Raw genomic sequence first — 54,652 nt, forward strand, 5'->3', positions numbered from 1 at the left:
AGGACAGCAGCCCGGAGGAGAGGGCCTTCTTCAGTTCGTTCGGGGACATGGCGGGATCAGCTAAGAGGTAGGACATCGTACAACACGGAATCTGATGGGGCAATGCTTACCGGCCGAAGTCCTAGCGCATTTCGGCGAGCCGCCGCCGCCGCTCCCGGCTGTTCGCCAGGTGCGTGCGCATGGCCGCGCGGGCCGCTTCCGGCTCCTGGCGGCTGATCGCGTCGACGATGCTCTCGTGCTCGGCGTTCACCCGGCGCAGGTAGGCCTCGCGCTCGGGCGTGAGCGGGCCGGTCGGCTCCAGCCGGGCCCGCGGGATCATCATCCCGCCCAGCGTCGCCATCAGCTCGGAGAAGTGGTGGTTCTGCGTGGCCCGGGCGATCTCGAGGTGGAACTGGAAGTCGGGGCCGACCGCGTCACGGCCTTCCTCGACGGCGCTGTGGAAGGCCTGGAGCGCGTTGCGCAGGCTGGCCAGGTTCTCCGGCGTGCGGCGCATGGCGGCGAGGGCCGCGCTTTCCGTCTCCACGGCGATGCGCAGCTCCAGCACGGCGATCACGTCCTGCAGCGTCCCCAGCTGCTCGGGCGAGATCCGGAAGGTGGTGGCGTCGCCCAGGCCGACGGCGAAGGTGCCCACGCCGTGCCGTGTCTCCACCAGCCCGGCGGCCTGCAGGCGCGAGATCGCTTCGCGCACGACGGTGCGGCTGACGCCGAACTCTTCCATGATGGCCGCCTCGGTGGGCAGCTTCTCGCCCGGTCCCAGCGAACCGTCGCGGATGCGCCCCGCGAGCGCGTCGACCACGTCGTGCGCGAGGCTGCGGGGGCGGCGGCGGGCCACTTCGTTCATGGAGGAAATCTCGGAGCTTGCTTGTACGACGACCGATGAGGACGACGATCGTTCCCGCCAATGTAGCAGGCCCGGCGTCGAGGGCCGGGCCCGCGGCGCTCACGCCTGCCGCGTCAGCTCGGATTCCACCTCGGGCAGCATCCGCAGCCCCCAGTAGGACGCCCCACCGATTGCCACGCCGAAGAACCAGCCGTACAGGCCCCACCAGGAGGGCAGCAGCGTGGTGAACGTCGGCAGCAGCGTGGAGAACACGATGCCGATGCCGGCGGCGACCAGCGCCTTCACGTGCCAGCCGCCCAGGTAGCGGTAGCGGCCGTTCTCGCGATAGAGCTCGTCGACGTCGATGCGGCCGCGGGCGACCAGGTAGTAGTCGACCATGATGATCCCGAACAGCGGGCCCATGGTGGAGCCGATCGCGCCGACGAACACGGCGGCGCTGCCCTCCCAGGGCGCGAAGGGATAGAGCACCAGCGCGATCAGCGCCGCGATGTAGCCGCCGCGGTTGAAGCCGATCTTGCGCGGGAAGGTGTTGGAGATGTCGAAGGCCGCCGAGACGAAGTTCGCGACCACGTTGATGCCCAGCGTCGCGACGCAGAAGGTCAGGGCGGCGACGGCGGCGAGCACCCAGCTGTCGAACTTGGCCGAGACCTGGTCGGGGTGGATCAGCACCTCGCCGTACACCTGCCAGGCCGCGATGGTGGTGACGCCGGCCACCAGCGAGAACAGCATCAGGTTCACGGGCAGGCCCCACAGGTTGCCCTTCATCACGGCCTTCTCGTCCTTCGCGTAGCGCGTGAAGTCGCAGAAGTTGAGGTACAGCGCGGCGAAGTAGGTGATCCACACGGCGGCGACGGCCATCAGCGCGGTCGGCGAGCCGGGCGTGCCCGGCACGCCGGCGTCCTTGGTCTTTTCCAGCAGCACGTCGTGCGGGATGGTGCTCTCGAAGGAGAAGCCGCCGGCCTTCACCACCAGCCCGATGGCGAGCACCAGCATCGCGAGCCACACGCCGGGACCGGCCCAGTCCTGGAAGCGGCGCACCGTCTCCATGCCGTGCTGGATGATCAGCAGCTGCAGCGCCCAGACCACCACGTAGCAGATCACCTCCAGGCCCGAGTGGCCCAGGAACTGCACGTCCTTGTGGAAGGCCATGACCTCCGGCGAGCGCGTGAGCAGCGCGACGATCGCGCCGGACGCGGCGGCCGTCTGCGCGCCGTACCAGAAGCAGGCGACGACGGCGCGCACCAGCGCGGGGAAGTTGGCGCCCCAGACGCCGAAGGAGGCGCGCGCCAGCACCGGGTAGGGCACCCCGGTGCGCGCGCCGGCCAGGCCCACCAGGCTCATCAGCAGGTAGATCACCAGCGAGCCGATGCCGATGGCGAGCAGGAAGTTGACGAAGCTGCCGCACATCAGGAACAGGCTGGCGGCGAGGAAGTAGCCCCAGAGGCTGTGCACGTCCGAGGTCCAGACGTTGAAGATGCTGAAGGCGCCCCACGTCCGCTGCGCGGGCGTGGTCGGCGCCAGGTCCTGGTTGGTGAGTGCGGGGCTGTAGCCCCGGGCGGTCCATTCGGCAGGGTTCATGGCGCGGGCTCCTGAAAGGGGAGGGACGTGCCATTCCAGCACGGTCGCGGCCAAAAGAAAAGCGCCGCTGCGCGGCGCTTCCCTGGGTGCCCGCCTCCGCGGGCATGACGAAGCGTCTAGTGTGCTTCCGCCTGCTGCGCCGCCAGGATCACCGCGCCCTGGTCTTCCTTGGCGCCGTTGAAGAACAGGTTCAGCAGCACCGCGGCCACCGACGACAGCAGGATGCCCGACTCGATCAGCGGGTGGATCGCGTGCGGCATCCACTGCTTGAACTGCGGGGCGATCAGCGGGATCATGCCGATGCCGATGGAGATCGCGACGATCAGCGCGTTGTTGCGGTTGGTCTTGAAGTCCACGCCGGCCAGGATGCGGATGCCGGTGGCGGCCACCATGCCGAACATCACGATGCCGGCGCCGCCCAGCACCACGGTCGGCAGCGATTCCACCAGCGCGGCCATCTTGGGCAGCAGCCCCAGCACCAGCAGGATCACGCCGCCGGCGACGCACACGAAGCGGCTGCGCACGCCGGTCACGGCCACCAGGCCCACGTTCTGCGAGAAGCTGGTGTAGGGGAAGGTGTTGAAGATGCCGCCCAGCAGCGTGCCCAGGCCGTCGGTGCGCAGGCCGCGCGCCAGCGCCGGCTGGTCGACCTTGCGGCCCGTCATCTCGCCGAGCGCGAGGAACATGCCCGTGGACTCGATCATCACCACGATCATCACGATGGTCATGGTCAGGATCAGCATCGGGTCGAACTTCGGCATGCCGAACTGGAAGGGCAGCACGATGTCCACCCAGGCGGCCTTGCCGACCTTCTCGAAGGTCATCAGGCCCATGGCCGTCGCCACCACGCCGCCGATCACGATGCCCAGCAGCACCGAGATGTTGGCGATGAAGCCGCGCGCGAACTTCGCGATCAGCAGGATCGAGACGAGCACCAGCGCCGCGATGCCGACGCCGGTGAGGTCGGCGTACTTCGGGTTGGGGATCGTGGGCACGATCGCCAGTCCCTTGGGCACGGCCGGCAGCGCGGAGCCGGGGGCGCTGCCCGCGGCCGTGATCCTGGCGAGCCACTCCGCGTGCTCCGGGTTCACCACCGACGGCGCGGTCGGCCCGAAGGGGTTGCCGAAGATCCAGTTGATGCCGATGCGCATCAGGCTGATGCCGATCACCGCGATGATGGTGCCGGTGACCACCGGCGGGAAGAAGCGCAGCATCCGGCTGACCAGCGGCGCGATCAGCAGCGAGATCACGCCGGCCCCGATGATGGCCCCGAAGATCAGCTGCGCCCCCTCGACGCCGGAAGTGGCGTTGGCCATGGCCACCATGGGCGCGACGGCGGCGAAGGTCACGCCCATCATCACCGGCAGCTTGATGCCGAACCACTGCGTCGCGCCGAGCGACTGGATCAGGGTGACCAGGCCGCAGCAGAACAGGTCCGCCGAGATCAGCATGGCCACGTGCTCGGGCGAGAGCTTGAGCGCCCGGCCGACGATCAGGGGAACCGCCACGGCGCCGGCATACATCACCAGCACGTGTTGCAGTCCCAGTGCGGCGAGCTTGCCCGTGGGCAGGCGCTCGTCTACGGGATGGGTGTCCGTCATCGCTGTCTCTCCTTCGTGCGCGAGGCGGCGGCCTCGATCGTGCACCAAACTGTATACACGGGAGCGCACACGAGCAGCTGGTGAAAACCCCCGGACGGCCTTGCAGTGCGCTTGCGTCCGGGGCTTGACGGCGCGCGGCTTTTCAGGCGAGCAGGTCGCGCAGCGTGCGGGCCACGACCTTGGTGGCGCGCCGCAGGTCCTCGAGCTCCAGGCGTTCGTCGGCGCGCTTGGCGTGCGACTCCAGCACCGTGCGCGGCCCGGCGCCGTAGATCACGCCGGGGATGCCGGCCTCGCCGTACAGGCGCACGTCGGTGTAGAGGGGCGTGCCCATGGCCGGGATGGCCTGGCCGAACACGGCCTCGCCGTGGCGCTGCAGCGCCTCCACCAGCGGTTTGTTGCCGGGCAGGGGCTTGAGCGCGTTGGCGAGCAGCATGCGGCGGATCTCCACCTCGATGCCGGGGAAGCCGGCGGCCGCCTCGGCGATCACGCGGCGGATGGTCGCCTCCACTTCCTGCGGGTTCTCCTCTGGAATCATGCGGCGGTCCAGCTTCAAGACCACCTTGCCGGGAACGACGTTGGTGTTGGTGCCGCCCTGGATCAGGCCCACGTTGAGGTAGGGGTGCTTGATGCCGGCGACCTTGGACGTCACCTGCTTGTACAGGGTGTTCTGCGCGTACAGCGCGTTCAGGATCTTCACCGCGCCCTGCAGGGCGTCGACGCCGGTGTCGGGCACGGCGGCGTGCGCCATCTTGCCGTGCACCGTCACCTCCAGCTGCAGGCAACCGTTGTGGGCCGTCACCACCTCGTAGCTGAAGCCCGCGGCGATCAGCAGGTCGGGCTGGGTCAGCTTGTTCTTCAGCAGCCAGCCCGGGCCCAGTTCGCCGCCCCACTCCTCGTCGTAGGTGAAGTGCAGCTCGACGCCGCCCTTGAGCTGTGCCCCCAGCGATTCCAGCGCCCGCACGGCGAAGGTGAAGCTCGCGAAGTCGCTCTTGCTCACGGCGGCCGCGCGCCCGTAGATCCTGCCGTCGACGATCTCGCCGCCGTAGGGATCGTGGGTCCAGCCCTCGCCCGGCGGCACCACGTCGCCGTGGGCGTTCAGCGCGATGGTGCGGCCCTCGCCGTAGCGGCGGCGCACGATCAGGTTGGTGATGGACTGCAGGCCATAGGCCTTCACCTCGGCTTCCGGCACCGGATGCTTCTCGGCCTCGAAGCCGAAGGGCTTGAGCAGTTCGGCGGTGCGCTCGGCGTGCGGCGCGTTGTTGCCGGGCGGCGTGTCGGTGGGAACGCGCACCAGTTCCTGCAGGAAGCGCACTTCCTCGTCGAAGTGCGCGTCGATCCAGGCGTCCAGTCGGTCGTAGTCGCTCATTGCTCTTCTTTCGCGAGGGCCTCCAGCAGCTGCTGGAAGGCGAGGACGGCCAGCTGCATGTCGTCGCTGGTCGTGGATTCGAGGGGGTTGTGGCTGATGCCGGCGTTCTGGCCGCGCACGAACAGCATGGCCTGCGGCAGGATCTCGTGCAGCTTCATCGCGTCGTGGCCGGCGCCGCTGGGCATGCGGAAGAGCGGCAGGCCCAGCGCCTGCACGGCGGCCTCCCAGCGCTGCTGCCAGGCGGGCGCGCTCGGCGCGGCGGCGGCGCGCATCGTCTCCTCGACGCTGTGGTGCAGTCCGCGGCGCTCGCAGATTTCGCGCAGCTTCGCCAGCACGTCGGCGACGAGCGCATCGCGCTGCGGGTCGTTGGGCGCGCGCAGGTCCAGCGAGAACAGGCAGCGGCCCGGCACCACGTTGATGGAGCCGTTGGGGACCTGCAGCATGCCGATGGTGCCCACCGAATCGCCGTCGCGCGCGGCCCGCTGCTCCACGTAGAGCGCGAGCTCGGCGACGGCCACGGCGGCGTCGCGCCGGCGATCCATGGGCGTGGTGCCGGCGTGGCTGGCCATGCCGGTCACCTCGCACTGGTAGCGCACGCCGCCGTTGATGGAGGTGACGACCCCCAGGGGCAGGTCGAGCTCATTGAGCACCGGGCCCTGCTCGATGTGGACCTCGACGAAGCCGAGGTAGCGCTTCGGGTCGCGCTTCAACGCCGCGATCGCCTCCAGCGTCGCCGGCAGGCCGGCGCTGCGCATCGCGTCGCGCATCGTGATGCCGTCGGCGTCCTTCTGGTCCAGCCAGGCCGGATTGAAGTGGCCGGTGAGCGCGCCGGAGCCCAGGAACGTGGCCTTGTAGCGCTGGCCTTCCTCCTCGGCGAAGGCCACCACTTCGATGCCGAAGGGCAGGCGCCGCCCGGCGCGGGACAGTTCGCGCACGCAGGCGAGCGGCGTGAAGATGCCCAGGCGCCCGTCGTACTTGCCGCCGTTGCGGACGGTGTCGTAATGCGAGCCGGTGAGCAGGAACTTCGCGCCGGCGCTTGCGCCGCGGTACCGCCCCACCACGTTGCCGACCGCGTCGATCTCCACCTCGTCGAAGCCGCATTCGCGCATGTCGGCGACGATCTGCTGCGCCGCCGCGCGGTGGGCGTCGGTGAGGTAGGTGACGGTGAGCTGCCCCTTCTCGGCATAGCCCGGGTCGCTGTGGCGCGCCAGGCGCTCCTGCCAGTCCCACACGCGGTTGCCCAGTTCCGGCTCCACGCCGAACTTGTCGTTCAGGCGCAGCTCCACGATGCGGTGGATGTTGCGCAGCGCCTCGGCCCGCTCGAAGTCCGGATGGTTCTCCAGGCGGCGCGCGAAGGTCTCGATGATCTCCCGCCGGTGCAGGCCGGTGCCGCGCGGGCCCCGCACGGCCAGGATGAAGGGGAAGCCGAACTTCGCGTTGTAGTCGGCGTTGAGCTGCTGGATGCGCGCGAATTCCTCGGGCGTGCAGTCCGTCAGGCCCGCCTTGCCCTGCTCGTTCGTCGATTCGGCCGTGAGCGTCTTCGCCACCATCGCCTTGCCGGCGAGTTCCGGGTGGGCGCGGATGAGCGCCAGCTGGCGGTCCTCGCCAGCCTTGCGCACCACGTCCGCCATCGCCTGCTTCAGGTGGCCCAGCGAGCGGAAAGGCCGCTGCGCCAGCGCTTCCTGCGCGATCCAGGGCGAGTGTTCGTACAGGCCGTCCAGGAGGCGGGCCGCTTCGGCGGCGTCGGCCGCATTGAGTTGTTCGATCGTGAGTGCCATGTCAGGCCTCCTGCCAGGGGTGCACCTGCTGCCAGTGGCGCGCGATGTCGATGCGGCGGCAGACCCACACGCGGTCGTGCTTCGCGACGTGGTCCAGGAAACGCTGCAGCGCGGTGATGCGTCCCGGGCGTCCGAGCAGGCGGCAGTGCATGCCGATGCTCATCATCTTGGGCGCCTCCTCGCCCTCGGCGTAGAGCGCGTCGAAGCTGTCGCGCATGTACTGGAAGAAGGGGTCGGCGTGCGAATAGCCCTGGGGCAGCGCGAAGCGCATGTCGTTGCAGTCCAGCGTGTAGGGCACCACGAGGTGCGGCACCGTGCTGCCGTCGCTCTTGCGCACCTTCATCCACAGCGGCAGGTCGTCGCCGTAGTAGTCGCTGTCGTAGGCGAAGCCGCCGTAGTCCGCCACGAGGCGGCGGGTGTTGGGGCTGTCGCGGCCGGTGTACCAGCCCAGGGGCCGGTCACCGGTGAGCTTCTCGATGGCTTCCATGGCCAGGCGCATGTGCTCGCGCTCCACGGCCTCGGGCACGTCCTGGTAGTGGATCCACTTCCAGCCGTGGCAGGCGATCTCGTGCCCGAGCTCCACGAAGGCCCGCGCCACCTCGGGCGAACGCTGCAGCGCCATGCCGATCCCGAACACGGTGAGCGGCAGGCCGCGCTTCTCGAACTCGCGCAGGATGCGCCAGACGCCGGCCCGGGAGCCGTATTCGTAGATGCCCTCCATGGAGAGGTGCCGCCCGGGGTAGGCCGCCGGGTTGAACATCTCGGAGAGGAACTGCTCGGAGGCCGGGTCGCCGTGCAGCACGCAGTTCTCGCCGCCTTCCTCGAAGTTCAGCACGAACTGCACGGCGATGCGGGCCTTGCCGGGCCATTGCGCGTGCGGGGGGTTGCGGCCGTAGCCGGCGAGGTCGCGCGGGTACGCCGCGGTGCAGTCGTAGATGGTGTTCATGCCAGGGCCAGGGCGATGTCGTGGGAGGGAAGGGTGCGGTCGAAGGCGAGGCTTTCCTCGACGTGCAGCAGGTGCTCGTTCATCAGCTTCACGGCCCGCTTCTCGTCCTTCGCGGCCAGCGCCTTCACCAGCTCCACGTGCTCCTCCTGCGAGTGGGCCGTGAAGCTGTCGCGCTGGTACATGAGCGTGATCAGCGAGCTGCGCGAGACCAGGTCGCGCAGGATCTGCGCCAGCACGCCGTTGTCGGCGAGTTCGGCGATGCGCACGTGGAAGTCGCCCAGCAGCTGCTGGCGCTCGCGCGGGTCCGGCCCTTCCATCGCGGCCTTCTCCTGCGCCATGTGGTCGCGCAGCGCCTTGATCTTGGCGGGCGTGACCTTGCGGATGAATTCGCGCACGACCTCCGCCTCCAGCAGGCGCCGGACCTGGAACACCTGCCGCGCCTCGGCTACGCTGGGCACGGCGACGAAGGCGCCGCGCGCCGGCTCCATGCGCACCAGGTGCTTCTGCACCAGCTGGAACAGCGCCTGCCGCACGAGCGTGCGCGAGACGCCGAAGTGGTCGGCCAGCTTCTGCTCCGCCAGCTTGGTTCCGGGCTGCAGGCGGTGTTCGACGATCGCGCGGGTCAGCGCGTCGACGATCGTGCGGGTGGGGGAGGGCGCCATGCGGGCATGATAGCCGCGCGAACCGAAACTGTATACACTGCGGTGGACACTTCTCGGAGATCGCCATGGGCCTGAGCACCCACGTCCTCGACACCATGCACGGCACGCCGGCCGCCGGCATGGCCGTGGAGCTTCATGCCACCGGCCCGGGGGCGCCGGTGCTGGTCAAGCGCTTCGTGCTGAACGGGGACGGCCGCAACCCGGACGGGCCTCTGTTCGACAACGCGAGCCTGAAGCGGGGTACGTACCGGCTGGTGTTCGACGTCGCGGCGTACTTCCGCAGCCGCGGCGTCGAACTGCCCGACCCGCCGTTCCTGGACCGGGTCGCGCTGGACTTCGGCGTGGCCCGCACCGACCAGCACTACCACGTGCCGCTGCTGGTGAGCCCCTGGAGCTATTCGACGTACCGGGGCTCGTGACGGGCGCTCAGTCCTGTCCTTCGGTGAGCGTATCCAGCTGGAACTTGCCGCTCTTGTGCCACAGCCAGGTGTCCGTGTAGACCACCTTGCCCATGCGGGCCGGCACGGGGAAGGGCGCGGCGGCGCGGACGGTGCGCTCGATCTCGGCGATGACTTCCGGTGCGTGCTTCGGCGCGCGCATCCAGCTCAGGTGGCGCACGTTGCCGCGGCCGTCCACTTCCACCTGCAGCACGCCGATCGCGTAGAGCAGGGGCGGCATGCGGCCCTTCCAGATGCGGTCCTGGTTCAGTTCGTACAGGTGGTGCGCGGCGTCGGCGCGGTAGGCGCGCGGATTGGTCGCCTGGGAGCTCTTGATCGTCATCGCCGGCTGCGGCGCGGGCTGCGGCGCGACCCGGGGCGCCACCGCCACCTGGGGCGGCGGTGCGGCGGGCGCCTTGGGCGGCTCGGGCGGCGCGGAGGTGGAACAGGATGCGAGCAGGGCGGCGGTGCCCAGCAGCGCGGGATTCAGGGAACGCAAGGTCGGGTGATACTTCATGATCATGGCTCCTGGCCAAATGGCACGCAGGCAGCGTGCCCGCGCGAATCTACAACGGAAGGGCTGCTCGCCCCGCTGACCATGGTTACCAAAGGCTTCGCATCCTTGCGATCGGCCGCGGACTGAGGCATGCCGACCGCCAAGGAAGTCACGGACAGGCTGGCCGCCGAGGACGCGGTGTTGGTTCGCGTCCACGAAACGGCGGGCTCGGTGCCGCGCGAAGTGGGCGCCTGGATGGCGGTTTTCCGCGACACGGTGGCCGGCACCATCGGCGGCGGGCACCTGGAACTGCAGGCGATCGAGGAGGCGCGCCGGCGCCTCGCGGGCGGCGAAGGCGAGCCGGTGCTGCGCTATGCGCTCGGGCCTTCGCTCGGCCAGTGCTGCGGCGGCGTGGTGCGCCTGCGCTTCGAGCGGCTCACGGCGGCGGACGCGCCGGCGCTCGCGCAGCGCCTGCAGGCGGAGCTGGCGCCGCTGGCCCTCTTCGGCGGCGGCCACGTGGGCAAGGCGCTGGTGCGCGTGCTGTCCGCGCTGCCCTTCGCCGTCACCTGGATCGACAGCCGCGACGAGATCTTTCCCGAGGACGTGCCGGGCAACGTCCAGTGCGAGCACTCGGATCCGGTGCAGGCCGCCGTGGCGGACCTCGCGCCCGGCTCGCGCGTGCTGATCATGAGCTTCAGCCACGCGGAGGACCTGGACATCGTCGCCGCCTGCCTCAAGCGCCTGCGCGAACGCGGCGACCTGCCCTACGTCGGCCTGATCGGCAGCAAGACCAAGTGGGCGACCTTCCGCCACCGCCTGGAGGAGCGCGGCTTCCAGCACCAGGAGCTGGCGCAGGTCACCTGCCCGATCGGCGTGCCCGGCATCACCGGCAAGCAACCCGAAGTGATCGCCGTCGCGGTGGCCGCGCAACTCCTGCAAACCCCGCTTCCTTGAGCGACCGAAGGTGTATACACTCCGGTCCACAGTCGCAGCGGCGTTCATTGGATCCCCATTCCAATGAAGTGACGCGACCCGTCTCTGCTCAGAGCGCCCGCGGTGGTGAGCAGGTCCTCCGATGGACAGCCATGGAAAGCTATCTTCTCGACTGGGCCAACCTGCTGCTGCGCTGGCTGCACGTGATCACGGCGATCGCCTGGATCGGCTCCTCCTTCTACTTCGTCTTCCTCGACAGCAGCCTCACGCCCGCGGCCGACCCGAAGCTGCGCGCCGAGGGCGTGACCGGTGAACTGTGGGCCGTGCACGGCGGCGGCTTCTACCACCCGGTGAAGTACGCGGTGGCGCCGCCGCAGCTGCCGCCGCACCTGCACTGGTTCTACTGGGAGGCGTATTCGACGTGGATGTCGGGCTTCGCGCTCTTCACGGTCTCCTACCTCTGGAACGCCAGCACCTACCTGATCGACGCATCGCTGATGCACTGGACGCCGGGCGCCGCGATCGGCATCGCGCTGTCCTTCCTGGTCGTCTTCTGGATGCTGTACGACGCCATCTGCCAGTTCTTCGGCCACCGGAAGAACGGCGACGCGATCGTCGGCGCGCTGGTGCTCGTGCTGGTGTGCGTGGCCGCCTGGCTCGCCTGCCACTGGTTCGCGGGCCGCGCGGCCTTCCTGCTGGTCGGCGCGATGATCGCCACGGCCATGAGCGCCAACGTGTTCTTCTGGATCATCCCCGGCCAGAAGAAGGTGGTGCAGTCCATCGCGGCGGGCCAGCCCGTCGACCCGATCCACGGCCAGCGCGGCAAGCAGCGCAGCGTGCACAACACCTACTTCACGCTGCCGGTGCTGTTCGCGATGCTGTCCAACCACTACAGCTTCCTCTACACGCACAAGCTGAACTGGCTGGTGCTGATCCTGATGATGTTCGCCGGCGCGGCCATCCGGCAGTTCTTCGTGATGCGCCACGGCTGGAAGCTGGGACGCAACCGCCATCCCGCCGGCTACGCGCTCGTGGGCGTGGCCGTGATCGCGGCGACGCTGGTGTGGCTCGCGCCGCAGCAGGCGGCGGACGCCGGTGTCCAGGCCGCGGCCGCTCCCGCCGATTACGCGGCCGTGCGGCCGGTGCTCGAGCAGCGGTGCTACCAGTGCCACGGCGCCGAGGTGCAGATGAAGAACGTGCGCCTCGATTCGCCCCAGGGCCTGAAGCAGCACGCGCAGGCCGTGTACCAGCAGGCGGTGGTGGCCAAGACGATGCCGCTCAACAACGCCACGCACATCACCGACGGCGAACGCGCCCTGATCGGCCGCTGGTTCGAGGCCGGCGCCAGGGTGGACTGAGCGGGCGGCGATACTCGGGGCTTCCGTTTCCTCCTGCCCCACGATGTCCCGCTCCTCGCTCCTGACCGCCCTGGCCGCGGCCGCGCTGCTCGCCGGCTGCAACACCTACCCGATCGTGATCGGCCCCGTGGGGCTGGACAACAGCTCGCAGGCGGCGCCGCGCTGCGGCCCGCAGCAGTATCCCTTCCACGCGCTGGAAAACCAGCAGCGCGGCGACGTCTTCCTGCGCGTGGCCGTCGATCCCGCCGGCGCGGTCCGCACGGCGGCCGTGGCGACCTCCAGCGGCAGCCCCTTCCTCGATGCCGCCGCGCTCGACGGCGTGCGCTTCTGCCGCTTCCCGCCCGCGGCGGCCGAGCGGCAGGCGACCGTCGTGTTCGCCTACGAACTCGTGGGCGGCGACGAATACCTGCCGCGCGGCGTCGTGAACGTCGGCGTGCCGGGGAGCGCGCGATGAACCCACCCGATCCGCGGGCGCAGCCCCGCGCCTTCCTGGAACACCTGTACCGCGCTGCCGTGCACCGCGCGCTGCCGCTGCACAACACCGCCGCGTTCCTGCCGAAGCCGCCGCGCGGCCGCACGCTGGTGCTGGGCGCCGGCAAGGCGGGCGGTGCGATGGCGCAGGCCGTGGAGGCGCTGTGGCCTCAGGATGCGCCGCTCTCGGGCCTGGTCGTCACGCGCTACCACCACACGCCGCCGCGCCCGGCGGGCCTCCCCGAGCGCATCGAGGTGGTGGAAGCGGCGCACCCGGTGCCCGATGCCGCGGGGCTGCAGGCGGCCGAACGCATCCTCGCGCTCACCAAGGGGCTCACGGCCGACGACCTGGTGCTGTGCCTCATCTCCGGCGGCGGCTCCGCGCTGCTGACGCTGCCGGCCGAAGGCCTCACGCTGGCGGAGAAGCAGCGCATCAACCGCGACCTGCTGAACTCCGGCGCGAACATCACCGAGATGAACTGCGTGCGCAAGCACCTCTCGCGCATCAAGGGCGGCCGGCTCGCCGCCGCGTGCGCGCCCGCGCAGGTGGTGACGCTCACGATCAGCGACGTGCCGGGCGACGACCCCTCGGTGATCGCCAGCGGCCCAACGGTGCCCGACGCGACCAGCTGCGCCGACGCCGTCGCGATCCTGCAGCGCTACCGCATCGAGGTGCCCGGCGCCATCATGAGCCTGCTGGAGCAGGGCGCGCTGGAGACGCCGAAGCCCGGCGACGCCGTGTTCCGGGGCCACGCCGTGCACATGATCGCGACGCCGCAGCAGTCGCTGGAGGCGGCCGCGGCGGCGGCGCGCGCGATCGGGCTGGAGGCGCACATCCTCAGCGACGAGATGGAAGGCGAGTCGCGCGAGGTGGGCAAGGTGCACGCGGCGCTGGCGCGGGCGGTCGCGCTGCGCGGCCAGCCGTTCCGCCGGCCGTGCGTGATCCTGTCCGGCGGCGAGACGACCGTCACCGTGCGTCCGCAACCCGAAGGCACGCCGCGCGGGCGCGGCGGGCGGGCGGGGGAGTTCTGCCTGGGGCTGGCGCAGGCGCTGCAGGGGCAGGCGAACGTGTGGGCGCTGGCGGCGGACACCGACGGCATCGACGGCGTGGAGGACAACGCGGGCGCGTTCGTCGCGCCGGACACGCTGGCGCGGGCGGCGGCGCAGGGGATGAAGGTGGACGGGTATCTCGCCCGCAACGATGCGTACGGGTATTTCCAGGCGCTGGGCGACCTGGTGGTCACCGGGCCGACGCATACGAACGTGAACGACTTCCGGGCGATCCTGGTGCTTTAAAACAGAAAGCGGAATACCGGACGCAAAAGTCGCAAAGGTCGCGCAAAAGTCGCGAAAAAAACCTTGAAGGATTTTCTTCTTCAAAGGCTGTTCTTTTGCGATTTTTGCGCAACCTTTGCGACTTTTGCGTCCGGCTGTCCCTACAACACCTGCTTCGCGAAATGCGCGGCCAGATGGTCGACGAACGCCCGCACCCGCGCGGTCGCCTGGTGGCGCACCGGGTACACCGCGTGGATGTCCGCCGGCGGCGCCTGCCAGTTCTCCAGCACCTGCCGCAGGCGCCCGCTTCGCAAATAGCGCGCCACGTCCCATTCCGCCCGCAGCACGATGCCGTGGCCGGCGAGCGCCCAGTTGACGGCGATCTCGCCGTCGTTGGTGCTCAGGTTGCCGCGCACGCGCACGCTTTCCACCCGCTTGCCGGAGCGCAGGCGCAGCAGCCCGTAGGCCTCGTCGCCCTGGCGGATCGCGATCAGGTTGTGCGCCCCCAGTTCATGCGGCGTGCGCGGCGTGCCGTGGCGCTGCAGGTAGGCGGGCGCCGCGCACAGCAGGCGCCGGTTGGGCGCGAGCAGCCGCGCGACCACCCGCGCATCCGGCGGCTCGCCGAAGCGCACGCAGACGTCGAAGGCGTCGTCGGTCAGCGGCGGCGGGTTCACCGAGAGCTGCAGCTGCACTTCCACCTTGGGGTGCGTGCGGGCGAAGCTCGCGATCGCCGGCGCGACGTGCATGCGCCCGAAGCCGAGCGTGGCGTTCACCCGCAGCAGCCCGCTCGGCTCCGAGCGCGCGCCCTGCAGCTCGCGCTCCAGGGCCTCGATCTCGCCCAGGATGCGGCGGGCGTTGGCGAGGTAGGTCTCGCCCTCGTGCGTGAGCGCCAGCCGCCGCGTGGTGCGATGGAGCAGGGTAACGCCCAGGCGCTCCTCCAGCGCCGCCAGCCGCTTGCTCACGGCGGGCGGGCTGACCTGCAGTTCGCGCGCGGCCGCGGCCAGGCTGCCGCAGCGCATCAGCACGCTGAAGAACTGCATTTCCTGGGAAGCGGCGGCGTGGGCCATGGTGTGGCGCGGATGGGAATGGACGCATTCTGCCCGGCCGCGCCGGGCCGGCTCGCGGCGGGCCGCTGGTAAAGTCCCCGCTGCAGGAGGAGTGGCATGTCGAACGGAAAGCCGGCCCCGGGCGGGGCGCAGGACCGGGCCGAGATCGAGGCGGTGCAGGAGCGCATCGCCAGGCGCATCAAGGAACTGCGCGGCTTCGACGTGTCCGGCATCCAGGACCGCTGGGACGTCCGCCTCGAGAACGTGCAGAAGAACGTCAACAAGCTCGTGGGCGAGGCGTTCGGCACGGGCTCCGCCCTGTACAAGCAGCACGCGATCGGCCCGCTCGACGCGGCGCTGGACTCCACCTTCGGCGACCGCTACACGACGGAGGAGTTCCACACCGAGATCCGCAAGGCGATCGGCCAGGCGACGATGCGCCTGGGCGCGATCAGCACGATCCTCGGCGAACGGCTGGAGGCGCTCGCGAATCCGCCGGCGGCGACGCCCGCACCGACGCCAGCACCGACGCCAGCACCGACGCCTGCACCGACGCCCGCACCGACGCCTGCACCGACGCCGGCACCGACACCCGCACCAACGCCTGCACCGACACCTGCACCCACGCCTGCACCGAGTCCCGCGCCGACGCCGGCTCCGACGCCGAAGCCCACGCCGGCACCGACGCCGGCTCCGACGCCGGCGCCGACCCCGGCTCCGACGCCCAAGCCCACGCCGGCACCGACCCCGGCTCCGACGCCCAAGCCCACCCCGGCGCCCACACCGGCTCCGACGCCCAAGCCCACCCCGGCGCCGACGCCCGCGCCGGCCAAGCCGGCCCCTGCACCGGCCACGCCCGCGGCCTCCACGCCTGCAGCCGCCGGCGCCGCGCCGCGCATCGCCCTCCTGGCGCGCGACGACGCCTTCGGCCAGGCCGTCGCCGGCTTCGTGGCGCAGCTGGGCCTGCAAGCCATCGCGGCGAAAGCACCGCAAGCCGGCGCTTCCCCCTTCGACGCCCTGGAAGCCCTGCGCGGGGCGACCTACGCGCTCGTCCTGCAGCCCGAGCGCCAGCTCGAACTCGGTTTCCTGCTCGCCGTGCTCGGCCGCGAGCGCATCTGCGTGCTGCAGCAGGGCGCGGGCGCGAGCCCGCTGCCGGGGCTCGCCCATCACACGGTCGACGACGCCGGCGTCTGGCGCCTGGTGCTCGCCCGCGAGATGAAGAAGGCCGGCCTGGACATCGACCTCAACAAGGCGCTCTGAGCGCCCGCGGCATTCTTGCCGCGCGGGTTAACAATGGGATGAGATCCGGCGCGTTCGTTCCGGCGCGCAGCGCCTACAGTGCGCGCTGGAAAGGAATCCCATGAAGACGTACAAGGTCGCCTGCATTCCCGGCGACGGCATCGGCAAGGAAGTGATCCCCGCGGGACAGGAAGTGCTGCAGGCGCTGGCCGCCTCGGGCGCAGGCTTCGCTTTCGAATTCACCAGCTTCGGCTGGGGCGGCGACTGGTACCGCGCCCACGGCAAGATGATGCCGGACGACGGCCTCGACGCGCTGCGCGGCATGGACGCCATCCTCTTCGGCTCCGCCGGCGACCCGCACATCCCCGACCACGTCACGCTGTGGGGCCTGCGCCTGAAGATCTGCCAGGGCTTCGACCAGTACGCGAACGTGCGACCGACGCGCATCCTGCCCGGCATCGACGCGCCGCTGAAGCGCTGCACGCCGAAGGACCTCGACTGGGTGATCGTGCGCGAGAACTCGGAGGGCGAATACGCCGGCGTCGGCGGCCGCGCCCACCAGGGCCACCCGATCGAGGTGGCCACCGACATGAGCATTCTCACCCGCGCCGGCGTCGAGCGCATCATGCGCTTCGCGTTCCGCCTCGCGCAGTCGCGCCCGCGCAAGCTGCTCACCGTCGTCACCAAGTCGAACGCGCAGCGCCACGGCATGGTGATGTGGGACGAGGTCGCGCTCGCCGTGAGCAAGGAGTTCCCCGACGTCAGGTGGGACAAGGAACTGGTGGACGCGTGCACCGCGCGCATGGTCAACCGCCCCGCCTCCCTCGACACGCTGGTGGCCACCAACCTGCACGCCGACATCCTGAGCGACCTCGCGGCGGCGCTGGCCGGCAGCCTGGGGATCGCGCCCACCGGCAACATCGATCCCGAGCGCCGCTATCCCAGCATGTTCGAGCCGATCCACGGCTCCGCCTTCGACATCATGGGCAAGGGCCTGGCCAACCCGGTCGGCACCTTCTGGAGCTGCGTGATGCTGCTGGAGCACCTGGGCGAGCGCGAAGCCGCCGCGCGCCTGATGCAGGCGATCGAGGCGATCACGGCCGACCCGAAGCTGCACACGGGCGACCTCGGGGGCAGCGCGAAGACCGCCGAAGTGACGGCCGCCGTGATTGCCCGGTTGAAGAACCGCTGATTCCGTGCCACAAACGAAGACTTTGCAGTCCACAAAAGGAGACTTGATGAAACGCATTCTTTTTTCCGCACTGGCCCTCGCGCTGGCCGCGCCCGCCGCGCTCGCCCAATCGGTGAGCTGCCCCGAGAAGAACATCCAGTACTGGCAGGCCTTCCCGCCCGGCGGCGAGTCCGACCTGTCGGCGCGCCACCAGCAGGCGGTGCTGAAGAAGAAGTGCCCGGACATCGAGACCATCATCCAGTACAAGGCCGGTGCCGGCGGCGCGCTGATGTGGACGCAGATGAACCAGCTGCCGGCCGACGGCACCACCGTGGTGGGCATCAACCTGCCGCACATCGTGTTCCAGCCGATCGAAGGCCAGGTGCAGTACAAGACGCAGGACGTCACGCCGGTGTTCTGGTACCACTACACGCCCGACATCCTGGTGGTGAACGAGAAGAGCCCGATCAAGAACTTCGCCGACTTCATCAAGGCGGCCAAGGCCAAGCCCGGCACGCTCAGCCTGGGCGGCTCGGGTTCCAACTCCGCCAACCACGCCGCGCACGAGCGCATGAACAAGGCCTTCGGCGTGAAGACCATCTACGTGCCGTTCAAGGGCACCGGCGACATGTCGACCAACGTGCTGGGCGGCCAGGTCGACGGCGCCATGACCTACGCCTCGTTCGCCATCAACAACAAGGGCCGCATCCGCCCGCTGGCCGTGGCGATGGAGAAGCGCCATCCGCTGATGCCCGACGTCCCGACCTTCAAGGAACTCGGCGTCGACTGGGTCGACGGCGCCTACCGCGGCATCGGCGTGCCGAAGGGCACCCCGGCGGCCGAGAAGAAGCGCCTGTCCGACCTGTGGCGCGCCCTGAACAACGACCCCGAGATGAAGGCGCTGGCCTTCAAGAGCGGCTTCGAGCTGGTGAACGTCGGCGTCGAGGAGATGGATGCCTTCATGGCCGAAAAGGTGAAGCTCTATACCGAAGGCGCGAGCCTGCTGAACCTGGGCAAGAAGTAAAGCCCGCTTCCTACACGGCCTGGCCGGACGGCGCCCTACCATGGGCGCCGTTTTTCATTGGTGCGCCATGGTCCCCGCGAAGGTTCCGCGCAGTCCGCGCGTCCTCGTCCTCATCGACTACATCAACCCCCTGAACTTCCCGGGGGCGGAGAAGCTCGCGCAGCCCGCGCTGCAGGCGGCGCGCGCCGTGGTGCGCCTGCGCGAACGGCTCGATCGCGAGAAGGTGGCGGTGATCTACGCCAACGACAACTACGGCGTCTGGCAGTCGGACTTCCACAGCCTGGTGAACGAATGCGTCGCCCGCGACGACACCAGCGGCGAGATCGCGCGGCTGCTGTGCCCCCGCGCCACCGATCTCACGCTGCTGAAGCCGCGCCACTCGGCCTTCTACTGCTCGCCGCTGGAGCTGCTGCTGCACGAGATGGGCGCGAAGGAGCTGATCCTCGCGGGGCTCGCCACCGACATGTGCGTCCAGATGACGGCCGCCGACGCCTTCCTGCGCGGCTACGAGGGCGTGTGGGTGCCCTCGGACTGCACGGCGGCGGAAACGCCCAAGGCGAAGGCGGCGAGCCTGGAGTACATGCGCACGGTGCTGAAGTGCGACGTGCGGTCGTCGCGGGCGAAGGCGCGTCATCCCCGCGCAGGCCAGAAGCCAGTTCGTTGAAGCCCTCGACCTTGTCATCCCGGCGAAAGCCGGGATCCAGGTCTTCCAGCAGGCAGTGCCGCGCAGCGTCGCGCCAGGCGGCGGGCGGCGCGGGCCCGCTGGGGCGGCGTCCGGCGCAAGCGCCGGCAGACCTGGGAGGCTGGTCCCGGCGTCGCCCGCGCCATGACTCACTGCGAGTTTGGCCGCGCGCGGCCAAACTCTCCGTTCGAACAAATGGCGCGAGTCAGATCACGTACGCGCGGCTCGATACGCGCTGACGCGCTCTCGTAGCCGCGCTGCGACGCCGGGACCAGCCTCCCAGGCGCCACCCCTTCATGCGGGCCCGCACCGCCCGCCGCCTGGCGCGACGGACCGAGCCGATCGACCTGCAAGACAGAACATCCCGGGCTTGCCCCGGATCAAGACCGGGACGGGATCCATGCATGCGTGCGACCACTCCACCCTGGAGTGCGGGTCAAGCCCGCAATGACAACTGTTGGAGTCTTGCTCCCTCTCCCGCTCGCGGGAGAGGGTTGGGGTGAGGGTGGTGGTCGGCCGAGGCAGTTGGCCCTCACCCCGGCCCTCTCCCAGGGGGAGAGGGAGAAAACCCGATTCAGGAACAGAGCTTCCTGATCTCCTCCGGGATCGCCAACGCCCGGATCCCCGGCGTGTCCCCGTCCTTGCGCCCGGCGAAGATGCGGACCTCGTCGCATTCCATGATGACGTCTTCGCCGCGCAGCACGCGGTAGCGCTGCACGAAGCTCTTGCCGCGCCATTCGGCGATGCTGGTGTGGATGGCCAGCGTGTCGCCGTAGCTCGCGGTCTTGAGGAACTTCGCGTGCGTGTCCACCAGCGGCGTGCCGATCACGCCCAGCGTCCGCTCGGTCTCGTGCCAGGGCGGCACCCCGCACTCGATGAAGAAGTGGCGCGACGCCGCATCGATCCAGCGGAAGAAGTTGGGGAACCAGACGATGCGCGCCGGGTCGCAGTCGCCGAACTCGACGCGCACCGTGTAGACGATTTCCTTGCTCATGCGACTCACATTTTCCCCGGCAGCCACAGCGCCAGGATGGGGAAGCTCACCAGGATCGCGAGCCGCAGGACGTCGGTGGCGACGAAGGGCGACACCCCGCGGAAGATGGTGGAGAAGCTCGCTTCCGGCACCACGCTCTTGATCACGAACACGTTCATTCCCACGGGCGGGGTGATCAGGCCCAGTTCCACCGTCATCACGATGATGATGCCGAACCAGATCGGGTCGAAGCCCATGTGCGTCACCACCGGGAAGATGATGGGCACGGTCAGGATGATCATCGCCATGGCGTCCATCAGGCAGCCCAGCACCAGGTACATCAGCAGGATCAGCAGCAGCACGCCGTAGGGCCCCACGCCCAGGTGGGCGAGATAGTCGGTCAGCTTCTGCGGCACCTGCGTGATGGTGAGGAAGTAGCCGAACATCAGCGCGCCGATCAGCACCGTGAACACGGCCGCGGCGGTGCGCGTGGCGGCGAGCAGCGCCTCCTTGATCTTCGCGCGATCGAGCTTGCCCCGGACCAGCCCCAGCAGGAAGGCGCCGCTCGCGCCCACGCCGCCGGCCTCCGTCGGCGTGAAGAAGCCGCCGTACAGGCCGCCGATCACGAAGATGAACAGCACCAGGGCCGACCACACGTTCTTCAGCTCCGCCAGCCGCTCGCCCCAGGAGCGGGCCTCGCCGCGCGGCAGCCAGTCCGGCCGCACGCGCACGATGATCATCACCGTCGTCACGTACAGCAGCATCGCGATCGCGCCCGGGATGATGCCGGCCATGAACAGCTTGCCGATGTCCTGCTGCGTCAGGATCGCGTACACCGCCAGCACGGTAGAGGGCGGCAGCATCGCGCCCAGCGTGCCGCCCGCGGCGATCACGCCGGTGGAGAAGGACTGCGGATAGCCGAAGCGCCGCATCTCGGGATAGGCCACGCCGGAGAAGGTGGCGGCCGTGGCGACGGAGGAGCCGGAGATCGCGGCGAAGCCGCCGCAGGCGAGCACGGTGGCCACGCCCAGGCCGCCGCGCAGGTGGCCGATCATGGCGTTGGCCGCCTTGAACAGCTCGCGGCTCACGCCCGACACCGAGACGAAGGCGCCCATCAGCATGAACATGGGGATCACGCCGAAGGTGTAGTCGGTGACGGTGCGCATGGAGGTCTGGCCCACCAGCTTCAGCGCCGGGCCGGCGCCGGCGATCCAGCTGTAGCCGGTGATGCCCACCAGGCCCATGGCCATGCCCACGGGCACGCGCAGCAGCATCAGCGCGAACAGCGCCAGGAAGCCGAGGACGGCGATCAGGTCGGTATTCATTCTTGTTATTCGGTCTGGTGCAGGGGCGCGTCGAAGTGCTCGTCGTGCAGGGAGGCCGGGTTGAAGCAGAGCCGCCAGGTGCGCACCGCGATCAGCACCACGGCGCAGATGTCGCCGGCCCAGGCCACGGCGTAGAAGGGCCAGGTGGGCAGGTTCAGGTCGTAGGTGAGCACGTGGTCCACGTAGGTCAGGCGCACCTTGTCGAACAGCATGATCGTCTGCACGGTCACCACGAACAGCAGCACCAGCGTGGCGAAGACGTCGATCCAGCGCTTGGCGCGCGGCCCGACCGAGGACCACACGAGGTCGACCGTGATGTGGGCGCCGCGGTAGCTGGTGGCGGCGATGCCCCAGAAGATCAGGATGCCCAGCAGCATCCGGCCGAAGTCGAAGTAGTCGGGGATGGACGTGCTGAAGAACTTGCGCAGCAGCACGTTGACGAAGATGTTCAGGGCGACCAGCCCCACGAAGATCGCGGCCAGCCACTCGATGCCGTTGATGAAACGGTCGGCGAAGTTTCTTTTCATGGTGTCCCGCAAAGAAAGAGGGCCGGCCTGCCGGGAGGCAGGCGCGGCCCGCGTGCGGCGCCGGTTACAGGCCGGCCTTGTACTTCACGAGGTTCGCCTTCAGCGAATCCATCACCTTCTTCGGGTCCTGGCCGACCTTCTTCACGCTCTCGGCCCACTGCGCCTCGCCGGGGGCGGTGGCGTCGCGCCAGGCCTTCAGCTGCTCGGGGGTGAGCTTGTAGATCTCGTGGCCGGCCGCGGCCATCTTGGCGTGGCCGCCGTATTCGAAATCGGCCCAGGGGGTGGCGACCTTCTCGGCCCACTCGGTCGTGCAGTGGTCGTCGATGACCTTCTTCTGCGCCGTGGACATGCTGTCGTACTTGTCCTTGTTCATCACCCAGACGAAGGGCGTGACGTACAGCGGCACGTCCATGTGGTACTTGACCACCTTGTCGATGCCGAACAGCGGGATCGAGCCCCAGGGGAAGGTGATCGCGTCGGCCACGCCGCGCTCCAGCATCTCGCGCGATTCCGGCGCGGAGGCCTGCACGTTGGTGCCGCCCAGCGCGGTGACCATCTGGCCGATCGTGCTGGTGGCCGGGCGGATCTTCATGCCCTTGATGTCGCTGGGCAGCGTGATCTTCTTGCGGGCGTGGAAGGTGCCCGGGTCGTGCACGAAGGCGAAGCAGAACTTCACGTCCTTCATCTCCTGCGCCGCGTACTGGCGGTACCACGCGTCGATGGCGGCGGTGCCGCCCTTGGCGTTGGCGAACAGGAAGGGCAGCGAGGCGCCGGCCATGATGGGGAAGCGGCCCGGCTGGTAGCCCGGGTTCACGTAGGCGAAATCGGCGATGCCGTCGCGCGCCATGTCGTAGTGGTCGAAGGCCTTGCCCAGCTGCTGGCTGGGGAACAGCGTCGCCGTGATCGTCCCGCCCGAGGCCTTCTTGATGTCGTCGGCCCAGGCCTGCAGGCTGGGGTTGAGCGGGTGCTGCGCCGGAACCCAGCTCGAGAGCTTGAGCATCACCGGCTTGTCCTGCGCCTGCGCGGCGCCGGCGAGCAGCAGGGCGGCGGCCGCGGCCACCAGGGTGAATCGAATGCGCATGTCTACTCCTCGGGTCAGAACGTTACTTTGTATAACGAAGGGAAAACCGCGCCCATCGTGGTTTTCCCATGGGAACGCCGTCAGTGCGTCTTCAGCGAGGCCTCGTCGGCCGCGGCCAGGCCGCGCGGCTTGCGCACCCAGCGGATCGGCACCGCTTTCACCGGGCGCGGGGGCGCGCCGTGCTGCACCAGCGCGGCGTCGAGCGCCTTGCCGGCGTCGTCGGCCAGCGCCGCCTCGCGGGCGGCGCGGATCGCCTTGGCCGCATCGGCGGGCACGCCGCCCTGCGCCAGGTGCTCCAGCACGTGCAGCAGGTTGTCCTTGCCGCGCTCGTTGGTGGAGCCGTAGCCCTTGATCAGGCGGCCGCACAGCGCGATCTCGTGGCCCAGCGCCCAGTCGCGCCGGGTGCCGTCGACGACGCCCTGCAGCCACTGCGCGATCATCTTCTGCTCGATGGCGAAGCGGCTGCCCAGGGGGCGCAGCCGCTTCATGGCGGCGAGCGTGCGCAGCGCCAGCATGCCGAAGACGGTGTGCGTGCCGACCTTCAGCGGCAGCGCCCAGGGCTGCTTGCCGCGCGCGGCGCGCCGGCGGTCCCAGGCGACCAGGCGGTTGGCGAGGCCTTGCGGCAGCAGGGCGGCGAACTCGGGCACGCCGGGTTTGAAGTGGTCGTAGACCTTCAGCAGGTCCTCGTCGCCGACCTTCACTTCCCCCTGCACGCGGCTCCAGCGGGAGGCCCGGCTCTTGAGGTCGGCCACGCGCACGATGTCGTCGAAGGCCATCCAGAGGGCGAGCCAGCGGGCCATCTCGCGGGTGGTTTCGAAGGCGTGGGTGGACTGCGGGTCGGCTTCCTTTTCGGCGGCGAGGACGGACTGCAGTCGCTCGATGTAGAGGTCGGCGTAGGCCTGGCCCTGGTATTCGACCAGACGGGCGTAGCCGAGGGAGGCCATTTCCTGCACGGGCTCGGGAAGAGTGGTTGTCATTGCGGGCTTGACCCGCAATCCAGGACCGGGGCGCGCCACGGTGGATCCCGGGTCAAGCCCGGGATGACAAGGTTCATTGGAAAGCACCTGCGCCAGGTACTCCGCCTGCACCTTCCCCTGCGCCACGACCTCGTACGCCTTCGCGAACCCCCGCAGGCTCGCCTCCGCGCCCTTGCCGCCGGCCTTCACCACGGCCTCGTAGTCCTCGCGCCGGAACGGGAACAGGCCGCTGCCGGCGATCGCGCCCAGCATCACGGCGCTGACCACCGTGCCGGCTTCCTTCGCCAGCGCCGCCATGTCGAACACCTGGTGCGCGCGGCTGAACTGCCGCACCAGCTTCAGGAGTTCCGCCGGGTCGGCGCGGCCGTCGCCCAGCTGCATGCGTTCCTGGGTGGTGAGCGTGCGGGCCGAGGAGGTGATGACCAGCGTGCGGTCCGGCGAGCTCATGCCGCTGCCGACCTGGCGTGCCGTCTCCAGCAGCTCGGACGACACCATCGCGTCGAGCGCGCCCGGCACCGGGTTCAGGCTGAACACCGGGCGCTTGCCGCCCAGCTCGCGCAGCGGGACGGGGAAGACTTCCAGGTAGTAGGTGGTCGCGCCGGTGCGCTGGGCGACGCCGGGGATCGAGGTCGCCTGCGCCGGGTAGCCGGCGTGGCGCGCCGTCTCGACCAGCCATTCGGTCAGGACGCCGCCGCCTTCGCCGCCGAGGGCGCAGACCAGCAGGGTGATGGGACGTTGGTTCATGCGGGTTGGAGCGCGCGCACGACGGCGCTGCGGAAGGAGTGGAGGAGCCGTTCGTGCCACTTGGGGTTCTGCACGACTTCGGCGCGGTAGAAGCTGGGGCACAGCGTGGCCGCGTGCGCGTTGGCGCCGCACAGCCCGCAGCCGACGCAGCCGTCGATGACGGTGGCGACCGGGTCGACCTTCAGCGGGTCGGGGTTGTCCTTGAGCGTGAGCGTGGGGCAGCCGGAGAGGCGGATGCAGGCGTGGTCGCCGTTGCAGACGTCCTCGTCCACGCCGTACTTCACGCGCACGACGCGCTCGCCCTTCTTCAGCAGGCTGGCGATCCAGGGCTTGATGCGGCGCTGGCGCTCCAGCTGGCATTCGCCTTCCGCCACGATCACCTTCAGGCCGTCGAAGTCGCTGATGAAGGCGTCGGTGAGCGTCGCGCGCATCTTCTCCACCTCGTAGGTGTGCACGGTGCGCAGCCACTTCACGCCCAGGCCCTTCAGCGCCGACTCGATGGTCTGGTTGGTGTGCACCAGGCTGCGCGCCTTGTCGTTCGCCGCTTCCTTGGCCGCGTCCGCGGGCGTGGAGAGGATCTCCTGCGTCCCCGTCGCCGAGGTGTAGCCGTTCTTGAAGATCAGCAGCACGGCGTCGTCGCCGTTGAAGAGGGCGCTCTGCACGCCGGTGAGCAGGCCGTTGTGCCAGAAGCCGCCGTCGCCCATGATGGCCAGCGTGCGCTTCTGCATCATGGGCGAGACGCCGGCGCGCGAGGCGAGCGACATGCCGTAGCCCAGGATCGAGTGGCCCATGGAGAAGGGCTCGAAGGTGCCGAAGGCGTGGCAGCCGATGTCGGCGGCGATGTGCACGTTGCCGATCTGCTGCTGCGCGAGCTTCAGCGCCGAGAACACGGGCCGCTCGGGGCAACCGATGCAGAAGCTGGGCGGCCGCACGGGCAGGGGCTGCTCCAGCAGCGCCGCGGCCGCCTTGCGGCGCTCCGCGTTGCCGGCGAGCCATTGGCGGCCGGCCTCGCTCGCCACGCCGGGCAGGTACGCAGCGGCGAAGCTGCCCAGCCCGCAGGCCAGCACTTCCACGCTGTACTCGCCGCCCGAAGGCAGCAGGTCCTTGCCGTGCAGCTTCGTCTGGATGTCGCGGCGGCGCAGCAGCGTCGCGATCTCCTGCTCGATGTATTCCGGCTGGCCTTCCTCCACCACCAGCACGGCGCGCTTGCCGGCGCAGAAGCCGGCGACCTGCTCCGGCACCAGCGGGTAGGTGACGTTGAGGCACAGGATGGGGATCTCGCTCTCGCCGAAGGCGTCGGCCAGGCCGAGCTGCTGCAGGCTGCGGATGAGCGCGTTGTAGAGGCCGCCCTGGACGACGATGCCGAGGTCCTGGTGGCGGCCGTCGAACAGCTCGTTGAGCGCGTGTTCCAGCACGTACTTGCGCGCGGCGGGCAGGCGCTGCTCGCCCTTGAGCTTCTCGTGGCGGAAGGTCACCGGCGGGTGCGCGAGCCGCATGTAGTCGAAGCCCGCCGGGTCGGCCATCAGCGAACGGGTGGACACCGGCGGCGCCACGTTGTCCTTCGTCGCGAAGCTGCCGCGCACGTGGCAGGCGCGGATGCGCAGTTCCAGGATCGCCGGCATGTTGGACGCTTCCGAGATGCGGAAGCCTTCCTCCACCATGCGCGCCATCACGGCCAGGTCGGGCCGCGGATCGAGCAGGCACATGCTGGACTTCAGCGCGAAGGCGTGCGTGCGCTCCTGGATCACGGAGGCGCCCTCGCCGTAGTCCTCGCCGACCACGATCAGCGCGCCGCCGGTCACGCCGGGGGAGCAGAGGTTGGACAGCGCGTCGGCGGCCACGTTGGTGCCGACGATGGACTTCCAGGTGACGGCGCCGCGCAGCGGGTAGTGGATGGAGGCGCCGAGCATGGCGGCGGCGGAGGCCTCGTTGGAGCAGGCCTCCACGTGGACACCGAGCTCGTCCATGTAGCCCTTGGCCTGGACCATCACGTCGAGCAGGTGCGACACGGGCGCGCCCTGGTAGCCGCCGACGTAGGCGACGCCGGACTGCAGCAGCGCCTTGGTGATGGCGAGGATGCCCTCGCCGTGGAAGGTGTCGCCGGCGCCCAGGCGCAGCGACTCGATTTCCTTGCTGAATGAAACTTCCATGGGCCCTGACGGTGAGAGGCCCGCGGACAGGCGGGCCGACCGCGCAGTGTGGCGGCCGTCGGCTCATTCATCAATAAAATGAACCATCTAAGGCTCATGAACGGCATGCATGTTGGGAGGAACGCCCGCCGGATGCCGCCGCCCATAGGGAATTCACCAGCCCCGGCCGGATGGCTGGCTGATCTACTTCGTGGCGCGAGATCGTTCGCAAAGGAGAGGCTCATGAAACTGCACACCATGGCCCTGGTCCTGGCCTGCGCGTCGGCGCTGGCCATCCCCGCAGTCCACGCCCAGGCCCTCAAGAGTTACGACTCGACGAAGAAGGAGTTCTGGGAGAAACCTCCCGCGGACTGGTTCCTCGGCGACGAGACGGAGCAGCAGCGCGGCCTCGCGCCTCCCGCCGGCCCGGCCCTGCCCACCTCCATGGAGGACCTGCAGAAGAACCTGCAGGCGGTGAAGCTCCCGCGCGGCTTCAGGATCAGCGTCTACGCGCAGGGCGTGCCGAGCGCGCGTCAGATGGCCTGGGGCGACAAGGGCACGCTGTTCGTCGGCTCCTTCAGCGCCGGCAGCGTCTACGCGATCACCGACGACGGCAAGACGGTCAAGACCGTCCTCAAGGGCCTCAAGATGCCCACGGGCCTGGCCTTCCGCGACGGCGCGCTGTACGTCGTGGACATCGACAAGATCCTCAAGTACGAGAACGCCGAGGCGAGCCTCGACGCGATGCCCGAGCCCAAGGTGGTGTACGCCGACATGCCGCCCTACGTGGCGCACGGCTGGAAGTACCTCACCTTCGACAAGGACGGGTGGCTGTACGTGCCCTTCGGGCCGCCGTGCAACAACTGCCTGGCGCCGCCCACGCTGTCGCAGGTGCGGCGCGTGAACCCGAACACCGGCGAGGCGGAACTGGTGGCGATCGGCGTGCGCAACAGCGTCGGCGGCGACATCGACCCGCGCACCGGCCAGTACTGGTTCACCGAGAACGCGCGCGACTGGATCAGCGACGACATGCCCAGCGACAAGCTCAACCGCATCGGCCGCATGGGCGCGCACTACGGCTATCCGTACTGCCACCAGGGCGACATGCTCGACCCGAAGTACGGCGCCGGCCGCAAGTGCTCGGAGTTCGAGCCGCCCGTGCTGAAGCTCGGGGCGCACGTCGCGCCGCTGGGGATGAAGTTCTACACCGGCAACCAGTTCCCGCGCGAGTACAGGAACAACATCTTCATCGCCGAGCACGGTTCCTGGAACCGCCACAAGTACCAGGGCGCCCGCATCATGCGCGTGGTGACGGACCCGCAGGGCAAGCGCGCGAAGCAGCAGGTCTTCGCCAGCGGCTGGATCAACGGCGACCAGAGCTACACCGGCCGCCCGGCCGACATCCTCGTGGCGCCGGACGGCTCGCTGCTGGTGGCCGACGACTGGGCGGGGGCGATCTACAAGATCAGCTACGCCAAGTAGGCAGACGGCGGCCCGCAATAATGCGCGCATGAAGCTCGCCGCCTTCTGCGCCACCGCCTTGCTCGCCACTTCCGCCGCCGCCGCCGACCGCGCGGCCGGCGCGGCGCTGGCGCAGGCCTGCTTCGCCTGCCATGGGCCGCTGGGCGTGTCGCAGACGGCGCTGACGCCGTCGCTGGCGGGCCAGCCGGACGGCTTCCTGCAGTGGCAGCTGGTGTTCTTCCGCAACGGCACGCGCAAGAGCCCGGTGATGCAGCCGATCGCCGAGGCGCTGAAGGACAACGACATCCGCACCCTGGCCGCGTTCTTCGCGGCGCAGAAGCCGCCGCGCGCCGAGGCCGGCGCCGATGCCGCCCTGGTGGACGCGGGCCGGAAGCTGGCGCAAGCCAACCGCTGCGCCGCCTGCCACAAGGACGACTTCTCCGGCACCCAGGCCACGGCGCGCATCGCGGCGCAACGCGAGGACTACCTGCTGAAGGCCTTGCGCGACTTCAAGTCGGGCGCGCGCAGCGGCGGCGCCATGGCCGCGATGGCGGACGTGGTCTATCCCCTGAAGGACGAGGACCTCAAGGCGCTCGCGCACTTCCTCGCGCACCAGCCGGCGTGAAGCGCGCGGATGCAGCTCAAGGACCTCGACCTCAACCTCCTGCGCCTGTTCGACGCCGTCTACCGCCAGCGCAACGTCAGCCGGGCCGCCGACGCGCTGGACCTGACGCAGCCGGCGGCGAGCCACGGCCTCACGCGCCTGCGCCTGCTGCTGCACGACCCGCTGTTCGTGCGCGCGCCCGGCGGCGTGCAGCCCACGCCCAAGGCGGAGCGGCTGGCCGAGGCGGTGCGGCAGGCGCTCGCCACGCTGGAGCAGGCGCTCGGCGAAAGCGCGGGCTTCGACCCGGCGCAGTCCACGCGCACCTTCCACATCCACATGAGCGACATCGGCGAGGGCCGCTTCCTGCCCGAGCTGATGGTGGCGCTGCGCGAGCGCGCGCCCGGCGTGCGCGTGCAGACGCGCCCGGTGCCGCGCGAGCAGATCGGCGAGGCACTGGACGCCGGGCGCATCGACTTCGCCTTCGGCTTCCTGCCGATGGTGAAGGACACGCAGCGCGTGAAGCTGCTGGACGACCGCTACGTGGTGCTGCTGCGCCAGGGCCACCCCTTCACGCGCAAGCGCCGCTCCGGCAGCGCGCTGCTGCAGGCGCTGCGCGAGCTGGAGTTCGTGGGCGTGCGCTCGCACGCCGACACCCTGCGCATCATCCAGCAGGTGCGGCTGGAGGACAGGCTGCGGCTGGTCACCGAGCACTTCATGGTGCTGCCCTTCATCGTGCAGGCGACGGACCTCGCGGCGATCATGCCGCGCAACATCGCGCGCGGCTTCGAGGGCGGCTGCGCGATCGTGGAGCCGGCCTTCCCGCAGCGCGAGTTCACCGTGTCGCTGCACTTCAGCCGCCGCTTCGAGGCGGATCCGGGCAACCGCTGGCTGCGCGCGCTGATCGAGGAGTTGTTCAGGGAGTGAGGGTGGGCGCGGACTCCAGCCGCCTGCGCCGCTCGGAGCGCCACTGCTGGTAGGCGCACATGGCGTCGGGGCCCAGCTTCCGTTCGACGGCGGCGCCCAGCCCCAGCTGGATGTCCAGGTCCGGTGGCGGCAGGCCGTCCCAGCGCAGCAGCGCCAGCGCGAGCTCCAGCGCCGCGACCATCTCGGCGTCGCCCGGCCGGTCACCGAGGCGCGCCTGCGCATCCAGCAGCAGCCGGTGCAGGAAGTCGAGCTCGGTCCGGGCCAGGTCCATGCCGCGAGCATGGTGCAGCCCGGGCGGTCCGCCTGTCGGAAGGAAGCGCCGGGGCCCGTAGGCTGGCGGTGAGGCGAAGCCGAACCCCAGCAATGCGGCCTACGCCCGCAACTTCTCCAACCGCGCCGCCGCCTCCCGCTTCCCGATCCCCCGCAGCGCGGCAATCGCTTCGAGCTGCGAGGCCCGCGGCCGCGCGCCGCCGTGCTCCCACTTGTAGACCGACTGGCCCGAGACGCCCAGCAGCGTCGCGAAATCCGCGGCCGAGAGGCCCAGCTTGCGGCGCTGGGCCGCCAGCCGCGTGGCGCTGAAGCGGCGCGGCGTGCCGGATTCGCCCTCGTCCTGCGCGGCGGCGGCTGGCGCGCGGCCGGCGGCCTTGCCCACGCGCTTGAGCTGGCGCTCCAGTTCCTCGATGCGGCGGCGCAGCGCCGCGATGTGCGCGCGATGCTGTGCGGATGCCTTCTTCAGTTCGGCGGTCTGCGAGCGCACTTCCTTGCGTGCGAGGCGGGCGATCTCTTCCTTGAAGACGGAGGCGATGTTCGGCATGTGCAGCTGGTGAAGGCCGGCGTGCGGCGGGCGGCGAGGCCCGGCGGCCGGTCGGTGGCTCCCTGGGCCCCATCATAGTCGGGCCGCCGGACCTTGCCCGCGGCCCTGCGACACAATCCGGCGCATGCCAGAACCCAAGCTCGCCGTCATCGACGTGAAGCCCGGCGCCGCCATGGAAAGCCAGTCGGGCCTGCAACTGCTGCGTCCGCGCATCTACGGCGCGTGGATCGAGCCGGCCGGCGCGAAGCGCGCCGCCGCGATCGTGATGCATCCCACCAGCAACTTCATGGGGCACTACCTGATCGCGCCGCTGGCGGCCCGCGGCGTGGCCTGCATGGGCCTCAATTCGCGCTACGCGGGCAACGACACGCTGCTGCTGATGGAGCGCGTGATCCAGGACCTGGGCGCCGGCGTGCAGTACCTGCGGGCGCAGGGCTACGACAAGGTCGTGCTGGTCGGCAACTCCGGCGGCGCCGCGCTGGCGTCCTTCTACCAGGCGCAGGCGGAGGAGCTCACGATCGAGCGCATGGTCGACGGCGACCCGGCCGGCCTGTCGCCGCAGGACCTGCCGCCCGTGCAGGGCCTGGCGCTGTGCGCGGCGCACGAGGGCCGCTCCACGCTCATGCGCAACTGGATCGATCCTTCGCTGGTCGACGAGCACGACGGCCTGTCCTGCGACCCGGAGCTGGACATGTACGACGCGCGCCACGGGCCGCCCTACAGCCACGCCTTCCTGGAGCGCTTCCGGAACGCGCAGCAGCGCCGCTACGAGCGCGTGGACCAGTGGGTGGGCGAACGCCTGCAGCGCTTGCGCAGCAGCACGGAGCCGGGCAGCCCGCGCGACGAAGTCTTCGTCGTCTACCGCACCCACGCGGATCCGCGCTTCCTGGACCTCTCGCTCGACGCGAACGACCGCGCGGTGGGCAGCGTCTGGGGCGCGGGCGCAGCGGGCGCGCGCGGCGTCAACTACGCGGCGAGCCAGATGGGCCGCGTCACGTCGCTCACGGCGTGGCTGTCCCAGTGGTCGCCGCGCAGCCGCGCCGACGGCCCTTCGAACCTGGCGCGCACGTCGGTGCCGGCGCTGCTGTGCACGTACACGGGCGACCAGTCCACCTTCCCGAGCACGCGCGCGGCGTGGCTGGCGGCCGGCGGCGCGCGCATCCGCGATGTCGACATCCCTGGAGGCAACCATTACCTGGCCGGGCAGCCGGCCCTGGTCGAGCAGGTGGCCGACACCATGGCGGAGTGGATCCTGCGGCTGTGACATCCGGCACGCCGGCGGTGCGCCGAGCGGCGGTGTCCGACAAGGCTGTCAGGCATGTCCTACATCCCGGAGCGCGGCCGGCACCTAGCATTCACGCTCCCCTGGAGCCCGCCCATGGAAGCCAAAGCACCGAACAGCGTGCCCGACCGGCCGGGCAAGACCTCTTTCTGGACGACCTCGCGCGCCGCGGGCAAGTACGACCTGCAGGAATCCGTTCCGAGCAGCACCCAGCCGCCGACGCTGAGCGTCGGCACGCTGGACAACGTCCGCTCGGCGTTCTGGCAGGCCTACCGCCACCTGTTCCCTCCGCACGCGCTCGCCGCTCAGACGCCGCAGGGCAGCGTGGTGATCTCCTGGTCGATCATGGACGAACCGGGCGCCACGTATCCCTACGCGGCGCCGGTGCTCCTGCGCTTCGACGATGCGCTGGTGGACGCGATGTGGAAGGCCGACGCACGCCAGCGGCTGCGCATCGCCCGCAACCACGAGCCCACGCTGCGTGAAGGCCTGCGCGGCTACGACCCCTTCGCGCGCCTGCCGAGCGCGCGGGTGGTGAACCTGGGCTGAAGGCCGCTAGCGCAGCGCCTTCAGCACGTTCTCCGCCGTCGCCGGCGCATCCATCTTCACCTTGCCGTCGCCGCGCGCCGCCGCGGCCGCGTCGCGCAGCGCTTCCCACACGCTGATGGCCAGCATGAAGGGCGGCTCGCCGACGGCCTTGCTGCCGCCGACGTTGTCCTCGCGGTTGGCCTCCGGCCAGAACGCGATGCGGAAGTGCGCCGGCACGTCGCCCGTTGCCGGGATCTTGTACGTGCTGGGTGCGTGGGTGGCGAGATGGCCCTTGTCGTTCCACACCAGCTGCTCGGTCGTGAGCCAGCCCGCGCCCTGGATGAAGCCGCCTTCGATCTGGCCCAGGTCGATCGCCGGGTTGATGGAGCGGCCCACGTCGTGGAGGATGTCGACCTTCAGCACCCGGTTCTCGCCGGTGAGCGTGTCGATCGCCACTTCCGTGCAGGCCGCGCCGTAGGCGAAGTAGAAGAAGGGCCGGCCGGTCAGCGTGTGCTTGTCGTAGTGGATCCTGGGCGTCTTGTAGAAGCCGTCGCTCCACAGCTGCACGCGCGAGTGGTAGGCGTCGTCCACCAGCTGTTCCCAGGACATGGCGGCCTTGGGCCCGCTGACCTGCCCGTGGGCGAAGACGACCTGCTCGGGCCGGCAGTCCTGCTTGGCGGCGACGTACGCCGCCAGGCGCTCGCGGATCTGGCGCGCCGCGAACTGGGCCGCGCGGCCGTTCAGGTCGGTGCCGCTGGAAGCCGCCGTGGCGCTGGCGTTGGGCACCTTGCCCGTGTCGCTCGCCGTGATGCGCACGCGGTCGAAGGGCACGCCCAGTTCGTCGGCCACGATCTGCAGCACCTTGGTGTGCAGGCCCTGGCCCATCTCGGTGCCGCCGTGGTTCACCTGCACGCTGCCGTCGGTGTACACGTGCACCAGCGCGCCCGCCTGGTTGAAGAAGGTCGCGGTGAAGGAGATGCCGAACTTCACGGGCGTGAGCGCCAGCCCGCGCTTGATCACGGGACTCTTCGCGTTCCAGCGCGCGATCTCGGCGCGGCGCTCGCGGTAGCGCGCGTCCTCCTCCAGCTTCGCCACCAGCGGGTGCAGGATGTTGTCCTCCACCGGCATCTGGTAGTGGGTGACGTTGCGCTCCTCGATGCCGTAGAAGTTGGCCTTGCGCACGTCCAGCGGGTCCTTGCCGAGCGCGCGCGCGATGTCGCCGAGGATGGCCTCGGTGACGATCATCCCCTGCGGGCCGCCGAAGCCGCGGAAGGCGGTGTGGCTCTGCGTGTTGGTCTTGCAGCGGTACGAGACGATCTCCACGTCGCCCAGGAAGTAGGCGTTGTCCACGTGGAAGACGGCGCGGTCGGCGACCGGCCCGCTCAGGTCGGCGCTGAAGCCGCAGTTGGTGAACATCGCGAGCTTCATCCCCGCGATGCGGCCGTCGTCGTCGAAGCCGACCTCGTAGTCGTACGCGAAGGGATGGCGCTTGCCGGTGACCATGAAGTCGTCGTCGCGGTCCAGGCGCAGCTTGACGGGGCGCTTGAACTTGCGCGCCGCGAGCGCGGCCCACACGGCGATGTGCCCGGCCTGGGTCTCCTTGCCCCCGAAGCCGCCACCCATGCGCCGGCATTCCACGGTCACCGCGTTGCTGGCGAGGCCCAGCGCGTGGGCCACCCAGTGCTGCACCTCGCCCGGGTGCTGCGTGCTGGACCAGATCCACCAGTTGTCCTGCTCCAGCGGCAGCGCGTAGCCCACCTGGCCTTCCAGGTAGAAGTGCTCCTGGCCACCGACCTCCAGCGTGCCCTGCAGCCGGTGCGGCGCGCGGGCGATGCCCTGCTCGGGCTCGCCGCGGCGCACCGTCACGGGCGGCAGCACGAAGCTCTGCGCCTTCGCCGCTTCGCGCGGGTCCAGGATCGCGGGCAGCGGCTCGATCCGCAGCTTCACCTTGCGGGCGGCGCGGCGCGCGGCCATCACGGTGTCGGCGACGACCACGCCCACCACCTGGCCGAGGAATTCGACCGTGTCGCGCGCGAACACCGGCTCGTCGTGCGTGAAGGTGGCGATGACCGGGTCACCGGGGATGTCCTGCGCCAGGACGACGCCCTTCACGCCGGGCATCTGCAGCGCCTCGGCGGCGTCGACGCCCAGCAGCTTGCCGCGGGCGACGTTGGACAGGATGGGCGCGGCATGCAGGGTGCCGCGCACCTCGGGGATGTCGTCGATGTAGGTGGCGCTGCCGGCCACCTGGGCGCGGGCGCTTTCGTGGAACTGCGGGCTGCCGGTGGCCGGCTGCGCGGCCACGCCCGCCAGGAATTTCTCGGGGGCGTTCATGGGGTGGTGACTTCCTCCAGGCGGAAGTTTTCGAGGTTGATCTGCCGCGCGCCCTGGCTCTCCAGCCAGAAGCGCTGCACGAGGTTGCCGAGCACTTCGGAGCGGTAGGACGCCGAGGCGCGCATGTCGGTGATCGGCTGGAATTCGGCGCGGAGGGTGTCGGTTGCCTTGCGGGCCGCTTGCTCTGTCCACGGCTTCCCGCGCAGCGCGGCTTCGGTGCGCACGGCCCGCACGGGCGTGGCGGCCACGCCGCCGGCGCCGATGCCGACGTGTTCGACCACGCCGTCCCGCAGGCGCAGGGCGATCGCGAGGCAGACGGCGGAGATGTCGTCGTCGTAGCGCTTGGAGATCTTGTAGGCACGCAGGAACTCGCCCTCCACGGGCCGCGGCACCTTGATCCATCCGACCACTTCGTCCGGCGCCAGCACGTTCTTGCGGTAGCCGGTGTAGAAGTCCTCCAGCGGGATGTCGCGGTGCCCGCGCTGCGACAGCAGCACCACGTGCGCGCCCAGCGCGATCAGCAGCGGCATCGAGTCGCCGATGGGCGAGCCGTTGGCGACGTTGCCGCCCAGCGTGCCGGAGTTGCGCACCGGCAGGCCGGCGAAGCGGTTGGCGAAGGTCTTCAGCTGCGGCCGCTCGCGCACCAGCGCCGCATAGGCGTCGGTGAGCGTGACCGCCGCGCCGATCGCGATGTGCCGGTCGTAGGTCTCCACGCGGCGCAGTTCCTCCACGCGCGTGACGTCCAGCACCTGCGGGAACTGCATGTGCATCTTGGTCACCCACAGGCCCACGTCGGTGCAGCCGGCGACGACCTGCGCCTTCGGGTTCTGCGCCCGCAGCGCCAGCAGCTCGGGCAGCGCGAGCGGCGCGAGATACGGGCCGCTCGCCGGCACCTGCTCGCGCCGGGCGCGCAGTTCGGCCAGCTGCGCCAGGATCGCCGGCTCGTCCACCTCCACGCGCGGCAGCTCGCCCATCTGCCGGGCGGCGTCGAGGATGGGGCGGTAGCCGGTGCAGCGGCACAGGTTGCCGGACAGCTCCTCCTGCGCCAGCTCGCGCGAGATGGTCTCGCCGCGCACCACGTGGTTCTGGTACATGCCGAACAGGCTCATCACGAAGCCCGGCGTGCAGAAGCCGCATTGCGAGCCGTGGGCCTGCACCATCGCCTCCTGCGCCGGATGCAGGGCGCCGTCGGCCGAGAGGTCCTCGACCGTCCAGAGCGCCATGCCGTCCACGGAGTGCGCCAGGCGGATGCAGCTGTTGATGGCCTTGTACGCGAGCCTGCCGTCCTGCGGCTCGGCGAGCACCACGGTGCATGCGCCGCAGTCGCCTTCGCCGCAGCCCTCCTTGGTGCCGGTGCAGGCGAGGTCCTCCCGGAGCACTTCCAGCAGCGTCCGCTCGGGTGGTACATTGGTCAGGCTGACGAGTTCGCCACGCCGGACAAATCGGATCGTCTTCGATTCCATGCGGTTCAGTATGGGGTCCAATTCCTTGGGGATGCTGCGAGATTAGGGGGAACCCTCGTGCCCCGCATATCGGCGATCTTATGGGCGGGATGCAGGCAAAGGTATGAGAGACCAGGCGCTTTTCGACAAGATAGACCTCCACTTGATCAGGGTCTTGCATACCGTGTTGACCGAACGCAGCGTTTCGCGAGCCGCATTGAAGCTGGGCATGTACCAGCCGGCGGTGTCCGCGTCCCTCAAGCGCCTGCGTGAACTCGCCGGAGACCCGCTGCTGGTGCGCTCCGGCACCGGCATGGTCCCCACCGACGCCGGCCTGCGCATGATCGAGCCCAGCGCCAGCATCCTGCGCGCCGCGGAGATGCTGTTCTCCGACGCCCGCGGCTTCGACCCCCAGACCGGCGCCACCACCTTCCGCGTGGCCGCCGCCGACTACCTGGATCCGCAGTTCCTGCCCGCCCTGGTGGCGCAGGTGAAGGCGCAGGCGCCGCACAGCCAGATCGAGATCCTTCCGCTCACCGCCGCCTCCGACTACCACGCGCAGCTCGCGCAGGGCGAGGTCGACGTCGTGATCGGCAACTGGCTCAAGCCGCCGGAAGACCTGCACCTGGGCAAGCTGTTCGCCGACCAGATCGTCTGCCTCGTCTCGCGCGACCACCCGGCCGCCCGGCGCGGCTGGACGCAGGAAAGCTGGCTGGAGATGGAGCACATCGCCCCCACGCCCACGCACCCCGGCGCGCGCGGCGTGATCGACGAATTCCTGGAAAGCCAGGGCCTCGCGCGCAACATCACCGCGCGTTGCCCGCACTTCGGGCTGCTGCCGCGCATGGTGGCCTCCAGCCTGCTGGTGCTGACGACCGGCCGCCAGTTCTGCGAACGCTACGTGGACGAGCTGCCGGTGCAGGTGCTGGAATGCCCGGTGCCTTTTCCCGAGCTGGTGTACTACCAGCTCTGGCACGAGCGGACGCACCAGTCCGCCGCCGGCCGCTGGCTGCGCGAACGCGTGAAGAACGTCGCCGCCGCCCTGCGGTCCTGAAAAAACACCTGGAGACACCCCCGTGAGCATTCCGCGACTGCAGCTCGCGCACATCACGAAGCGTTACCCGTCGGTGGTGGCCAACAGCGACGTGTCGCTGCTGGTCCAGCCCGGGGAGACGCACGCGGTGCTGGGCGAAAACGGCGCCGGCAAGTCGACGCTGATGAAGATCATCTACGGCTCGGTCAAGCCCGACGAGGGCAGCGTCCTCTTCGACGGCCAGCCGGTCCACATCCGCAACCCGCAGGAGGCGCGGGCGCTGGGCATCAGCATGGTGTTCCAGCACTTCAGCCTGTTCGACACGCTGACGGTGGCGGAGAACGTCTGGCTGGGCCTGGACAAGAGCCTCACCCTGAACCAGGTCACGCACAGCATCAGCGCCAAGGCGCGCGAGTACGGGCTGGACGTCGACCCGACGCGCCCCGTGCACACGCTGTCGGTGGGCGAGATGCAGCGGGTGGAGATCATCCGCGCGCTGCTCACCAACCCCAAGCTGCTGATCCTGGACGAGCCCACCTCGGTGCTGACGCCGCAGGCGGTGGAGAAGCTGTTCGTGGTGCTCAAGCAGCTCGCCTCGGAGGGCTGCAGCATCCTCTACATCAGCCACAAGCTGCACGAGATCCGCGAGCTGTGCACGGCCTGCACGGTGCTGCGCGGCGGCAAGGTCACGGGCGAATGCGACCCGCGCCGGGAGAGCAACGCTTCGCTCTCGCGCATGATGATCGGCGCCGAGCCGCCGCAGCTGGAACACCACGAGCGGCAGCCCGGCGAGGTGGTGCTGCGCGTGCAGGGGCTCACGCTGCCGCGCGAGGACCAGTTCGGCCACGACCTCGACGACATCTCCTTCGAGGTGCGGGCCGGCGAGGTGGTGGGCATCGCCGGCGTCTCGGGCAACGGCCAGCGCGAGCTGCTGTACGCGCTCTCGGGCGAGGACACGCGGGCGGCGCCGGACATGATCCGCGTGGGCGACAAGCCGGTGGGCCGCTTCGGCCCGGCGCACCGCCGCCACCTGGGCCTGCACTTCGTGCCCGAGGAACGCCTGGGGCGCGGCGCCGTGCCCACGCTGGGGCTGGCGCAGAACCTGCTGCTCACGCGCACGGACGCCGTCAGCCGCAGCGGCTGGATCCGCACCGGCGCGCTGCGCGAGCAGGCGCAGCGGATCATCCAGCGCTTCAACGTCAAGGCGGGTGGCCCGGACGCGGCGGCGAAGTCGCTGTCGGGCGGCAACCTGCAGAAGTTCATCGTCGGCCGCGAGATCGACGCCAACCCGAAGCTGCTGATCGTCTCGCAGCCGACCTGGGGCGTGGACGTGGGCGCCTCGGCGCAGATCCGCTCGGAAATCCTGGCGCTGCGCGACGCCGGCTGCGCCGTGCTGGTGCTGTCCGAGGAACTGGAGGAACTGTTCGAGATCTGCGACCGGCTGCACGTGATCGCCAAGGGCAGGCTGTCGCCCAGCATCGAGCGGGCGCGGGCGACGGTGACGCTGATCGGCGAGTGGATGAGCGGGTTGTGGGTGGTGCATCCGTTGCGCGAGACAGCGGCGGGCGCCCCTCACCCCAGCCCTCTCCCCAGAGAGAGGGAGAAAGGCAATCATGATCAAGCTTGAAGCCCGACCCGAGGCCTCCAGGTTCTGGAGCATCGCCTCGCCCCTGCTGGCGCTCGTGATCACCGTGGTGATCGGCGCGCTCATGTTCGTCGCCCTGGGCAAGGACCCGGTACGCGGCCTGGAGGTGTTCTTCTGGGAGCCGGTCAGCTCCGCCTACCGCATCGGCGAGCTGACGGTGAAGGCGACGCCGCTGCTGATCATCGCGCTGGGCCTCGCCGTCTGCTTCCGCTCCAACGTGTGGAACATCGGCGCCGAAGGCCAGTACGTGATCGGCGCCGTGGTCGCCGGGGGCGTCGCGCTGCTGGCCGACAAGGACACGAGCCGCTGGATCGTGCTGGCGATCCTCATCGCCGGCGTGCTGGGCGGCATGGCCTGGGCCGGCATCACCGCGCTGCTGCGCGACAAGTTCAACGCCAACGAGATCCTGGTCAGCCTCATGCTCGTGTACGTGGCCGCGCTCACGCTCAACTACATGGTGTTCGGGCCCTGGAAGGACCCGCACGGCTACAACTTCCCGCAGACCAAGACCTTCGAGGCGGTGACGCAGATCCCGCGGCTGATGCAGGGATCGCGCGTGAGCATCGGCGTGCTGATCGCGCTCGCCGGCGTCGCCGCGCTGTCGATCTACCTGTTCCGCACCCGCGCCGGCTTCGCGCAGCAGGTGGGCGGCCTCGCGCCGGCGGCGGCGCGCTACGCCGGCTTCTCCTCGCGCAAGGCGCTGTGGGTCGCGCTGCTGGTCTCGGGCGGCGCCGCCGGCCTGGCCGGCGCGCTGGAGGTCGCCGGGCCGCTCGGGCAGCTCACGCCCTACGTGCCGGTGGGCTACGGCTTCGCGGCGATCATCGTCGCCTTCGTCGGCCGCCTGCACCCCGTCGGCATGGTGTTCTCGGCCATCCTCATGAGCATGTTCTACATCGGCGGCGAGCTCGCCCAGTCGCGCCTGGGCCTGCCCAAGTCGCTGACGGGCGTGTTCCAGGGCCTGCTGCTGTTCACGCTGCTCGCCTGCGACACGCTGATGGCGTACCGCATCCGCTTCCTGCCCAACCCGCACACCCGAACCGCCAGGACCTGAGATGGACAGCTCCCTCAGCTACGCACTCCTGTTCGCCTCCATGCTCAGCGCCGGCACGGTGCTGGCGATCGCGGCCCTGGGCCTGTTGATCAACGAGAAGGCGGGCATCGTCAACCTGGGCGCCGAAGGCATGATGCTGTGCGCCGCCATCGCCGGGTTCGCCGCCGTGGTGCACAGCGGCAACGACTGGGTCGGCTTTCTCGCCGGCATGGCCACGGGCGCGCTGCTGGCCGCCGCCTTCGGCGTGCTGGTGATCTGGATGAACACCAACCAGTACGCCACCGGCCTGGCGCTGGCGCTCTTCGGCGCCGGCTTCTCGGCCTTCGCCGGCATCAAGTACGTGCAGGAGAAGCTGCCGGAGCGGCCGCACTTCTCGCTGCCGCTGCTGGGCGACATCCCGGTGCTCGGGCCGGCGCTGTTCCGCCAGCATCCCATGGTCTACCTCGCCATCGGGCTGGTGATCTGGCTCGTGTGGTTCCTGTACCGCTCGCGCACCGGGCTGGTGCTGCGCTCGGTGGGCGAGTCGCCCGAATCGGCGCACGCCCTGGGCTACCCGGTGCGGCGCATCCGGCTGGCGGCGGTCGTGGCCGGCGGTGCGCTGTGCGGCCTGGCCGGTTCCTACCTGGCGATCATCTATACGCCCCTGTGGGTGGAAGGCATGGTGGCGGGCAAGGGCTGGATCGCGCTGGCGCTCACGACCTTCGCCACCTGGCGGCCGGCCCGCGTGCTGCTGGGCGCCTACCTGTTCGGCGGCGTGACCATGCTGCAGTTCTACCTGCAGGGACGCGGCGTGGAAGTGCCCAGCGAATTCCTGAACATGCTGCCCTACCTGGCGACCATCGTGGTGCTGGCGCTGATCTCGCGCAACCCGACGTGGATCCGCGTCAACATGCCGGCGTCGCTTGGAAAGCCCTTCTATCCCGGAACATAATCGCACTTTCGTTGCAACCCGCCCCACCAGCAAGAGGGAACTCAGATGATCGACACGAAGAAGCGCGGCCTGCTCCAGGTGGCCGCCCTGGCCGCCGCCGTCGCGGGCCTGTCCGCCTGCAGCAAGCAGGAAACCCCGGCCCCCGCGCCCGCCCCGGCGCCCACGGCCGCCGCTCCCGCCGCGCCCGCGCCGGCCCCGGCCGCCGAGAAGCTGAAGGTGGCGTTCGCCTACGTCGGCCCGGTGGGCGACGGCGGCTGGACCTTCGCGCACGACAACGCCCGCAAGGCGGTGCAGCAGGAGTTCGGCGACAAGATCGAGACCAGCTTCGTCGAGAACGTGCCCGAGGGCGCCGACGCCGAGCGCGTGATCCGCGACCTGGTGAGCCAGGGCAACAAGCTGGTCTTCGGCACCACCTTCGGCTACATGGAGCCGATGCTGAAGGTCGCCGCCGACCACCCGGACGTCAAGTTCGAGCACGCCACCGGCTACAAGACGGCGCCCAACCTGCGCACCTACGACAGCCGCACCTACGAGGGCGCGTACATGGCGGGCGTGATCGCCGGCGCCATGACCAAGAACAACACGCTGGGCGTGGTGGGCTCGGTGCCGATCCCCGAGGTGGTGCGCAACATCAACAGCTTCACGCTGGGCGCGCAGTCGGTGAACCCCAAGGTCAAGACCAAGGTGGTGTGGGTCGGCGAGTGGCACAACCCGGGCAAGGAAACCGAGGCCGCCACGGGCCTGATCAACGGCGGCGCCGACGTGCTGATGCAGAACACCGACTCGTCGGCCGTGCTGCAGACGGCCGAGAAGATGGGCAAGCGCGCCTTCGGCTGGGACAGCGACATGAGCGCCTACGGTCCCAAGGCGCACCTGGGCTCCGCCATCATCAACTGGACCCCTTACTACAAGAAGGCGGTCAGCGACGTCCTGAACAACACCTGGACGACCGGCCAGAGCTGGTGGGGCGTGAAGGAAGGCGCGATCGACTTCGTCTCGGTCGCCGCCGACGTTCCCGAGGAAGCCAAGAAGAAGCTGGAAGAGGTCAAGGCGGGCCTGAAGGACGGCACGCTGCAGATCTGGAAGGGCCCGATCCTGGACAACACGGGCAAGGTGGTCGTCGCCAAGGACGCCGTGGCGGACGACAAGTTCCTGACGGGCATCAACTTCTACGTCAAGGGCGTGGAAGGCAAGGTGCCGGGCAGCGACAAGAAGTAAGGCGCGAAGCGCGCAGCGAAGGGGCCGCTCGCGCGGCCCTTTTTTGTTTTGCTGGGGTTCGCTGCGCTCACCGCCAGCCTACGAAGCCCGCAGACAATCACACGGACCCCGTAGGCTGGCGGTGAGCGCAGCGAACCCCAGCGACAATCGAACCATGATCGAGCAGCAGCATTGGCACCCGGTCGCGTCGAGCGAATCGCTCGCCGCCTCGCCGGTCTCCGCCCGCCTCCTCGGCGAAGACCTCGTCCTCTGGCGCGACGCCTTCGGCGCCGTGCACGCCTGGCCCGACCGCTGCCCGCATCGCGGCGCGCGGCTCTCGCTGGGGCGGCTCGAGGACGGCAAGCTGGAGTGCCCCTACCACGGCTGGCGGTTCGCACCGACGGGCCAGTGCGTGCACGTCCCCGCGCTGCCCGCCTTCACCCCGCCGGCCACGCATCGCATCGCGACCCACGAGGCGCGCGAGGCGCACGGCCTGGTCTGGGTGCGGCTCGCCTCCGGCGAGATCGCCATGCCCGCCTTCGCGGCGGAGGACGACGCCCGCCTGCGCAAGCTCAACTGCGGTCCCTACACGGTGGAGGCGAGCGCGCCGCGCATCATCGAGAACTTCCTCGACATGGCGCACTTCGGCTTCGTGCACGAGGGCTGGCTGGGCGCGCGTGGCGCCACCGCCATCGAGGACTACCGCGTCGAGGAGACGCCCACCGGCCTGCGCGCCACGCAGTGCAAGGCCTGGCAGCCGCAGTCCAACCTGCATTCGACGGCCCCTGCCCAGGTGGAGTACAGCTACGAGGTCACCGGGCCGTACACGGCCGTGCTGACCAAGATCCCGGAAGCCGGCACCACGGCCGTGCAGGGCTGGCGCGAGGCGATCGCGCTGTTCGTCTGCCCTCAGGAGCCCGAGCGCAGCACCGTGTGGTTCCGCCTCGCCGTCGCCGACTTCGATTCGCCCGACGCGAAGCTGCGCGCCTTCCAGGACACGATCTTCCGCCAGGACCAGCCGGTGCTGGAGTCGCAGTCGCCCAAGCGCCTGCCGCTGGACCTGCGGGCCGAACTGCACACCAGCGCCGACCGCGGCTCCTCCGCCTACCGGCGCTATCTTTCCCGCCTGGGAATCACCTTCGGAACCTGCTGATGCACACCGTGCCCGCCATCCCCGCCGAGCGCCTGCCGGCGCTGCTCGCCGCCATGCCCAAGGCGGAGCTGCACATCCACATCGAAGGCTCGCTGGAGCCGGAGCTGATGTTCGCGCTGGCCCGCCGCAACGGCGTCGCGCTGCCGTACGCGAGCGTGGAGGACGTGCGCCGCGCCTACGCCTTCAGCAACCTGCAGAGCTTCCTCGACATCTACTACGCCGGCGCGAACGTGCTGCGCGAGGAGCAGGACTTTCACGACATGGCCTGGGCCTACCTGCAGCGGGCCGCCGCCGACCACGTCGTCCGCGCCGAGATCTTCTTCGACCCGCAGACGCACACGGCCCGCGGCGTGCCCATGCAGACCGTGATCGCGGGCCTGCACCGCGCCTGCCAGGACGCGAAGAAGATCGGCGTCGACGCCGAGCTGATCCTGTGCTTCCTGCGCCACCTGAGCGAGGAGGACGCCTTCGCCACGCTGGAGCAGGCGCTGCCCTGGCGCGACCGCTTCATCGGCGTCGGCCTCGATTCCAGCGAGGTCGGCCATCCGCCGGAGAAGTTCGCGCGCGTGTTCGCCCGCTGCGGCGAGCTGGGCCTGCACCGCGTGGCGCACGCCGGCGAGGAGGGCCCGCCCGCCTACGTGTGGTCCGCGCTGGACGTGCTGAAGGTCGAGCGCATCGACCACGGCGTGCAGTCGGCCAGGGACCCGGCGCTGATGCGGCGGCTGGCGCAGGAGCGCATCCCGCTCACCGTGTGCCCGCTGTCCAACCTCAAGCTGTGCGTTTTTCCCGCCCTGGAGCAGCACAACCTGCGCGAGCTGCTCGATGCCGGCCTGGCCGCGACCGTGAACTCGGACGACCCCGCCTACTTCGGCGGTTACATGAACGAGAACTTCCTGCGGACATTCGCGGCCACGGGCATGGGGGCGGAGCACGCCTACCGGCTCGCGCGCAACAGCTTCGAGGGCAGTTTCGCGCCGGAGGCAGGCAAAAAGCGCTACATCGAGGCGCTCGACGCCGCGTTCGAGCAGGCGGCGCGGGCTTGACGCCGGCCCGTCGCCGGGGAGATGGATTTGCCCAAATGTAAAGTTGTCGAGATTGCGTCGTCGGCCCGGGGAACTTCCGCGCGTAGGAAGTGACTGACGGGAGCATGACGCCAACGCTCACTCCTCCGGGCCGCGCCGGCCGGGCCGCCTGGCTCCTCACCCTGTTCGCGCTGTTCTGGACGCTCGTCGCGTCCGAACCGGCCCTGGCCGCCCGCTCCGACAGCGGCAAGTCGCGGACGACCCAGCAGCACACCACGAAGAAGAAAGTCTCCAAGAAGAAGACGGTGAAGAAGCGCGTCGTGAAGAAGCGCAGCACCAAGCGGCGCGTGGTGAAGAAGCGCACGGTCAAGCGCCACGTCGCCAAGAAGCGGACCACGAAGAAGCGCGTGGTGGCGCGCAAGCGCGCGTCGACGAAGCACGCCGTCGCGCGCGGCCCGCTGAAGCTCACCTCCAACGTGGCCTACGTCATCGACCAGAAGACCAACAAGGTCCTGGTGCGCAAGAACGCCGGCGCCGTGCTGCCGATTGCCTCGCTCACCAAGCTCATGACGGGCATGATCATCGACGAGGCGAAGCTGCCGATGGACGAGAAGATCACCATCACCAGCGCCGACGTCGACCGCCTGAAGGGCAGCAGCTCGCGCCTGCGGGTCGGCACGCGCCTCACGCGCCGCCAGGCGCTGCGCCTGGCCCTGATGTCCAGCGAGAACCGCGCGGCCCACGCCTTGGCGCGCACCTATCCCGGCGGCGAGAAGGCCTTCGTGAGCGCGATGAACGTGAAGGCGGCGCAGCTGGGGATGGACGACACGCATTACGTGGAGCCCACCGGCCTGTCGCCGCACAACCGCTCCACCGCCCGTGACCTGGCGATCCTCGCCGACGCGGCCTACGAGCGGCCGACGCTGCGCAAGTACACCACCTCGCCGGGCTACCGGCTGGGCACGCGGCGCGGCACCCTGCAGTACGTCAACAGCAACCGCCTGGTGCGCAGCGGCCACTGGGACATCGGCCTGCAGAAGACGGGCTACATCTCGGAGGCGGGCCAGTGCCTGCTGATGCAGGCGGAGCTGGCCGGCCGCAAGGTGATCATGGTGTTCCTCGACGCGGCCAGCAAGGTCGCGCGGATGCGGGATGCGGAGCGGGTGAAGCAGTGGATCCGGGCGCATCCGGACTTCGCGGGCACGGCGCCGGTGCCGGCGACCTGACCCTCACCCCAACCCTCTCCCGCAAGCGGGAGAGGGATCCCGTATTCCTCCCTCTCCCGCTTGCGGGAGAGGGCCGGGGTGAGGGCAAGCGCGTCACCGCCCTTGACGCGGCAGCACCGCCTCCAACTGCGTATCCCACCGCCACGCCGCCGTCTCCGGGTTCGGCACGCACACGTAGATTTCCTCCGCCGGCCGCGCCGTGACGCGCAGGCCGCTGGAGCGCAGCATCGCCTCGATGCCCGCGTGGTTGGGCACCCACCAGTTGGTCGGGTCGCCCGAGAAGCGGTGCTCGATGAAGGCCATCTTGGGCCAGCCCGGATCCATCAGCGGTTCGCGCTCGGTGATCGGGTGGTCGGACGTGTCGGGATAGACCTCCTCGCCCCCCATGGACAGGGTCTGGAACACCATCATCCGTCGCGTGCGCTGCGCCAGCAGGTCCAGCGCCAGCAGCGGATAGCGCAGGTGGTAGAAGACGCCCATGAACCACACCAGGTCGAAGCTCTCGTCCATGCGGGCGATGTCGTAGACCTGCAGCTGCCGGAACTCCACCCGGTCCTGCAGGCCGTACTGCCGCGCGGCCCAGCGGGCCTGCTCCAGGTACAGCGGCTCCATGTCGATCGCCAGCACCGAGGCGCCTCGGCGCGCGAGCTCGAAGCTGTAGAAGCCGGCGTTGCAGCCCACGTCGAGCACGCGCCAGCCCTGCAGGTCCTGCGGGATGGTGTCGCGGATCTGCTGCCATTTGAAGGAGGGAAAGTCGCCGCCCAGGAAATGGTCGGGGACCGTCTGCAGCCCGCCGGGCAGGTGCAGGTTGTGGAACCACGGGCCCAGCGCATCGATCTCGCGCTGCAGTTCGGCTGCCTGGTCTGCCATGCTCTCTCCCGTCCTCAGGCGGCCACGCCGCTCAGGAGCGGGGCCGCGTAGCCTTCCAGTTCGGCCGCGCGGTGCGCCGCCGTGTGTTCCGCCAGGATGCGCCGGCGCGCGCGCTCGGCGATGCGCAGGCGTTCGTCCTCGCCGCAGCGGCGCAGGATCTCCACCACGTCCGCCGTGCGGTCCACCAGCAGGATCTCCTGGTGCGGAACCAGCAGCGATTCGATGCCGGGCCAGCGGTCGCTGACGATGGGCGTGCCGCAGGCGGCCGCCTCGAACAGGCGCACGCTGGGCGACCAGCCGGCCGCGATCATGTCGCGGCGCGTGACGTTCAGCGTGAAGCGCTGCGCGTTGTAGAAGCCGCGGTGCTCCGCCGGCGGCAGGTGCGGCAGGTAGCTCACGTTGCCCGGCCAGCCGTCGGTGGCGGGGTACTGCGGCCCCGCGACGACGAAGCGCGCGCGCGGCAGCTGCCGCGCCGCGTCGAGCAGGAAGGCCTTGACGCTGGGCTGGCGATCGTCGCTGTAGGTGCCCATGTAGCCCAGGTCCCAGCGCGGCTCCTGCGGCTCGGGGAAGTACAGCTCCGGGTCGAAGGAGCAGTACAGCGCGCGGGCCCGCGGCGCGCCGAACTCGCGCTCCAGGCGCTTGAGCGTGGGGCCGCCGGTGAAGGACAGGTACAGGTCGTAGCCGGGCACCTGCCGCGGATGCAGGTACTCGTAGTCGCCGCGGCCCATCTTGGCCAGCGTCACGGGCGTGTCGATGTCGTAGAAGGCCTTGAGGCCGCCGGCTTCCCGCTGCACCCAGTCGCCCACGCGCACGCCCTCGGGGACGTAGGAGCCGACGATCACCAGGTCGGCGTCGCGCACGCTGTCGGCGTGCGTGTCTCGCAGTTCGTCGAGGCTGCCGTACAGCACGGTGCGGCCCCAGGGCGGCCGCGGCAGGTCCCGGTGCTGCGCATACCAGGGCTGGTCGCGTTCCAGGAAGGTGACGTCGTGGCCGCGCTTCACCAGCTCGCGCACGAGGCCGCGGAAGGTGGTCGCGTGGCCGTTGCCCCACGACGAGGTGATGGACAGGCCCAGGATGGTGATCTTCATGCCGCCTCCGCCACCCGCGCGCGCGGCGTGCAGCCGGCCAGCACCGCATCGAGCTGCGCTGCGCGATGCGCATACGTGTGCTCCGACAGGACGCGGCGGTACGCGGCCTGCCCGATCTCGCGCGCCCGCGCCGCCGCCAGCGTGCGCACGTGTTCGGCGACCTCGTCGCCGCTGCGCGCCACCAGCACTTCGCGGCCGGGTTCGAAGAAGGTCTCCAGTCCTTCCCAGGCATCGGTGACCAGGCAGGCGGCGGCGCCCGCCGCCTCGAACACGCGCGTGGCCGGCGAGAAGCCGTAGCGCGCCATGCTCTCGCGGCTGACGTTCAGCACCGCGCGCGGCGTGCAGTTGAAGGCGTTGTGGTCGGCGGTGTAGACGTGGCCCAGGTACTGCACGTTGGGCGGCAAGGGCTTGTCGCCCCAGCCGCTGCCGCCCAGCAGCATGCGGCGTTCCGGCAACTGCGCGGCGGCGCGCAGGAAGAACTCCTCCACGCGCGCTTCGCGGTCGGGCAGGCGGTTGCCGAGGAAGGCCAGGTCGCATTCGAAGCGCGCCTGCGGCGCGACCGGATGGTGCGTGCCCGGGTCCAGCGCGTTGTAGATCGGGACGCACTCGCGCGCGCCCAGGCCCAGGTAGGCCTGGCGCACCGGCTCGCCGCCGCCGTAGGTCAGCACGATGTCGTAGCGGGGGATGAGCGCGCGGAAGGGATCGTCGGCGTTGCCGTGCACGCGGTCCAGCGTGGCAGGGGCGTCGACGTCCCAGAAGGCGACCAGCGTCGCCGGCCCCTGCAGGTCCAGCACGGCGCGTTCCAGCAGTTCGTCGTGCACGCCGACGCCGCTCGCCTTGACGACCAGGTCGGCGCCGCGGGCCTGCGCCACCGTGCGCAGCACCTCGTCTTCCGACCGGGCGGAATAGACGACCACGGTCGCCCAGGGCGGATCGTCCATGTCGCGGTGCTGCTGCCGCTCGAAGGCATCGGGCTCGTAGAAGGTGACCTCGTGCCCGCGCTCGTGCAGCGCCCGCACGATGCCGCGGTAGTAGGTGGCGGCGCCGTTCCAGTACGCCGAGACCAGGCTGGATGCGAAGAATGCGATTTTCATGGGGTTCGATTCAAGACGCCTCTGCGGTGAAGGCTGTTCCCTGCAGCTCTGCATACACCGCCAGCAGTTCGTCCACGCGGTGGGCGCAGGTGTGGCGGGCGAGGATGGTGCGCAGGCCGTGGTCGGCGAGCGACTGCGCGAGTTCCGGCTCGTTCAGGATGGTGCGCAGGTGCGCGCGCATCTCGGCACCGTCGCGCGCGACCAGGAAGTCGGCGCCGGGCTCGAACAGGCCTTCGCAGTCGTCCCAGGGCGCCGAGACCAGCGGGATGCCGCAGGCCAGCGCCTCGAAGACGCGGATGGTCGGGATGCCCGGCAGCGCCTGCACGTAGGGCCGGCGCGGCACGTGCACCGTGACGCGATGCCGCGCGAACACCTGCGGCGCCTCGTAATTGGGCAGCCAGCCGCCGTAGGCGATGCCCGCGTCGGCCAGCGCCCGCAGGCCGTGTTGCGGATAGCGCACGCCGTGGATGCGCGCCTTCAGGCCGAGGTCCTTGACCGGTTCGAGCAGGAACTCGTGCAGTTCGGCCGTGCGTTCCTCGTCGCCCCAGTTGCCGACCCAGACCAGGTCGCCTTCCTTCGTCGTGCCGGGCAGCGGATGGAACACGCGCGGATCCGCCGCCTCGTGCCAGGTCCAGGCGCGCTCGCACCAGCCATTGCGCCGGTACAGGTCGCGGATCGCGCTGCCGAAGGCCAGCACGCCGTCGTAGTGGCGCAGGTCGTAGGCGGCCATGCTGCCGGGGTCGGTGACGGCGCGGTGGTGCGTGTCGTGGAACAGCAGGCGGTAGCCCGGATTCGCGCTGCGGTGCAGGCCGATGCGCCGCACCAGCGCGTGGTCGTTCCATTCGTGCACCAGCACCAGGTCGGCCGCCAGGGCCGCGTCCAGGTCCAGCGTGGCGGGATCGAAGGGCGTGCTCTGCAGCTGTGGATAGGCACGCGCGAAACCCTTCAGCGGGGCGGTGCCATGCTCCTCCACGAGGTTGCGCACGCTCCAGGCGTCGGCCGGCTCGTAGACCCGCAGTTCGTGGCCGCGCGCCACCAGCTCGCTGCACACGCCGCGCAGGAAATGCGCGTTGCCGTGGTTCCAGTCGGACACCAGGGAATGGCAGAAGACGATCACGCGCATGCGGCTTCCTCCCTGCTGCGCGAGGCGAGGGCGGGCGCGATGGCGCCGTAGGTGGCGAGGTAGCCGTCGGCCATCGCCGCGGCGGTGTAGCGCTGCGCCCGGGCCCGTGCCGCTTCGGCGAGGCGCCCGCGCTGCGCGGCGTCGTCCATCAGTTCCTGCAGCGTCCGGCGCAGCGCCTGGCTGTCGTCCGGCGGCACGTAGCGCGCGGCCGCGCCCCACACCTCGCGCAGGCTGGGGATGTCGCCCAGCACCAGGGCGCAGCCGCTCAGCGCCGCTTCCAGCACGGAGAGGCCGAAGGGTTCGTAGCGCGCCGGCAGCGCGTAGAGCGCGGCCTGCGCCAGCTCGCGCGCGAGCGCCTCGCGCGGCAACTCGCCCAGCCACTGCACGCCGCGGGGCTGCACGACGCCGCCGTCGGGGTGCACCGCCGAGCCCGCGACGCGCACCGGCCAGGGCAGGCCCACCGCGGCCTCCTCGAGCGCGGGCAAATTCTTCGCCGCGTCCCAGAAGCGGCCGGCCGCCAGCACCCGCGGCTGCTTGGCCTCGACGGCGAACTGCGCCGGCGAGCAGCCGTTGGGCAGCACGCGCCCGCGGCCGTTCCAGCCGTATTCGGTGGCGAGCGACGAGAGCATCGCCTGCGTCGGCGCCGCCACGCACGCGGCGCCGTCCAGGCCGGCGCGCACGCGTTCGCGGTAGACGTCCCAGGACGCCGGCGCGGCCTCGCCGTGCACGGCGCGCCACCACGAGGCGACGCAGGAATGCGCGACGACCAGCCTGGGTGCGCGGAAGGGCAGGGCGCCGAAGGCGAACTGGTTCAGGTGCACGAGGTCCGGCTGCAGTTCGCGTTCCAGCCCCAGCAGCCAGGCGCCGGCCGCGGCTACGTCGGGCCACGGGTCCTGCATCCACTCGAGGCGGAAGGTGCTCTCGTGCAGCGTCACGGCGGCGCAGCCCGCCAGCGCCGCACGCTGCTGCGGCGACACCGGTGCGCCCATGGTGGCGAGGGCCACGCGCAGGCCGCGCGCGTCGAGTTCTCGCGCCAGTTCGACCGCATAGGTCCAGACGCCGCCGACGGTGTCGGCCGTCATCAGCACGGAAGGACGCTCAGCGGCCATAGATGCGGTCCAGCACGGAAGCCACGGGCAGCAGGGTTTCGATCGCGCTGCTGTAGCGCGCGCCGGCGCCCAGCCGCCGCGCCCAGTCCACCAGCGCCCGGCCGCCCCAGGCATCGGGCGGGTCGGCCAGCGGGATGCGCTGGTTGCCCTGGAAGCGCGCGGCCGCGAAGTCGTAGAAGGAGCCGTTCACGTTCTGCATCGCGGCGCCGCCGCGCGCGCCGTGGAAGTGCGCCTCGATCACCGCGTCGCGCCCCGTGGAGCTGTTCCACGAGCAGGCGATGCGCACCACGGTGCCGCCGGCGAGGTCCAGCTGCGCGACCGCATGGTCCTCCACCTCGCCGCTGTTCGGAGCCAGCAGGCGGCCCTGCGCGTAGAGACGGCTGCGCACGTCCCGGACCTCCGGGAAGCCGAGCGTCCAGAGCGCCAGGTCCACGAGGTGGATGCCCAGGTCGATGGCGCAGCCGCCGCCCGAGAGCCCCGCGTCGCGGGCCCAGGACTTGTCGGGCCCCCAGGTGTTGTGGAACACCAGGTCCACCGCATGCACGGGCCCCAGCTCGCCTTCGACCACGCAGTTGCGGATCCGGCGCATGGCCTCCGTGTAGCGGTACGAGAGGTCGCAGCCCAGCAGCCGGTCGGCCTGGCGCGCCGCTTCCACGACGGCGGTGTTCTCCGCGAGCGTGCGCGCCAGCGGCTTCTGGCAGAACACGGCGAGGCCGCGCTCCAGGGCCGCGAGCGCCTGGCCCGCGTGCAGCGCGCTGGGCGTGGCGATCACCACGCCGTCCAGGTCCTGCTGCAGCAGTTCTTCCAGCGTGGCGAAGGCGGCGGCCTGCGGCACCAGCGGCTGCACCCGCTCGCGCACTTCGGCCGAAGGATCGGCGATGGCGACCACCTGGCCCGCCCGTTCGGCCAGCAGCGCCTGCATGCGGTTCTGCCCGATCCAGCCCAGGCCCAGGAAACCGAGGCGGGGGCGTTCGTTGTTCTTCTGTCCGGAGCTCATGTCGTGACGAGTGCTTTCATGAAGCCGTCGGGGCGCGTGCGCGTGAGTTCCAGCGCTTCGCCCAGGCGGTCGAGCGGCAGCTTGTGCGTGTACAGCGGCGTGGGGTCCATGACGCCCTCCGTCATCCACTGCACCGCGCGCTTCATGCCGTCCACGTAGGCCTGCGGGTCGCGCTCGTGCGCGTTGATGACGTCGATGCCCCGCCAGTTCCACAGCTGCAGGTTGACCTGGCGCAGGCCGTCCTGGTGGTAGCCGGCGATCACCAGGCGGCCGCGCTCGGCGGTCATCTCGCCGGCGAGGTCCAGCGGCCACTGCAGGCCGGTGCACTCGATGACGCGCTCGCACCATTTGCCGTCGGTGAGCGCCTTCACCTTCTCGAGGATCTTCCAGTGGTCGTCCAGCACGAGCGTGTGCCCGGCGCCGGCCGCGCGCGCGAACTCCAGCGAGAAGGGCCGCCGCGACAGCGCGATCACCCGCGCGCCGGCATGCGTCGCCAGCTGCGTGAGCAGCGCGCCCAGGAATCCGATGCCGACGATGGCCACCGTCTGCCCGGCGCGGATCTCGCTGCGCTGGAAGATGTTGGTGGCGCAGCCCAGCGGCTCGCCCAGCACGGCCTTGTCGGCCAGCGACTCGGGCAGGCGCACCACCGCGTCGGCGGCGGCCAGGTCGTACTCGGCGTGCGCACGGTAGGTGAGCGCCGCGACGCGGTCGCCTTCCTGCAGTCCGATCACGCCTTCGCCGAGCGCGGCGATCCGGCCCCAGCCCTCGTGGCCCGGCGCGCCGGGCGGCTGCGGGTAGCTGAACCACTCGCGGCCTTCCCACAGCGGGAGGCTGGAGGCGCAGACGCCCGAGCCTTCCAGGCGCACGAGCACCTGCCCCGGCCCGGGGGCGGGCGGCTCGACTTGCTGGAGGGCTGCCTGCCCCGGGGCCGCGATCACACCTGCTTGCATGTGACCGGCCGGCATCAGTGCGCTCCTGCGGCCACGCGCGGGCTGCGCGCCGCGGGTGCGCTGCGTTTGCCGTGGCGTTCCGCCAGCCAGGCGTACAGCCGCGCGATGCCTTCGTCCGCGGGCACGCGCGCCTGCCATCCGGTCTCGCGCTGGAAGGCCTGGGTGTCGGACACGTAGTAGCGCTGGTCGCCGGTGCGCCAGGCGTCCAGGGCCACCGGCGGCCGCTGGCCGTGCAGCTGCGCGATGCGGTCCAGCAGGTCCTGCAGGCTGATCGCGTTGCGGGGCCCGCCGCCCATGTTGAAGGCGCGGCCCTTCAGGCGCGGGGCATGCTGTTCGGCGAGCAGGAAGGCGTCCACGAGGTCGTCGACGAACAGCACGTCGCGCACCTGCATGCCGTCGCCGTACAGCGTGATGCGCTCGCCGCGCAGCGCCCGCAGGATGAAGTGCGCGACCCAGCCCTGGTCCTCGGTGCCGAACTGGCGCGGGCCGTAGATGCAGCTCATGCGGAACACGAGCGTGGTCATGCCGAAGCTGCGCGCGTAGTCGACGACGTACTGGTCGGCCGTGCCCTTGGAGCAGCCGTAGGGGCTGTGGAAGTCCAGCGGGCGGTCTTCGCCGATGCCGCGGGCCGTGACCTCCGGGTCGACCGGCAGGTAGCGCTGGCCCTGCACGGAGAGCTGCAGGTCCTCGAGGCCGCCGTAGACCTTGTTGGTGGACGTGAGGATCACGCCCGGCGGCACCGGCCGCGCGCGCGCCGCCTCCAGCACGTTCAGCGTGCCTTGCGCGTTGATCGCGAAGTCTTCCTGCGGGTTCTCCAGGCTGGTGGTCACCGCCACCTGGGCGGCGAAGTGGAAGACCTGCTGCACGCCCGCGACGGCCTCCGACACGGCCGCGGCGTCGCGCACGTCGGCCCGCACGAACTCGAGCAGGTCGCCGTGCTGCTGGCGCAGCCACTGCAGGTTCTGCTCGACGCCGGGGCGCGAGAGGTTGTCCAGCACGCGCACCCGGCGGCCCTGCGTGAGCAGCCGGTTGGCGAGATTGGACCCGATGAAGCCGGCCCCGCCGGTGATGAGCGTCGTGGACTGGCTCATACCGTCAGCCCGCGTGCGCTCAGTTCCGCACTGGCCTGCGCCACGCGGTCCACGGCCGCCTGGCTGGCGAGCCACGCGGACAGTTCCACCAGCCCGTCCTCCAGCCGCACCTGCGGCGTGAAGCCGAGGATGCGGCTGGCCTTGGCGATGTCCGCATAGCAGTGGCGGATGTCGCCGACGCGGTACTTGCCGAGGATGTCGGGCGCGATGTTCTCCTTGCCCACCACCTTGGCCAGCTTGGCCGCGATGTCGCGCACGGTGTGCGGCTGGCCGCTGCCGATGTTGAAGGTCTCGCCGGCCGCGCCGGGCGTTTCCAGCGCGAGCCTGCAGGCGCGCGCGATGTCGTACACGCTCACGAAGTCGCGCTGCTGCAGCCCGTCCTCGAAGATCGCGGGCGGGTTGTTGTTCAGCAGGCGCGAGGCGAAGATCGCCAGCACGCCCGTGTACGGGTTCGACAATGCCTGCCGCGGACCGTAGGCGTTGAAGAAGCGCAGCGCCACGGTGGGGATGTTGTAGGCGCGGCCGATCATCAGGCAGAGGCGCTCCTGGTCGTACTTGGACAGCGCGTACACCGAGGCCAGCGCCGGCTGCTTGGTCTCGGGCGTGGGCATGGGCTGCAGCGCGCTGCCGTCCTCGCCCAGGAATTCCCACTGGCCGGCCTTCAGCTGCTCCAGCGTGCGCTCGCCGACCAGGCGCGGACCGCCGGAGGCGCCGCGGTAGAGACCTTCGCCGTACAGGCTCATGCTGGAAGCGACGAGCAGGCGCTGCACCGGGTTCTTCGCGATCGCCTCCAGCAGCACCGCCGTGCCGAGGTTGTTGGTGCGCGTGTAGTGCGCGACCTCGTACATGCTCTGCCCCACGCCCACCGCGGCCGCGAAGTGGAACACCGCATCCATGCCCTGCAGCGCCTGGTCGACCTTCGCGCGATCGTTCACGTCGCCGACGACGAGCTCCACTTCCTTCGCGAGGTATTCGGGCCGGCGGCGGCCTTCGCCGTGCACCTGCGGCTCGAGCGAATCCAGC

51 protein-coding genes (2 of these 51 only partly in view) are annotated in these 54,652 nt (G+C 70.3%); 22 read left to right on the forward strand and 29 right to left on the reverse strand.

The genetic code is table 11. The features are described 5' to 3' along the window. The 8 genes from kdgD to ACY0MJ_RS13550 form a co-directional block, all read right to left on the reverse strand. On the reverse strand, positions 1–49 hold the start of the coding sequence (kdgD, locus tag ACY0MJ_RS13515) for a 5-dehydro-4-deoxyglucarate dehydratase (RefSeq protein WP_462638990.1). The gene continues 863 nt to the left of window position 1, outside the view; 49 of the gene's 912 nt are visible here — the first part of the coding sequence; it begins with the start codon at positions 47–49; the stop codon falls past the left edge of the window. Positions 50–121: 72 nt separating this feature from the next. Continuing rightward, entirely contained in the window at positions 122–841 is a 720-nt protein-coding gene (locus ACY0MJ_RS13520; protein WP_462638991.1) for a FadR/GntR family transcriptional regulator, read from the reverse strand. Between the two features lie 99 nt (positions 842–940). After that, on the reverse strand, positions 941–2,419 hold the full coding sequence (locus ACY0MJ_RS13525) for an NCS1 family nucleobase:cation symporter-1 (RefSeq protein ID WP_462638992.1): 1,479 nt from the start codon (positions 2,417–2,419) through the stop codon (positions 941–943). Positions 2,420–2,535: 116 nt separating this feature from the next. After that, entirely contained in the window at positions 2,536–4,020 is a 1,485-nt protein-coding gene (locus ACY0MJ_RS13530; RefSeq protein WP_462638993.1) for a nucleobase:cation symporter-2 family protein, read from the reverse strand. A gap of 142 nt (positions 4,021–4,162) precedes the next feature. Beyond that, complete coding sequence (locus ACY0MJ_RS13535) at positions 4,163–5,386, reverse strand: M20 family metallopeptidase (protein ID WP_462638994.1); 1,224 nt, start codon at positions 5,384–5,386, stop codon at positions 4,163–4,165. Beyond that, positions 5,383–7,164 (reverse strand): 2-oxo-4-hydroxy-4-carboxy-5-ureidoimidazoline decarboxylase, encoded by a 1,782-nt coding sequence (gene uraD / locus ACY0MJ_RS13540; protein ID WP_462638995.1) that lies wholly within the window; start codon positions 7,162–7,164, stop codon positions 5,383–5,385. Before uraD ends, ACY0MJ_RS13535 begins: the two co-directional genes overlap by 4 nt. Before the next feature lies 1 nt (position 7,165). Continuing rightward, on the reverse strand, positions 7,166–8,110 hold the full coding sequence (gene puuE, locus ACY0MJ_RS13545) for an allantoinase PuuE (RefSeq protein WP_462638996.1): 945 nt from the start codon (positions 8,108–8,110) through the stop codon (positions 7,166–7,168). Further along, positions 8,107–8,772, reverse strand: coding sequence for a GntR family transcriptional regulator (locus ACY0MJ_RS13550; RefSeq protein WP_462638997.1), 666 nt, complete (start codon positions 8,770–8,772; stop codon positions 8,107–8,109). Before ACY0MJ_RS13550 ends, puuE begins: the two co-directional genes overlap by 4 nt. Positions 8,773–8,837: 65 nt before the next feature. Here ACY0MJ_RS13550 and uraH point away from each other — a divergent pair, with 65 nt between their 5' ends. Beyond that, positions 8,838–9,191, forward strand: coding sequence for a hydroxyisourate hydrolase (gene uraH / locus ACY0MJ_RS13555; protein ID WP_462638998.1), 354 nt, complete (start codon positions 8,838–8,840; stop codon positions 9,189–9,191). Between the two features lie 7 nt (positions 9,192–9,198). Here uraH and ACY0MJ_RS13560 read toward each other — a convergent pair whose 3' ends face one another. Continuing rightward, positions 9,199–9,726 (reverse strand): hypothetical protein, encoded by a 528-nt coding sequence (locus ACY0MJ_RS13560; protein ID WP_462638999.1) that lies wholly within the window; start codon positions 9,724–9,726, stop codon positions 9,199–9,201. A 129-nt stretch (positions 9,727–9,855) separates the two neighbouring features. Here ACY0MJ_RS13560 and xdhC point away from each other — a divergent pair, with 129 nt between their 5' ends. The 4 genes from xdhC (at position 9,856) to ACY0MJ_RS13580 (ending at position 13,763) form a co-directional block, all read left to right on the forward strand. Continuing rightward, a complete protein-coding gene (gene xdhC / locus ACY0MJ_RS13565; protein WP_462639000.1) occupies positions 9,856–10,659 on the forward strand; it encodes a xanthine dehydrogenase accessory protein XdhC in 804 nt (267 codons plus the stop codon). A gap of 131 nt (positions 10,660–10,790) precedes the next feature. Next, the gene (locus tag ACY0MJ_RS13570) at positions 10,791–11,996 is read left to right on the forward strand and encodes a urate hydroxylase PuuD (protein ID WP_462639001.1); all 1,206 of its coding nucleotides are present in this window, start codon (positions 10,791–10,793) and stop codon (positions 11,994–11,996) included. 43 nt (positions 11,997–12,039) lie between these two features. Further along, entirely contained in the window at positions 12,040–12,450 is a 411-nt protein-coding gene (locus ACY0MJ_RS13575; protein WP_462639002.1) for a TonB family protein, read from the forward strand. Beyond that, a complete protein-coding gene (locus tag ACY0MJ_RS13580) occupies positions 12,447–13,763 on the forward strand; it encodes a glycerate kinase type-2 family protein (protein WP_462639003.1) in 1,317 nt (438 codons plus the stop codon). The genes ACY0MJ_RS13575 and ACY0MJ_RS13580 overlap by 4 nt, the downstream gene beginning before the upstream one ends. Before the next feature lie 140 nt (positions 13,764–13,903). Here the strand turns inward: ACY0MJ_RS13580 and ACY0MJ_RS13585 are convergent, their stop codons facing one another. Then, on the reverse strand, positions 13,904–14,809 hold the full coding sequence (locus tag ACY0MJ_RS13585) for a LysR family transcriptional regulator (protein WP_462639004.1): 906 nt from the start codon (positions 14,807–14,809) through the stop codon (positions 13,904–13,906). A 96-nt stretch (positions 14,810–14,905) separates the two neighbouring features. On the opposite strand from ACY0MJ_RS13585, the gene ACY0MJ_RS13590 reads away from it, so the two are divergent. From ACY0MJ_RS13590 to ACY0MJ_RS13605, 4 genes are all read left to right on the forward strand, one after another. Next, complete coding sequence (locus tag ACY0MJ_RS13590) at positions 14,906–16,048, forward strand: hypothetical protein (protein WP_462639005.1); 1,143 nt, start codon at positions 14,906–14,908, stop codon at positions 16,046–16,048. 100 nt (positions 16,049–16,148) lie between these two features. Continuing rightward, entirely contained in the window at positions 16,149–17,219 is a 1,071-nt protein-coding gene (locus tag ACY0MJ_RS13595; protein WP_462639006.1) for a tartrate dehydrogenase, read from the forward strand. Between the two features lie 46 nt (positions 17,220–17,265). Beyond that, positions 17,266–18,222, forward strand: a complete 957-nt coding sequence (locus ACY0MJ_RS13600; RefSeq protein ID WP_462639007.1) for a tripartite tricarboxylate transporter substrate binding protein — start codon at positions 17,266–17,268, stop codon at positions 18,220–18,222. 67 nt (positions 18,223–18,289) lie between these two features. Continuing rightward, complete coding sequence (locus ACY0MJ_RS13605) at positions 18,290–18,886, forward strand: cysteine hydrolase family protein (RefSeq protein ID WP_462639008.1); 597 nt, start codon at positions 18,290–18,292, stop codon at positions 18,884–18,886. A 592-nt stretch (positions 18,887–19,478) separates the two neighbouring features. Here the strand turns inward: ACY0MJ_RS13605 and ACY0MJ_RS13610 are convergent. The 6 genes from ACY0MJ_RS13610 to ACY0MJ_RS13635 all read right to left on the reverse strand — a co-directional run bounded on the left by ACY0MJ_RS13610 (position 19,479) and on the right by ACY0MJ_RS13635 (position 26,681). Continuing rightward, positions 19,479–19,898: an acyl-CoA thioesterase gene (locus tag ACY0MJ_RS13610; protein WP_462639009.1), complete on the reverse strand. Its 420-nt coding sequence runs from the start codon at positions 19,896–19,898 to the stop codon at positions 19,479–19,481. A gap of 5 nt (positions 19,899–19,903) precedes the next feature. Further along, positions 19,904–21,202, reverse strand: coding sequence for a TRAP transporter large permease (locus ACY0MJ_RS13615; protein WP_462639010.1), 1,299 nt, complete (start codon positions 21,200–21,202; stop codon positions 19,904–19,906). Positions 21,203–21,207: 5 nt separating this feature from the next. Further along, a complete protein-coding gene (locus tag ACY0MJ_RS13620; RefSeq protein WP_462639011.1) occupies positions 21,208–21,729 on the reverse strand; it encodes a TRAP transporter small permease in 522 nt (173 codons plus the stop codon). 64 nt (positions 21,730–21,793) lie between these two features. Beyond that, positions 21,794–22,810 carry a TRAP transporter substrate-binding protein gene (locus ACY0MJ_RS13625; protein WP_462639012.1) on the reverse strand — a complete coding sequence of 339 codons (1,017 nt, stop codon included), beginning with the start codon at positions 22,808–22,810 and terminating at the stop codon, positions 21,794–21,796. An 80-nt stretch (positions 22,811–22,890) separates the two neighbouring features. Continuing rightward, positions 22,891–24,531, reverse strand: coding sequence for an indolepyruvate oxidoreductase subunit beta family protein (locus tag ACY0MJ_RS13630; protein ID WP_462639013.1), 1,641 nt, complete (start codon positions 24,529–24,531; stop codon positions 22,891–22,893). Beyond that, entirely contained in the window at positions 24,528–26,681 is a 2,154-nt protein-coding gene (locus tag ACY0MJ_RS13635; RefSeq protein WP_462639014.1) for a thiamine pyrophosphate-dependent enzyme, read from the reverse strand. Before ACY0MJ_RS13635 ends, ACY0MJ_RS13630 begins: the two co-directional genes overlap by 4 nt. 222 nt (positions 26,682–26,903) lie before the next feature. Between ACY0MJ_RS13635 and ACY0MJ_RS13640 the strand changes: the two genes are divergently transcribed. From ACY0MJ_RS13640 to ACY0MJ_RS13650, 3 genes are read left to right on the forward strand one after another with little or no spacing between them, the layout of a single operon-like run. Further along, a complete protein-coding gene (locus tag ACY0MJ_RS13640; RefSeq protein ID WP_462639015.1) occupies positions 26,904–28,142 on the forward strand; it encodes a PQQ-dependent sugar dehydrogenase in 1,239 nt (412 codons plus the stop codon). A gap of 28 nt (positions 28,143–28,170) precedes the next feature. Continuing rightward, a complete protein-coding gene (locus ACY0MJ_RS13645) occupies positions 28,171–28,746 on the forward strand; it encodes a c-type cytochrome (RefSeq protein WP_462639016.1) in 576 nt (191 codons plus the stop codon). Between the two features lie 9 nt (positions 28,747–28,755). Next, on the forward strand, positions 28,756–29,649 hold the full coding sequence (locus ACY0MJ_RS13650) for a LysR family transcriptional regulator (protein ID WP_462639017.1): 894 nt from the start codon (positions 28,756–28,758) through the stop codon (positions 29,647–29,649). On the opposite strand, the gene ACY0MJ_RS13655 is transcribed toward ACY0MJ_RS13650, so the two are convergent. Further along, the gene (locus ACY0MJ_RS13655) at positions 29,639–29,920 is read right to left on the reverse strand and encodes a hypothetical protein (RefSeq protein WP_462639018.1); all 282 of its coding nucleotides are present in this window, start codon (positions 29,918–29,920) and stop codon (positions 29,639–29,641) included. The two genes, ACY0MJ_RS13650 and ACY0MJ_RS13655, sit on opposite strands and share 11 nt — an antisense overlap. A gap of 99 nt (positions 29,921–30,019) precedes the next feature. Next, positions 30,020–30,463: a helix-turn-helix domain-containing protein gene (locus ACY0MJ_RS13660; RefSeq protein WP_462639019.1), complete on the reverse strand. Its 444-nt coding sequence runs from the start codon at positions 30,461–30,463 to the stop codon at positions 30,020–30,022. 124 nt (positions 30,464–30,587) lie between these two features. On the opposite strand from ACY0MJ_RS13660, the gene ACY0MJ_RS13665 reads away from it, so the two are divergent. Next, positions 30,588–31,727 (forward strand): alpha/beta hydrolase family protein, encoded by a 1,140-nt coding sequence (locus ACY0MJ_RS13665; protein ID WP_462639020.1) that lies wholly within the window; start codon positions 30,588–30,590, stop codon positions 31,725–31,727. Between the two features lie 114 nt (positions 31,728–31,841). After that, entirely contained in the window at positions 31,842–32,294 is a 453-nt protein-coding gene (locus tag ACY0MJ_RS13670) for a hypothetical protein (RefSeq protein WP_462639021.1), read from the forward strand. A 6-nt stretch (positions 32,295–32,300) separates the two neighbouring features. Here the strand turns inward: ACY0MJ_RS13670 and xdhB are convergent, their stop codons facing one another. Continuing rightward, positions 32,301–34,607 carry a xanthine dehydrogenase molybdopterin binding subunit gene (gene xdhB, locus ACY0MJ_RS13675; protein WP_462639022.1) on the reverse strand — a complete coding sequence of 769 codons (2,307 nt, stop codon included), beginning with the start codon at positions 34,605–34,607 and terminating at the stop codon, positions 32,301–32,303. Then, the gene (gene xdhA / locus ACY0MJ_RS13680; protein WP_462639023.1) at positions 34,604–36,070 is read right to left on the reverse strand and encodes a xanthine dehydrogenase small subunit; all 1,467 of its coding nucleotides are present in this window, start codon (positions 36,068–36,070) and stop codon (positions 34,604–34,606) included. The genes xdhB and xdhA overlap by 4 nt, the downstream gene beginning before the upstream one ends. Positions 36,071–36,173: 103 nt before the next feature. Here xdhA and ACY0MJ_RS13685 point away from each other — a divergent pair, with 103 nt between their 5' ends. From ACY0MJ_RS13685 to ACY0MJ_RS13720, 8 genes are all read left to right on the forward strand, one after another. Continuing rightward, positions 36,174–37,103 (forward strand): LysR family transcriptional regulator, encoded by a 930-nt coding sequence (locus ACY0MJ_RS13685; protein ID WP_462639024.1) that lies wholly within the window; start codon positions 36,174–36,176, stop codon positions 37,101–37,103. Between the two features lie 22 nt (positions 37,104–37,125). Then, positions 37,126–38,709 carry an ABC transporter ATP-binding protein gene (locus tag ACY0MJ_RS13690; RefSeq protein ID WP_462639025.1) on the forward strand — a complete coding sequence of 528 codons (1,584 nt, stop codon included), beginning with the start codon at positions 37,126–37,128 and terminating at the stop codon, positions 38,707–38,709. Further along, entirely contained in the window at positions 38,696–39,778 is a 1,083-nt protein-coding gene (locus ACY0MJ_RS13695) for an ABC transporter permease (RefSeq protein WP_462639026.1), read from the forward strand. The genes ACY0MJ_RS13690 and ACY0MJ_RS13695 overlap by 14 nt, the downstream gene beginning before the upstream one ends. Position 39,779: 1 nt before the next feature. Next, positions 39,780–40,709: an ABC transporter permease gene (locus ACY0MJ_RS13700; RefSeq protein WP_462639027.1), complete on the forward strand. Its 930-nt coding sequence runs from the start codon at positions 39,780–39,782 to the stop codon at positions 40,707–40,709. A 45-nt stretch (positions 40,710–40,754) separates the two neighbouring features. Then, positions 40,755–41,927: a BMP family ABC transporter substrate-binding protein gene (locus tag ACY0MJ_RS13705; RefSeq protein WP_462639028.1), complete on the forward strand. Its 1,173-nt coding sequence runs from the start codon at positions 40,755–40,757 to the stop codon at positions 41,925–41,927. 154 nt (positions 41,928–42,081) lie between these two features. Then, positions 42,082–43,059: an aromatic ring-hydroxylating dioxygenase subunit alpha gene (locus ACY0MJ_RS13710; protein WP_462639029.1), complete on the forward strand. Its 978-nt coding sequence runs from the start codon at positions 42,082–42,084 to the stop codon at positions 43,057–43,059. Further along, positions 43,059–44,102, forward strand: coding sequence for an adenosine deaminase (locus tag ACY0MJ_RS13715; protein ID WP_462639030.1), 1,044 nt, complete (start codon positions 43,059–43,061; stop codon positions 44,100–44,102). Before ACY0MJ_RS13710 ends, ACY0MJ_RS13715 begins: the two co-directional genes overlap by 1 nt. Before the next feature lie 104 nt (positions 44,103–44,206). After that, positions 44,207–45,307, forward strand: coding sequence for a serine hydrolase (locus tag ACY0MJ_RS13720; protein ID WP_462639031.1), 1,101 nt, complete (start codon positions 44,207–44,209; stop codon positions 45,305–45,307). A 93-nt stretch (positions 45,308–45,400) separates the two neighbouring features. On the opposite strand, the gene ACY0MJ_RS13725 is transcribed toward ACY0MJ_RS13720, so the two are convergent. The 9 genes in view from ACY0MJ_RS13725 to ACY0MJ_RS13765 are tightly spaced (at most 14 nt apart) and all read right to left on the reverse strand, a layout consistent with a single transcriptional unit that may run on beyond the window. After that, the gene (locus ACY0MJ_RS13725) at positions 45,401–46,177 is read right to left on the reverse strand and encodes a TIGR04290 family methyltransferase (protein WP_462639032.1); all 777 of its coding nucleotides are present in this window, start codon (positions 46,175–46,177) and stop codon (positions 45,401–45,403) included. Positions 46,178–46,191: 14 nt separating this feature from the next. Beyond that, positions 46,192–47,265: a CgeB family protein gene (locus ACY0MJ_RS13730; protein ID WP_462639033.1), complete on the reverse strand. Its 1,074-nt coding sequence runs from the start codon at positions 47,263–47,265 to the stop codon at positions 46,192–46,194. Continuing rightward, a complete protein-coding gene (locus tag ACY0MJ_RS13735; protein ID WP_462639034.1) occupies positions 47,262–48,359 on the reverse strand; it encodes a CgeB family protein in 1,098 nt (365 codons plus the stop codon). The genes ACY0MJ_RS13730 and ACY0MJ_RS13735 overlap by 4 nt, the downstream gene beginning before the upstream one ends. Positions 48,360–48,369: 10 nt before the next feature. Next, positions 48,370–49,482, reverse strand: a complete 1,113-nt coding sequence (locus ACY0MJ_RS13740) for a CgeB family protein (protein WP_462639035.1) — start codon at positions 49,480–49,482, stop codon at positions 48,370–48,372. Further along, entirely contained in the window at positions 49,473–50,591 is a 1,119-nt protein-coding gene (locus tag ACY0MJ_RS13745; RefSeq protein WP_462639036.1) for a glycosyltransferase, read from the reverse strand. Before ACY0MJ_RS13745 ends, ACY0MJ_RS13740 begins: the two co-directional genes overlap by 10 nt. Continuing rightward, positions 50,581–51,588 (reverse strand): Gfo/Idh/MocA family protein, encoded by a 1,008-nt coding sequence (locus ACY0MJ_RS13750; protein ID WP_462639037.1) that lies wholly within the window; start codon positions 51,586–51,588, stop codon positions 50,581–50,583. Before ACY0MJ_RS13750 ends, ACY0MJ_RS13745 begins: the two co-directional genes overlap by 11 nt. Beyond that, the gene (locus ACY0MJ_RS13755; RefSeq protein WP_462639038.1) at positions 51,585–52,553 is read right to left on the reverse strand and encodes an MDR/zinc-dependent alcohol dehydrogenase-like family protein; all 969 of its coding nucleotides are present in this window, start codon (positions 52,551–52,553) and stop codon (positions 51,585–51,587) included. The genes ACY0MJ_RS13750 and ACY0MJ_RS13755 overlap by 4 nt, the downstream gene beginning before the upstream one ends. Next, the gene (locus ACY0MJ_RS13760) at positions 52,553–53,629 is read right to left on the reverse strand and encodes an SDR family NAD(P)-dependent oxidoreductase (protein WP_462639039.1); all 1,077 of its coding nucleotides are present in this window, start codon (positions 53,627–53,629) and stop codon (positions 52,553–52,555) included. The genes ACY0MJ_RS13755 and ACY0MJ_RS13760 overlap by 1 nt, the downstream gene beginning before the upstream one ends. Next, positions 53,626–54,652, reverse strand: partial view of an NAD-dependent epimerase/dehydratase family protein gene (locus tag ACY0MJ_RS13765; protein WP_462639040.1) — the 3' portion only. The gene runs 89 nt beyond the window's last position; only the last 1,027 of its 1,116 coding nucleotides appear in the window; the start codon falls outside the window, past its right edge — the gene reads right to left on this strand; its stop codon occupies positions 53,626–53,628. Before ACY0MJ_RS13765 ends, ACY0MJ_RS13760 begins: the two co-directional genes overlap by 4 nt.

The sequence above is a fragment of the Ramlibacter sp. bp-362 genome, assembly GCF_054956735.1.

Excerpts from the sequence above, each read along its gene's own strand:
- ACY0MJ_RS13520 (WP_462638991.1), bottom strand. The coding sequence starts at position 841 with ATGAACGAAGTGGCCCGCCGCCGCCCCCGCAGCCTCGCGCACGACGTG.
- ACY0MJ_RS13525 (WP_462638992.1), bottom strand. The coding sequence starts at position 2,419 with ATGAACCCTGCCGAATGGACCGCCCGGGGCTACAGCCCCGCACTCACC.
- ACY0MJ_RS13530 (WP_462638993.1), bottom strand. The coding sequence starts at position 4,020 with ATGACGGACACCCATCCCGTAGACGAGCGCCTGCCCACGGGCAAGCTC.
- ACY0MJ_RS13535 (WP_462638994.1), bottom strand. The coding sequence starts at position 5,386 with ATGAGCGACTACGACCGACTGGACGCCTGGATCGACGCGCACTTCGAC.
- uraD (WP_462638995.1), bottom strand. The coding sequence starts at position 7,164 with ATGGCACTCACGATCGAACAACTCAATGCGGCCGACGCCGCCGAAGCG.
- puuE (WP_462638996.1), bottom strand. The coding sequence starts at position 8,110 with ATGAACACCATCTACGACTGCACCGCGGCGTACCCGCGCGACCTCGCC.
- ACY0MJ_RS13550 (WP_462638997.1), bottom strand. The coding sequence starts at position 8,772 with ATGGCGCCCTCCCCCACCCGCACGATCGTCGACGCGCTGACCCGCGCG.
- uraH (WP_462638998.1), top strand. The coding sequence starts at position 8,838 with ATGGGCCTGAGCACCCACGTCCTCGACACCATGCACGGCACGCCGGCC.
- ACY0MJ_RS13560 (WP_462638999.1), bottom strand. The coding sequence starts at position 9,726 with ATGAAGTATCACCCGACCTTGCGTTCCCTGAATCCCGCGCTGCTGGGC.
- xdhC (WP_462639000.1), top strand. The coding sequence starts at position 9,856 with ATGCCGACCGCCAAGGAAGTCACGGACAGGCTGGCCGCCGAGGACGCG.
- ACY0MJ_RS13570 (WP_462639001.1), top strand. The coding sequence starts at position 10,791 with ATGGAAAGCTATCTTCTCGACTGGGCCAACCTGCTGCTGCGCTGGCTG.
- ACY0MJ_RS13575 (WP_462639002.1), top strand. The coding sequence starts at position 12,040 with ATGTCCCGCTCCTCGCTCCTGACCGCCCTGGCCGCGGCCGCGCTGCTC.
- ACY0MJ_RS13580 (WP_462639003.1), top strand. The coding sequence starts at position 12,447 with ATGAACCCACCCGATCCGCGGGCGCAGCCCCGCGCCTTCCTGGAACAC.
- ACY0MJ_RS13585 (WP_462639004.1), bottom strand. The coding sequence starts at position 14,809 with ATGGCCCACGCCGCCGCTTCCCAGGAAATGCAGTTCTTCAGCGTGCTG.
- ACY0MJ_RS13590 (WP_462639005.1), top strand. The coding sequence starts at position 14,906 with ATGTCGAACGGAAAGCCGGCCCCGGGCGGGGCGCAGGACCGGGCCGAG.
- ACY0MJ_RS13595 (WP_462639006.1), top strand. The coding sequence starts at position 16,149 with ATGAAGACGTACAAGGTCGCCTGCATTCCCGGCGACGGCATCGGCAAG.
- ACY0MJ_RS13600 (WP_462639007.1), top strand. The coding sequence starts at position 17,266 with ATGAAACGCATTCTTTTTTCCGCACTGGCCCTCGCGCTGGCCGCGCCC.
- ACY0MJ_RS13605 (WP_462639008.1), top strand. The coding sequence starts at position 18,290 with ATGGTCCCCGCGAAGGTTCCGCGCAGTCCGCGCGTCCTCGTCCTCATC.
- ACY0MJ_RS13610 (WP_462639009.1), bottom strand. The coding sequence starts at position 19,898 with ATGAGCAAGGAAATCGTCTACACGGTGCGCGTCGAGTTCGGCGACTGC.
- ACY0MJ_RS13615 (WP_462639010.1), bottom strand. The coding sequence starts at position 21,202 with ATGAATACCGACCTGATCGCCGTCCTCGGCTTCCTGGCGCTGTTCGCG.
- ACY0MJ_RS13620 (WP_462639011.1), bottom strand. The coding sequence starts at position 21,729 with ATGAAAAGAAACTTCGCCGACCGTTTCATCAACGGCATCGAGTGGCTG.
- ACY0MJ_RS13625 (WP_462639012.1), bottom strand. The coding sequence starts at position 22,810 with ATGCGCATTCGATTCACCCTGGTGGCCGCGGCCGCCGCCCTGCTGCTC.
- ACY0MJ_RS13630 (WP_462639013.1), bottom strand. The coding sequence starts at position 24,531 with ATGAACCAACGTCCCATCACCCTGCTGGTCTGCGCCCTCGGCGGCGAA.
- ACY0MJ_RS13635 (WP_462639014.1), bottom strand. The coding sequence starts at position 26,681 with ATGGAAGTTTCATTCAGCAAGGAAATCGAGTCGCTGCGCCTGGGCGCC.
- ACY0MJ_RS13640 (WP_462639015.1), top strand. The coding sequence starts at position 26,904 with ATGAAACTGCACACCATGGCCCTGGTCCTGGCCTGCGCGTCGGCGCTG.
- ACY0MJ_RS13645 (WP_462639016.1), top strand. The coding sequence starts at position 28,171 with ATGAAGCTCGCCGCCTTCTGCGCCACCGCCTTGCTCGCCACTTCCGCC.
- ACY0MJ_RS13650 (WP_462639017.1), top strand. The coding sequence starts at position 28,756 with ATGCAGCTCAAGGACCTCGACCTCAACCTCCTGCGCCTGTTCGACGCC.
- ACY0MJ_RS13655 (WP_462639018.1), bottom strand. The coding sequence starts at position 29,920 with ATGGACCTGGCCCGGACCGAGCTCGACTTCCTGCACCGGCTGCTGCTG.
- ACY0MJ_RS13660 (WP_462639019.1), bottom strand. The coding sequence starts at position 30,463 with ATGCCGAACATCGCCTCCGTCTTCAAGGAAGAGATCGCCCGCCTCGCA.
- ACY0MJ_RS13665 (WP_462639020.1), top strand. The coding sequence starts at position 30,588 with ATGCCAGAACCCAAGCTCGCCGTCATCGACGTGAAGCCCGGCGCCGCC.
- ACY0MJ_RS13670 (WP_462639021.1), top strand. The coding sequence starts at position 31,842 with ATGGAAGCCAAAGCACCGAACAGCGTGCCCGACCGGCCGGGCAAGACC.
- xdhB (WP_462639022.1), bottom strand. The coding sequence starts at position 34,607 with ATGAACGCCCCCGAGAAATTCCTGGCGGGCGTGGCCGCGCAGCCGGCC.
- xdhA (WP_462639023.1), bottom strand. The coding sequence starts at position 36,070 with ATGGAATCGAAGACGATCCGATTTGTCCGGCGTGGCGAACTCGTCAGC.
- ACY0MJ_RS13685 (WP_462639024.1), top strand. The coding sequence starts at position 36,174 with ATGAGAGACCAGGCGCTTTTCGACAAGATAGACCTCCACTTGATCAGG.
- ACY0MJ_RS13695 (WP_462639026.1), top strand. The coding sequence starts at position 38,696 with ATGATCAAGCTTGAAGCCCGACCCGAGGCCTCCAGGTTCTGGAGCATC.
- ACY0MJ_RS13700 (WP_462639027.1), top strand. The coding sequence starts at position 39,780 with ATGGACAGCTCCCTCAGCTACGCACTCCTGTTCGCCTCCATGCTCAGC.
- ACY0MJ_RS13705 (WP_462639028.1), top strand. The coding sequence starts at position 40,755 with ATGATCGACACGAAGAAGCGCGGCCTGCTCCAGGTGGCCGCCCTGGCC.
- ACY0MJ_RS13710 (WP_462639029.1), top strand. The coding sequence starts at position 42,082 with ATGATCGAGCAGCAGCATTGGCACCCGGTCGCGTCGAGCGAATCGCTC.
- ACY0MJ_RS13715 (WP_462639030.1), top strand. The coding sequence starts at position 43,059 with ATGCACACCGTGCCCGCCATCCCCGCCGAGCGCCTGCCGGCGCTGCTC.
- ACY0MJ_RS13720 (WP_462639031.1), top strand. The coding sequence starts at position 44,207 with ATGACGCCAACGCTCACTCCTCCGGGCCGCGCCGGCCGGGCCGCCTGG.
- ACY0MJ_RS13725 (WP_462639032.1), bottom strand. The coding sequence starts at position 46,177 with ATGGCAGACCAGGCAGCCGAACTGCAGCGCGAGATCGATGCGCTGGGC.
- ACY0MJ_RS13730 (WP_462639033.1), bottom strand. The coding sequence starts at position 47,265 with ATGAAGATCACCATCCTGGGCCTGTCCATCACCTCGTCGTGGGGCAAC.
- ACY0MJ_RS13735 (WP_462639034.1), bottom strand. The coding sequence starts at position 48,359 with ATGAAAATCGCATTCTTCGCATCCAGCCTGGTCTCGGCGTACTGGAAC.
- ACY0MJ_RS13740 (WP_462639035.1), bottom strand. The coding sequence starts at position 49,482 with ATGCGCGTGATCGTCTTCTGCCATTCCCTGGTGTCCGACTGGAACCAC.
- ACY0MJ_RS13745 (WP_462639036.1), bottom strand. The coding sequence starts at position 50,591 with ATGGCCGCTGAGCGTCCTTCCGTGCTGATGACGGCCGACACCGTCGGC.
- ACY0MJ_RS13750 (WP_462639037.1), bottom strand. The coding sequence starts at position 51,588 with ATGAGCTCCGGACAGAAGAACAACGAACGCCCCCGCCTCGGTTTCCTG.
- ACY0MJ_RS13755 (WP_462639038.1), bottom strand. The coding sequence starts at position 52,553 with ATGCCGGCCGGTCACATGCAAGCAGGTGTGATCGCGGCCCCGGGGCAG.
- ACY0MJ_RS13760 (WP_462639039.1), bottom strand. The coding sequence starts at position 53,629 with ATGAGCCAGTCCACGACGCTCATCACCGGCGGGGCCGGCTTCATCGGG.